Source organism: Nocardia sp. bgisy118, assembly GCF_057708605.1.
Genome location: NZ_JBYISM010000034.1, coordinates 56,432 through 112,804, shown reverse-complemented (window position 1 = coordinate 112,804; position 56,373 = coordinate 56,432). Strand labels below are relative to the sequence as shown.

51 protein-coding genes and 4 pseudogenes (2 of these 55 only partly in view) are annotated in these 56,373 nt (G+C 68.2%); 23 read left to right on the top strand and 32 right to left on the bottom strand.

Annotated elements, in window-relative coordinates:
- The 4 genes from AC3EO7_RS32245 to sigJ all read right to left on the bottom strand — a co-directional run.
- A protein-coding gene (locus AC3EO7_RS32245) for a GNAT family N-acetyltransferase (protein WP_435593261.1) crosses the window boundary here: on the bottom strand, nt 1-290 show its beginning. It extends 304 nt beyond the left edge of the window; only the first 290 of its 594 coding nucleotides appear in the window; its start codon is at nt 288-290; its stop codon lies beyond the left edge, outside the window.
- Nucleotides 291-377: 87 nt separating this feature from the next.
- Nucleotides 378-776 carry a GtrA family protein gene (locus AC3EO7_RS32240; RefSeq protein ID WP_435593267.1) on the bottom strand — a complete coding sequence of 133 codons (399 nt, stop codon included), beginning with the start codon at nt 774-776 and terminating at the stop codon, nt 378-380.
- Nucleotides 777-1,085: 309 nt separating this feature from the next.
- Nucleotides 1,086-2,273 carry an NAD(P)/FAD-dependent oxidoreductase gene (locus AC3EO7_RS32235; RefSeq protein ID WP_435593260.1) on the bottom strand — a complete coding sequence of 396 codons (1,188 nt, stop codon included), beginning with the start codon at nt 2,271-2,273 and terminating at the stop codon, nt 1,086-1,088.
- Nucleotides 2,274-2,354: 81 nt separating this feature from the next.
- Entirely contained in the window at nt 2,355-3,296 is a 942-nt protein-coding gene (gene sigJ, locus AC3EO7_RS32230; protein WP_431965770.1) for an RNA polymerase sigma factor SigJ, read from the bottom strand.
- A gap of 91 nt (nt 3,297-3,387) precedes the next feature.
- Between sigJ and AC3EO7_RS32225 the strand changes: the two are divergent.
- Together AC3EO7_RS32225 and AC3EO7_RS32220 are read left to right on the top strand one after the other, a co-directional pair.
- Nucleotides 3,388-3,531: pseudogene (locus AC3EO7_RS32225) on the top strand (helix-turn-helix domain-containing protein); the annotation flags it as partial.
- 303 nt (nt 3,532-3,834) lie between these two features.
- Nucleotides 3,835-4,005: a hypothetical protein gene (locus AC3EO7_RS32220; RefSeq protein ID WP_431965772.1), complete on the top strand. Its 171-nt coding sequence runs from the start codon at nt 3,835-3,837 to the stop codon at nt 4,003-4,005.
- 485 nt (nt 4,006-4,490) lie between these two features.
- On the opposite strand, the gene AC3EO7_RS32215 is transcribed toward AC3EO7_RS32220, so the two are convergent.
- The gene (locus AC3EO7_RS32215; RefSeq protein WP_435593259.1) at nt 4,491-5,216 is read right to left on the bottom strand and encodes a TetR/AcrR family transcriptional regulator; all 726 of its coding nucleotides are present in this window, start codon (nt 5,214-5,216) and stop codon (nt 4,491-4,493) included.
- Between the two features lie 153 nt (nt 5,217-5,369).
- Between AC3EO7_RS32215 and AC3EO7_RS32210 the strand changes: the two genes are divergently transcribed.
- Entirely contained in the window at nt 5,370-6,287 is a 918-nt protein-coding gene (locus AC3EO7_RS32210; protein WP_435593258.1) for an NAD-dependent epimerase/dehydratase family protein, read from the top strand.
- A 79-nt stretch (nt 6,288-6,366) separates the two neighbouring features.
- On the opposite strand, the pseudogene AC3EO7_RS32205 reads toward AC3EO7_RS32210, so the two are convergent.
- Together AC3EO7_RS32205 and AC3EO7_RS32200 are read right to left on the bottom strand one after the other, a co-directional pair.
- A pseudogene (locus AC3EO7_RS32205) lies at nt 6,367-6,590 on the bottom strand (glycosyltransferase family 39 protein); the annotation flags it as partial.
- Nucleotides 6,591-6,640: 50 nt separating this feature from the next.
- Entirely contained in the window at nt 6,641-8,095 is a 1,455-nt protein-coding gene (locus AC3EO7_RS32200; protein ID WP_435593257.1) for a carotenoid oxygenase family protein, read from the bottom strand.
- A 65-nt stretch (nt 8,096-8,160) separates the two neighbouring features.
- Here AC3EO7_RS32200 and AC3EO7_RS32195 point away from each other — a divergent pair, with 65 nt between their 5' ends.
- The gene (locus AC3EO7_RS32195; RefSeq protein ID WP_435593256.1) at nt 8,161-8,856 is read left to right on the top strand and encodes a TetR/AcrR family transcriptional regulator; all 696 of its coding nucleotides are present in this window, start codon (nt 8,161-8,163) and stop codon (nt 8,854-8,856) included.
- Between the two features lie 403 nt (nt 8,857-9,259).
- The gene (locus tag AC3EO7_RS32190) at nt 9,260-10,231 is read left to right on the top strand and encodes an NAD(P)-dependent alcohol dehydrogenase (RefSeq protein WP_435593255.1); all 972 of its coding nucleotides are present in this window, start codon (nt 9,260-9,262) and stop codon (nt 10,229-10,231) included.
- Here the strand turns inward: AC3EO7_RS32190 and AC3EO7_RS32185 are convergent.
- The gene (locus tag AC3EO7_RS32185; protein WP_431965782.1) at nt 10,221-11,177 is read right to left on the bottom strand and encodes a phytoene/squalene synthase family protein; all 957 of its coding nucleotides are present in this window, start codon (nt 11,175-11,177) and stop codon (nt 10,221-10,223) included. The two genes, AC3EO7_RS32190 and AC3EO7_RS32185, sit on opposite strands and share 11 nt — an antisense overlap.
- Before the next feature lie 12 nt (nt 11,178-11,189).
- Complete coding sequence (locus AC3EO7_RS32180) at nt 11,190-11,381, bottom strand: hypothetical protein (RefSeq protein ID WP_431965784.1); 192 nt, start codon at nt 11,379-11,381, stop codon at nt 11,190-11,192.
- Between the two features lie 345 nt (nt 11,382-11,726).
- Here AC3EO7_RS32180 and AC3EO7_RS32175 point away from each other — a divergent pair, with 345 nt between their 5' ends.
- Nucleotides 11,727-13,217, top strand: coding sequence for an SDR family oxidoreductase (locus tag AC3EO7_RS32175; RefSeq protein WP_435593254.1), 1,491 nt, complete (start codon nt 11,727-11,729; stop codon nt 13,215-13,217).
- Nucleotides 13,218-13,359: 142 nt separating this feature from the next.
- Nucleotides 13,360-14,205 carry an alpha/beta fold hydrolase gene (locus tag AC3EO7_RS32170; protein ID WP_431965788.1) on the top strand — a complete coding sequence of 282 codons (846 nt, stop codon included), beginning with the start codon at nt 13,360-13,362 and terminating at the stop codon, nt 14,203-14,205.
- A 163-nt stretch (nt 14,206-14,368) separates the two neighbouring features.
- On the opposite strand, the gene AC3EO7_RS32165 is transcribed toward AC3EO7_RS32170, so the two are convergent.
- Nucleotides 14,369-15,691 carry a phosphoribosyltransferase family protein gene (locus AC3EO7_RS32165; protein WP_435593253.1) on the bottom strand — a complete coding sequence of 441 codons (1,323 nt, stop codon included), beginning with the start codon at nt 15,689-15,691 and terminating at the stop codon, nt 14,369-14,371.
- A gap of 224 nt (nt 15,692-15,915) precedes the next feature.
- On the opposite strand from AC3EO7_RS32165, the gene AC3EO7_RS32160 reads away from it, so the two are divergent.
- Entirely contained in the window at nt 15,916-17,322 is a 1,407-nt protein-coding gene (locus AC3EO7_RS32160) for a wax ester/triacylglycerol synthase domain-containing protein (protein WP_435593252.1), read from the top strand.
- 35 nt (nt 17,323-17,357) lie between these two features.
- Here the strand turns inward: AC3EO7_RS32160 and otsB are convergent, their stop codons facing one another.
- The 6 genes and pseudogenes from otsB to AC3EO7_RS32130 all read right to left on the bottom strand — a co-directional run bounded on the left by otsB (nt 17,358) and on the right by AC3EO7_RS32130 (nt 27,216).
- Nucleotides 17,358-21,326, bottom strand: coding sequence for a trehalose-phosphatase (otsB, locus tag AC3EO7_RS32155; protein ID WP_435593251.1), 3,969 nt, complete (start codon nt 21,324-21,326; stop codon nt 17,358-17,360).
- 86 nt (nt 21,327-21,412) lie between these two features.
- Nucleotides 21,413-21,532, bottom strand: a pseudogene (locus tag AC3EO7_RS32150) (hypothetical protein); the annotation flags it as partial.
- A 187-nt stretch (nt 21,533-21,719) separates the two neighbouring features.
- Complete coding sequence (locus AC3EO7_RS32145; protein ID WP_435593250.1) at nt 21,720-23,330, bottom strand: ABC transporter permease; 1,611 nt, start codon at nt 23,328-23,330, stop codon at nt 21,720-21,722.
- Complete coding sequence (locus AC3EO7_RS32140; RefSeq protein ID WP_431965799.1) at nt 23,327-24,244, bottom strand: ABC transporter ATP-binding protein; 918 nt, start codon at nt 24,242-24,244, stop codon at nt 23,327-23,329. Before AC3EO7_RS32140 ends, AC3EO7_RS32145 begins: the two co-directional genes overlap by 4 nt.
- Before the next feature lie 69 nt (nt 24,245-24,313).
- A complete protein-coding gene (locus AC3EO7_RS32135) occupies nt 24,314-26,131 on the bottom strand; it encodes a GAF domain-containing sensor histidine kinase (RefSeq protein WP_435593249.1) in 1,818 nt (605 codons plus the stop codon).
- Between the two features lie 179 nt (nt 26,132-26,310).
- Nucleotides 26,311-27,216: a universal stress protein gene (locus AC3EO7_RS32130; protein ID WP_435593248.1), complete on the bottom strand. Its 906-nt coding sequence runs from the start codon at nt 27,214-27,216 to the stop codon at nt 26,311-26,313.
- A gap of 300 nt (nt 27,217-27,516) precedes the next feature.
- Between AC3EO7_RS32130 and AC3EO7_RS32125 the strand changes: the two genes are divergently transcribed.
- From AC3EO7_RS32125 to AC3EO7_RS32115, 3 genes are all read left to right on the top strand, one after another.
- Nucleotides 27,517-27,954 carry a pyridoxamine 5'-phosphate oxidase family protein gene (locus AC3EO7_RS32125; protein WP_435593266.1) on the top strand — a complete coding sequence of 146 codons (438 nt, stop codon included), beginning with the start codon at nt 27,517-27,519 and terminating at the stop codon, nt 27,952-27,954.
- A gap of 12 nt (nt 27,955-27,966) precedes the next feature.
- On the top strand, nt 27,967-28,887 hold the full coding sequence (locus AC3EO7_RS32120) for a universal stress protein (RefSeq protein WP_431965805.1): 921 nt from the start codon (nt 27,967-27,969) through the stop codon (nt 28,885-28,887).
- A 295-nt stretch (nt 28,888-29,182) separates the two neighbouring features.
- A complete protein-coding gene (locus AC3EO7_RS32115; protein ID WP_435593247.1) occupies nt 29,183-30,061 on the top strand; it encodes a universal stress protein in 879 nt (292 codons plus the stop codon).
- Between the two features lie 15 nt (nt 30,062-30,076).
- Here AC3EO7_RS32115 and AC3EO7_RS32110 read toward each other — a convergent pair whose 3' ends face one another.
- From AC3EO7_RS32110 to AC3EO7_RS32100, 3 genes are all read right to left on the bottom strand, one after another.
- On the bottom strand, nt 30,077-30,976 hold the full coding sequence (locus tag AC3EO7_RS32110) for a universal stress protein (RefSeq protein ID WP_431965809.1): 900 nt from the start codon (nt 30,974-30,976) through the stop codon (nt 30,077-30,079).
- Nucleotides 30,977-31,242: 266 nt separating this feature from the next.
- On the bottom strand, nt 31,243-32,466 hold the full coding sequence (locus AC3EO7_RS32105; RefSeq protein ID WP_435593246.1) for a globin domain-containing protein: 1,224 nt from the start codon (nt 32,464-32,466) through the stop codon (nt 31,243-31,245).
- A 1-nt stretch (nt 32,467) separates the two neighbouring features.
- Nucleotides 32,468-32,941: an RrF2 family transcriptional regulator gene (locus AC3EO7_RS32100; RefSeq protein ID WP_431965813.1), complete on the bottom strand. Its 474-nt coding sequence runs from the start codon at nt 32,939-32,941 to the stop codon at nt 32,468-32,470.
- Between the two features lie 131 nt (nt 32,942-33,072).
- Between AC3EO7_RS32100 and AC3EO7_RS32095 the strand changes: the two genes are divergently transcribed.
- Complete coding sequence (locus AC3EO7_RS32095; protein ID WP_435593245.1) at nt 33,073-34,413, top strand: wax ester/triacylglycerol synthase family O-acyltransferase; 1,341 nt, start codon at nt 33,073-33,075, stop codon at nt 34,411-34,413.
- 67 nt (nt 34,414-34,480) lie between these two features.
- Here the strand turns inward: AC3EO7_RS32095 and AC3EO7_RS32090 are convergent, their stop codons facing one another.
- Nucleotides 34,481-34,771 (bottom strand): PLP-dependent aminotransferase family protein, encoded by a 291-nt coding sequence (locus tag AC3EO7_RS32090; RefSeq protein WP_435593244.1) that lies wholly within the window; start codon nt 34,769-34,771, stop codon nt 34,481-34,483.
- 59 nt (nt 34,772-34,830) lie between these two features.
- Between AC3EO7_RS32090 and AC3EO7_RS32085 the strand changes: the two are divergent.
- Both AC3EO7_RS32085 and AC3EO7_RS32080 read left to right on the top strand, forming a co-directional pair.
- A pseudogene (locus AC3EO7_RS32085) lies at nt 34,831-35,079 on the top strand (hotdog family protein); the annotation flags it as partial.
- A gap of 172 nt (nt 35,080-35,251) precedes the next feature.
- Nucleotides 35,252-35,731 (top strand): GNAT family N-acetyltransferase, encoded by a 480-nt coding sequence (locus AC3EO7_RS32080; RefSeq protein ID WP_431965819.1) that lies wholly within the window; start codon nt 35,252-35,254, stop codon nt 35,729-35,731.
- Here AC3EO7_RS32080 and AC3EO7_RS32075 read toward each other — a convergent pair.
- Nucleotides 35,707-36,756 carry an Acg family FMN-binding oxidoreductase gene (locus AC3EO7_RS32075; RefSeq protein ID WP_431965821.1) on the bottom strand — a complete coding sequence of 350 codons (1,050 nt, stop codon included), beginning with the start codon at nt 36,754-36,756 and terminating at the stop codon, nt 35,707-35,709. The two genes, AC3EO7_RS32080 and AC3EO7_RS32075, sit on opposite strands and share 25 nt — an antisense overlap.
- A 297-nt stretch (nt 36,757-37,053) precedes the next feature.
- On the opposite strand from AC3EO7_RS32075, the gene AC3EO7_RS32070 reads away from it, so the two are divergent.
- Nucleotides 37,054-37,482: a pyridoxamine 5'-phosphate oxidase family protein gene (locus tag AC3EO7_RS32070; RefSeq protein WP_431965823.1), complete on the top strand. Its 429-nt coding sequence runs from the start codon at nt 37,054-37,056 to the stop codon at nt 37,480-37,482.
- Nucleotides 37,483-37,546: 64 nt separating this feature from the next.
- Here AC3EO7_RS32070 and AC3EO7_RS32065 read toward each other — a convergent pair whose 3' ends face one another.
- Nucleotides 37,547-38,506, bottom strand: coding sequence for an acyl-ACP desaturase (locus AC3EO7_RS32065; protein WP_431965825.1), 960 nt, complete (start codon nt 38,504-38,506; stop codon nt 37,547-37,549).
- A 9-nt stretch (nt 38,507-38,515) separates the two neighbouring features.
- The gene (locus AC3EO7_RS32060; RefSeq protein WP_431965827.1) at nt 38,516-38,962 is read right to left on the bottom strand and encodes a sigma 54 modulation/S30EA ribosomal C-terminal domain-containing protein; all 447 of its coding nucleotides are present in this window, start codon (nt 38,960-38,962) and stop codon (nt 38,516-38,518) included.
- A gap of 256 nt (nt 38,963-39,218) precedes the next feature.
- On the opposite strand from AC3EO7_RS32060, the gene AC3EO7_RS32055 reads away from it, so the two are divergent.
- The 3 genes from AC3EO7_RS32055 (at nt 39,219) to AC3EO7_RS32045 (ending at nt 42,441) form a co-directional block, all read left to right on the top strand.
- Nucleotides 39,219-39,692, top strand: a complete 474-nt coding sequence (locus AC3EO7_RS32055; protein WP_435593243.1) for a nuclear transport factor 2 family protein — start codon at nt 39,219-39,221, stop codon at nt 39,690-39,692.
- Between the two features lie 131 nt (nt 39,693-39,823).
- Nucleotides 39,824-40,003 carry a hypothetical protein gene (locus AC3EO7_RS32050; RefSeq protein ID WP_431965831.1) on the top strand — a complete coding sequence of 60 codons (180 nt, stop codon included), beginning with the start codon at nt 39,824-39,826 and terminating at the stop codon, nt 40,001-40,003.
- Nucleotides 40,004-40,224: 221 nt separating this feature from the next.
- A complete protein-coding gene (locus AC3EO7_RS32045; protein WP_435593242.1) occupies nt 40,225-42,441 on the top strand; it encodes a molybdopterin oxidoreductase family protein in 2,217 nt (738 codons plus the stop codon).
- 123 nt (nt 42,442-42,564) lie between these two features.
- On the opposite strand, the gene AC3EO7_RS32040 is transcribed toward AC3EO7_RS32045, so the two are convergent.
- Together AC3EO7_RS32040 and AC3EO7_RS32035 are read right to left on the bottom strand one after the other, a co-directional pair.
- Nucleotides 42,565-43,767, bottom strand: coding sequence for a lipid-transfer protein (locus AC3EO7_RS32040; RefSeq protein WP_431965835.1), 1,203 nt, complete (start codon nt 43,765-43,767; stop codon nt 42,565-42,567).
- On the bottom strand, nt 43,760-44,206 hold the full coding sequence (locus AC3EO7_RS32035; RefSeq protein WP_431965837.1) for a Zn-ribbon domain-containing OB-fold protein: 447 nt from the start codon (nt 44,204-44,206) through the stop codon (nt 43,760-43,762). The genes AC3EO7_RS32040 and AC3EO7_RS32035 overlap by 8 nt, the downstream gene beginning before the upstream one ends.
- A 130-nt stretch (nt 44,207-44,336) precedes the next feature.
- Between AC3EO7_RS32035 and AC3EO7_RS32030 the strand changes: the two genes are divergently transcribed.
- On the top strand, nt 44,337-45,131 hold the full coding sequence (locus AC3EO7_RS32030) for a GTP-binding protein (protein ID WP_431965839.1): 795 nt from the start codon (nt 44,337-44,339) through the stop codon (nt 45,129-45,131).
- Nucleotides 45,132-45,180: 49 nt separating this feature from the next.
- Here AC3EO7_RS32030 and AC3EO7_RS32025 read toward each other — a convergent pair whose 3' ends face one another.
- Entirely contained in the window at nt 45,181-47,415 is a 2,235-nt protein-coding gene (locus AC3EO7_RS32025) for a molybdopterin-dependent oxidoreductase (RefSeq protein ID WP_431966171.1), read from the bottom strand.
- A 35-nt stretch (nt 47,416-47,450) separates the two neighbouring features.
- Nucleotides 47,451-48,425, bottom strand: a complete 975-nt coding sequence (locus tag AC3EO7_RS32020) for an enoyl-CoA hydratase/isomerase family protein (protein ID WP_431965841.1) — start codon at nt 48,423-48,425, stop codon at nt 47,451-47,453.
- Between the two features lie 200 nt (nt 48,426-48,625).
- Between AC3EO7_RS32020 and AC3EO7_RS32015 the strand changes: the two genes are divergently transcribed.
- Nucleotides 48,626-49,129, top strand: coding sequence for a GNAT family N-acetyltransferase (locus AC3EO7_RS32015; RefSeq protein ID WP_431965843.1), 504 nt, complete (start codon nt 48,626-48,628; stop codon nt 49,127-49,129).
- 129 nt (nt 49,130-49,258) lie between these two features.
- On the opposite strand, the gene AC3EO7_RS32010 is transcribed toward AC3EO7_RS32015, so the two are convergent.
- From AC3EO7_RS32010 to AC3EO7_RS32000, 3 genes are all read right to left on the bottom strand, one after another.
- A complete protein-coding gene (locus tag AC3EO7_RS32010; protein ID WP_431965845.1) occupies nt 49,259-50,050 on the bottom strand; it encodes an SDR family NAD(P)-dependent oxidoreductase in 792 nt (263 codons plus the stop codon).
- A 137-nt stretch (nt 50,051-50,187) separates the two neighbouring features.
- Complete coding sequence (locus tag AC3EO7_RS32005) at nt 50,188-50,793, bottom strand: TetR/AcrR family transcriptional regulator (RefSeq protein WP_431965847.1); 606 nt, start codon at nt 50,791-50,793, stop codon at nt 50,188-50,190.
- Between the two features lie 56 nt (nt 50,794-50,849).
- Nucleotides 50,850-51,740, bottom strand: coding sequence for an alpha/beta fold hydrolase (locus AC3EO7_RS32000; protein WP_431965849.1), 891 nt, complete (start codon nt 51,738-51,740; stop codon nt 50,850-50,852).
- A 117-nt stretch (nt 51,741-51,857) separates the two neighbouring features.
- Between AC3EO7_RS32000 and AC3EO7_RS31995 the strand changes: the two genes are divergently transcribed.
- Nucleotides 51,858-53,711, top strand: a complete 1,854-nt coding sequence (locus AC3EO7_RS31995; protein WP_435593241.1) for a Na+/H+ antiporter — start codon at nt 51,858-51,860, stop codon at nt 53,709-53,711.
- Here AC3EO7_RS31995 and AC3EO7_RS31990 read toward each other — a convergent pair.
- Entirely contained in the window at nt 53,687-54,274 is a 588-nt protein-coding gene (locus AC3EO7_RS31990) for a TetR/AcrR family transcriptional regulator (protein WP_431965853.1), read from the bottom strand. The two genes, AC3EO7_RS31995 and AC3EO7_RS31990, sit on opposite strands and share 25 nt — an antisense overlap.
- A 201-nt stretch (nt 54,275-54,475) precedes the next feature.
- Between AC3EO7_RS31990 and AC3EO7_RS31985 the strand changes: the two genes are divergently transcribed.
- Complete coding sequence (locus AC3EO7_RS31985) at nt 54,476-55,114, top strand: TetR/AcrR family transcriptional regulator (protein ID WP_435593240.1); 639 nt, start codon at nt 54,476-54,478, stop codon at nt 55,112-55,114.
- Nucleotides 55,115-55,145: 31 nt separating this feature from the next.
- The gene (locus AC3EO7_RS31980; RefSeq protein WP_431965857.1) at nt 55,146-55,799 is read left to right on the top strand and encodes an enoyl-CoA hydratase-related protein; all 654 of its coding nucleotides are present in this window, start codon (nt 55,146-55,148) and stop codon (nt 55,797-55,799) included.
- Nucleotides 55,800-56,059: 260 nt separating this feature from the next.
- Here AC3EO7_RS31980 and AC3EO7_RS31975 read toward each other — a convergent pair whose 3' ends face one another.
- A protein-coding gene (locus tag AC3EO7_RS31975) for a TetR/AcrR family transcriptional regulator (RefSeq protein WP_431965859.1) crosses the window boundary here: on the bottom strand, nt 56,060-56,373 show its end. It continues 373 nt past the right edge of the window; 314 of the gene's 687 nt are visible here — the last part of the coding sequence; its start codon lies off the right edge, out of view; it ends in the stop codon at nt 56,060-56,062.

Here is a 56,373-nt window from a genome sequence, read left to right as displayed (position 1 = left end):
ATCCCGCCGAGCAGCCTGCCATCGCCGTCGAAGATGCCGTAATGGAAGCCTCGATCGGCAGTAGGCCAGCTCTCGGCGACCGCCGCACCGAATGCGCGTTGCCGCTCCAGCGTGGTCGGCTCGGCAAGCCAGTCCATCCAGGGATGGATGTGTTCATAGGACGCTGTGATCGCATCGAACTGTGGCACCAGGTCCTCCGGCAGCCATCGTCGTATCAGCAGATCTCCCAACTCGATCCGCTCCGGCGGACCGACGCCCGGTGCGAGTGCAGGCAGCAGTTCGACATCCATGCAGGCATCGTGGCAGCCCAACTGGTCCGCCAGTGTCTCGTCCCCCAACGAGGTTGACGCCAAACCTGATTCGAAATGGGCGAACTTTCAGAAGACGAAGCCGCGCAGTACCAGGAACCGCACACCGCCGCACACCGCCATGACGGCGATCACGGCGCCCGCCTGTGCGATCTCGCCGAGGCCGGGCGCCAGGAACTCCAGTCCGGCCAGCGCCGCCGTGCTGATCAGAAGGCCGATCAGCGCCAGCCCGCCGCCTTCCCACTGTGCGGTGAACCAACCGACCCGTCCGGCCGCGCGAAAGGTGAGCCGCCGGTGCAGTTCGTTCGCGATCACCGTGCTGACGATCGAGCCTGCGATATTGGCGACCAGCGGGCTGATCCCGTTCGTGGCCATGAACAGCAGGACATAGGCGACGTTGCTGGAGCCGCCGACCAGGGCGAACCGGATCAACTGGGCGAAGGCGTGGTCGCCGCGCAAGTACCGCATCACGCGGGCGAGTCGGTCGAGCCATTCCGTGCGCAGGCTCGGGTAGGGGCCAGCACCGATGTTCTGAGCGATGCCATCGAGGATCATCTTGTCCCCGTATGCCTTCCGGAGCCCATAAGCCGCAATTGCTGTGCTGTTCACAGGAATACTGTCGCCAGCCCGGCTTACACCGAGCTGACGTCGGCCTGACAGTCCACTTACACGATGTTCGGCCTGATCACAGCGGGCAAGCACCGGCTCGAAGCCATCGAGACCCGCCCCAGTTCGTTCCCGCTGGGGCGGACCTGCACCGGCTCCGCACCCGCGCGCTCAGACGGTCGCGACCGGAGCCGCCGCGCCGGTCTCGACCAGGCGGCGACGCCGGCTTGGCACCATCAGGGTCGGATGGTTGACGCTCCACACGGTGGCCTTGCAGATCAGCTCCTTCACGCGGGCGGCCTTGTGGCCCACGTCGACCTTCGAGGTCGGCTGATCCTCCTTGGTCACCTTCTGCACGATGGCATCGCGGCGGCCGAGGCTGATGCACTGGCTGTTGTAGCCGATCGGGGCATCGGGGACTTCACGTCCGGTCAGTCGGGCGGCAATGGCGTCGGCGCCCAGCCAGGCCATCGGGGAGGCGGTGGCGCAGCCCATGCGCAGCGTCTTGCCGCCCACTCCCGCGGCGTGCGCGGCGTCGCCGAAGGCGTACACGTCCGGGTGCGAGACCGAGCGCTGGGTGGCGTCGACGACGATCCGCCCGGCCTCGGAGACGGTGAGTGTGCTGGCGGCCGCGATCGGGTGCACGGCGAATCCCGCTGTCCAGATGGTCATTTGCGCGAGGATCTCCGCGCCCGATCGGGTGGCCACGCCCTCTTCGGTGACCCGGGTGACGTCGGCGTGCTCGTGGACGGTGATACCGAAGCGTTCGAACGCGCCGTGCAGGTGGCTCTGTGCCTTCTCGTCGAGCCAGTCGCCGACACCGCCGCGCGCGGCCATGGCGACCTTCAGATCCGGGCGCGCCTCCGCGATCTCGGTGGCGATCTCGATGCTGGTCAGGCCGCCACCCACGATCAGCACGGTCTCGTCCGCCCGCAGCTGGTTCAGGCGTTCCCGCAGCCGCAGCGCGGCCTGCTTGCTCGCCACCTGGTGGGCGTGCTCGACGACGCCGGGGACGCCGAAATCGGCGACGGTGCTGCCCAGGGAGTAGACGAGTGTGTCGTAGGCGAGGGTCTCGGCCCCCTGCTCGCCGATCAGTTCGACGGTCTTGCGGTCCGCGTCCACCGAATCGACCCATGCGATGCGCACCTGAACGCCGGTGCCCGCGAACATCTTCCGCAGTGGGCGGACCGGCAGGTCCTGCCCGGCGGCGAGCTGGTGCAGGCGCACCCGTTCGACGAAGTCGGGATCGGCGTTGACCAGGGCGATCTCGACGTCGTCGCGGTGCAGTCGCTTGGCCAGGCGGCCGGCGGCGATGGCTCCGGCGTACCCGGCTCCGAGGACGACGATGCGGTGCTTCATGGTGTTGCTCCTGTCTCGGTGGGTTCGGACCTTGAACCGGACAGCCTCACGAATGCTGACAGGAGCGGACTGTGATGTGGTTCACCATAGATCGGGCAGGGGCGCTCCCGGTGCGTACGTGGCCCACTGGCGGTTGGCGTGCGCCAGCTTGTCGGGATTGACGTGGGCGTGCACGGCGGCGATGCCGTCGGTGGTCACCTCCAGCACCACGACGCCGACGATCCGATCCTCGGCCGCCAGGACCAGCGCGGGCCTGCCATTGACGATCGCGGCGAACGGCGTGGGCTTGCCGCCGAGCTTGTCCCACTTGGTGCCCGAGGGTTTGATGGCGAGCCGCACGAACAGCGCGATGCGCTCGGCGCCGACGAGCGGCCTGTTCAAGGTGGCGAAGAAGGCGCCGCCGTCGCCGATGATGGCGGCGTCATCGGTAAGCAACCGCACCAGCTCGTCGGTCCGGCCGCTGACCGCCGCGGCCAGGAATTCCTCCACGATCCGGCGGGCGGCGGCCTCGTCCACCTCGATGCGCGCCCGTTCCACGGCCAAGTGCTGTTTGGCGCGGCGATAGACCTGCTGGCAATTGGATTCGGTGATGTCGAGCAGGTCGGCTATCTCGTGGTGCGGATAGCCGAAGGCCTCGCGCAGCACGTACACCACGCGCTCCTTGGCGGTGAGCCGCTCCATGAGCGTGAGCATGGCGATCGACACCGATTCACGCTGTTCGACGGTGTCGGCCGGGCCCAGCATCGGGCCACCGGCCAACACCGGCTCCGGAAGCCATTGCCCCACATAGGTTTCCCGGCGCGCTCGGGCCGAGGTGAGCTGGTTGAGGCAGAGATTGGTGAGCACCTTGGTCAGCCACGCCTCGGGGGTCTCCACGTACTCGCGGTCGGCGGCCTGCCAACGTAGATACGTCTCCTGCACCGCGTCCTCGGCGTCGCTGGCCGAGCCCAGCAGGCGGTAGGCGATCGCCTCCAGGCGGCCCCTGGAGCTTTCGAACAGATCGGCCTCGCGCGTGAGCAACATGTCAGCCATGGTCGGCCATGCGCACCGGTCGCGTCCAGCCGTACCGGACCTTCGCATCCGCGCGAGAACAAGGCTTGCTCGGAGTGCACTCACCCGGATGGCAGATCGGCTCTACACCCACCGCGGCACGGTCGTGCGTCGCCTGGCACGGGTCGACGAGCTACTGCCTCGACCCTTCGCGACCAACACAGTCGCGGTCGGCGCGACACTCGAGGTTCTCCGCTGGTCCAGGTGACACAAGTACGCAGACCTGACCACCTGCCGTCGCCCTTGCCTCTGGTCGGTTGCACCTCACGAAGCCGCCGAGGGCGGTGGTCTAGGCGCGAGTGGGAGTCGGTTCGCGGGCCGCTTGCCGGGCCGCGTCAACGTCGATATCGGCGCCCGGCCGCTGTTAAACGGATTAACACAAACTTTCGCCGATACTTTGTTAACTCCACAGGGCGACCGCACAGGGCTACCCGCGGGTAATGAGAACGTGTTCTGATGGGCCCCGTCCCGAACCTGGGACGCATCACATTGCACGACCAGAGGATGAAGTATGACCTCCAGAATTGCCCGCCCACTTGCCATCACCGCCCTAGCGCTGTCCGCAGGCGCTCTCAGCGCCGGCACCGCCGCCGCACACCCCATCGCCACTCCCACGTCGGGTTCGGTGGAAGTGTGCACCGGTATCCCGGTCGGCCAGATCGAGATCAGCTTCTGCCTGTAACCGCCTGGGTCCAGCTGAGCCAGCGGTAGTTGCGAAACCGTTCGTGGTGAAACCGCCCGCTCAATCGGTCCGGAATCGCCACCACCGCAGAGTGTTCGGACGCATCTCCGCCTGGGGCCGCACGACCCCAGGCGGAGACCGCGTCCGCGCCGAGCGCAACGGTTCGCGTCGAACAGCCCGCGTCGCGGATCGCGCGCTTCACCGCCCGGCGCACTCGATTCGCCTGCCGCAGCATGCCACCCGGGCACCCTCGGCCGCGAACGGCGGCGACGAGATCGTCGTCAATGGCAGCGAGCGCTTCATCACCGACGCACCGGATTACGACCTGCCCATCACCTTCGCGCGACTGAACGCGACACCGGGAGTGAAGGGCATCGGCGCGGTGGTCGCCGAAAAGGGGAGGTTCCCACAGCCTTTGGACGTTTCCGTCGCCAAACTGCATGCCGCCGACATGGGCCGCGACGTGTGCTGGAGGGTGGCTGGAGCTACATGGCCTGGGCGTTCGGCAGTCCGACGAGGTCGGCCATCAGGTTCATCTGGTGGTGGAAGTAGTCGGCCCGGGCTTCGATGGTGCCTTCGAGGCGGCCGAAGATCTCGAAGCTGACGAGGCCGAAAAGCTGTGTCCAGGCGGCGAATACACGGCCGAGTGTGTCCTCGGGGAGGTCGGTGGTGAGTTCTTCGGCCTGTGCTCGTTGGTCGATCAGCGCACGGAGATCCGCGCGGACGGGTGCGGGGAGCAGTGTTGGCACTGACGGGGGGTCGATGCGTCCCGCAGCCGTCGCAGCGATCGCTATGTCGGAAAGCAGGAGGACGACGGTCGAGGCTGGGCGGATGGTGTCTTGCGGGGCGTTGTATCCAGGGACCGGGCTGCCGTAGAGCAGGCCGTATTCGGTCGGGTGGGCCAGCGCCCAGTCGCGAACAGCGGTGCAGACGGCGATCCATCGGCCCCGGTAATCACCCTCCGGCACTGCCGCCGCAGCGGAAGTGGCTGCCGCGCCGAGGGATTCGTAGCCTTCCAGGATCAGCGCGGTCAGCAGGTCGTCGCGGCTGGGGAAGTACCGGTAGAGCGCCGAAGCGACGATGCCCATATCGCGCGCGACCCCGCGCAGCGAGAGAGTGGCCCCGTCCACCGCCAGTCGGCGGCGCGCGACGGCCTTGATCTCCTCGATCATTTCCGTGCGAACACGGGCTCGTAGCGAAGGGGCGGACATACCGCCAGTGTAGAGAACGCGTGGCCAAAAAGAGAACAGTAGGCCGTTTCGAGAACACTGTTCTTGACAGCCTTCGACCTCGGCATCTAGCGTGAAAGCGTCGCGAGAACGCTGTTCTCGAAACGGAACACTTGAACAGGATCGAGGACCACCATGTCCCTGCACGTCGTCGTCGGAGCCGGCCCCGTCGGATCGGCCGCCGCACTCCTGCTGGCCGAGCGGGGCGACGATGTTCGCCTGCTCACCCGCAGCGGATCGGGACCCGAGCATCCGCGCATCGCACGCATCCGGGTCGATGCCACCGACGCCGCGAACCTCACCGCCCAGTGCGCGGGAGCGACCGCACTGCATCACTGCGCCGGGCTCGAATACGCCCGGTGGGCCACCGGCTACCCGCCGCTCATCCACGCCGCGATCGACGCGGCCGAAGCCTCCGGCGCGCTCCTGCTCACCGTCGGAAACCTCTACGGCTACGGCGAATTCGACGGCCCGGTCGACGAATCCCACCCCCTGCGCCCCAACTCCACCAAGGGGCGGATCCGCGCCGATCTCTGGAACGAAGCCCTGACCGCGCATCGCGACGGCCGCATTCGCACCGCGGAAGTCCGCGGATCCGACTACCTGGGAGCCGGAGCCAACTCGACTTTCACCGCCGTGGTCCTGCCCGCCGCCATCGCAGGCAAGACCGCACTGTTCCCCGGCGATCCCGACGCTCCGCACAGCTGGACAGCCATCCACGACGTGGCACGCACCCTCCTCGCGGTGGCCGATGACGAAACATCCTGGGGCAGAGCATGGCACGCGCCCACCGCCGCTCCCCTGTCGGTCCGCGCCCTCGCCGATCTGACGGCCACGCTCGCGGGCGCGTCCCCGGCACGAGTCCGCCGCATGCCATCGGCAATGCTGCGGGCCGCCGGCCTGTTCAACGCCGACGCCCGTGAAATACGCGAGTTGCGCTACCAGTTCGATCGCCCGTTCGTGGTCGACTCCACGGCCGCGACCGAGAAATTCGGTATCGAACCAACACCGACCCGAGCGGCGCTGCAAGCCACACTCGAGGTGCGCCCGTGACCGACGGTCTCCTTACTCATTTCGCCGGGATGGCAACAGTCCCAGAGGTCCGCACCTCGTAAAGCCGATGCACGCAACGGTTCACAGCTTCTTCGGCGCAGTACCCGGCGACCACCATCAGGAACGTCAACAGCGCATCGGGGTTGTCGTACCGGAACATCAGCGCCGCGACGGGCGTGCCAGCCAACGCGACCCCGGCGATCAACCCCGCCGCCGGGGTCGCTGCACCGCGGCATACACCAAAGCCACCGAGCCGATGCCCATCAGCGCTTGCGACAGCATCACCGACCACCCACTGAATCCGACTGGCAACAAGCTGGGAGCGCCCTCTCCTCACCGATCCGGGTGGGGCATCAGGTCGCTGTGATACTGGCGGTCGGAACCCAGTTCCCGTGGAAGCTGGCCGGAACGCGATGTGGCAACGGAATATTCGCGATCGTCTCCAGCGTCCCGGCGTCGAGGATCGCCAACTCGCTGCGGTCGGCGGGGAGATCGGTGACATACCCCATCAGAACGCCATCGTCTTCACCGGAATCGGCGGCAGCAGGCTGGAAGACGAACTCCCCCACGACCTTTCCCGCACCGAATGATCGGGTGCGCGACGTCCTCGCGTCGAGGTCGTGCTTCAGCAATACCGGGCTTCCTCCCAAACCTGTCCCGACCGCGGACGCGTACCCGTACCGATGCCGCCTACCGACCAGGCGTTCGTCGACGCGCGGGAACTCCTGCGCCCGATCGTCGAGCCGCGACTCGCGGACCCGCCCTCCCGCCAGGTCCACGACCCAGCGATCCAGCGTGGGCGGCCCTTCCCACGGGCCTGCGGTATTCCGGTCGAACATCTTCGGATGACGCACGACATCGAGCACGACGGTTTCGCCGTCGTCGTAGGCGTTCATCGGGTGGAAGACGTAGCAAGGCTCGATATCGAACCAGCGGACATCGGCATTGTCGCCGTCTCGGGGCATCACGCCGATGCGGGCCGGATAGCGCGGATCCCAGCTGAACGGAAGCCGATGATCCCGGCGAACCCTGGTCACCTGCGCGGCATCGGCGGGAGCAGGTATCCGGACGCGCCCGATCAGGGCGGACAGCAGCAGACGCGCCGGTAGCCGCAACCCGCGCGGTACCGCCATCGCGGCGAACCGGCGAATGTCCAAGGTGACCGGCAAATCGTAGAAGACCACGTATTTTTCGGTGAGCGAGAAGTCGTGCATCATCGGATTGCCGCCGACTTCGATATCGATGGCGCGCCGGGCCCTGCCATCGACGCCGATGACCGAGTACTGCACGGTGTTGCGCCGACCGAAGGCGTAGGACACCGCGTGCAGCTCGCCGGTGACCGGGTCGCGTTTGGGATGTGCGGTGTAGCCACCGGTGAGGGTCCCGTCGAAGTCACACACCCCGATCGTGTCCAGTTCCTCGGTGAGCTCGTAGTTCTTGATACCCCCTTCGACCAGCGCCAAAGTGCGGCCCGCATGCCCGATTACGTTCGTGTTGGCCCCCATTCCCAACGCTCCGGGAAGTCCGGCGATCGGCGGTTCACCCAATGCCGCGACGGTCGCCGCGCCTCGCACCCAACGGTTGCGATACCACTCCGCCTTGCCGTCGCGGATCCGGATACCGTGCACCATCCCGTCACCCGAGAACCAGTGATAGAGAGCGGGTTCGATCTCCCCCACGGGATTCGGGCCGTTGCGGAGATAGCGGCCGTCCAGATAGCCGGGAATCGTGCCGGTGACCGGCAGATCGGTGAGCGTGTATTCGTGCCGCAGCGGGGCGAACTCGCCCTCGAGATAGCGATTACCCATATGGCCCCCAAGTCCATAACAGCGTTATGACCGTAGAATAACGTCGTTATGGAGCAACGGCAACAGTGACCTCAGGACAAGGACAGCCCGCCCAGAGCCCGCGAGCGCGACTGATCGAGGCAAGCATCCGGTTACTGGAAGAGGTGGGACCGGAGGCGTTGCGGGCGCGCACAGTCGCCGCCGAGATCGGTGCGTCCACGATGGCCGTGTACACGCATTTCGGCGGCATGAACGAACTGCTCGACGCCGTCGCGGCGGAGGCATTCGCACGCTTCGGCGCCGCACTCGCCGTTCCCGAGACGAACGATCCGGTCGCCGACTTCTTCGCGGCGGGCAACGCGTACCGCAGCTACGCACTCGCCAATCCGCAGCGCTACCGGCTGATGTTCGGGCTGGTCTCCCCGCAGACCACCCGCCCGGCGGCCGGGAACCTCAGCGCCACCGGCACGCCCGCCGAATCCGCCGTCGAAGCAACGTCTTTCAACCAGATGATGCACGTCGTCGAGCGGATGATCGAGGCCGGTCGCATCCGCGCGGACCCGGTCGCCGATGTCGCGGGACGGCTCTGGAGTTTGGTGCACGGCGTGGTCCTGCTCGAAATCACCGGCTACCTCGGACACGAAGGGCACGCCGCCACCAATATCCTCGGCCCCGCGACCGTGGACCTGCTCGTCGGCATGGGTGACGAACGGAGCCGAATCGAGCAGTCGAGGGCCTACGCGGCAGATCGGCTCGCCGAGCAGGCACCGGGCAGCTCGTAGCCGCTGCCGCGCGTCCGGCGGACAGGCGCCGGACGGCCTCGTGCTGCACCGCGGTGAGTTCGGCGTCCGGCAACGGCGGCATCCGATCGGCTCGGCCGGGTGCGGACGCGAGGGATTCGCTCATCGATACCTGCTTCAGTCGGTTCGCATTCGGGCCGGGCCGGAGCGTGGGCCGCCGGGCGAGTGCAGGAGCGAACTCGCCCGGCGGCGGCAGAGTGCAGCGATCGACGATCTTGGGGCTGCTGTCCTTGGCGGTGTGCTCGGCCAACACGACGACCCGCCCCGCATCGCAATCCGGTCGAGCACTGAAATCAGTGCTCGTCTCAGGGGCTTCCCCGATGTCCGGCCCTGGCGTGTCGATCTACGGTTTCGGCACCAACGGGTAGCGCGAATGGAGAACCCAGTGAAAGCGATCATGCAGGACCGGTACGGATCACCGGAGGCTCTCGAGTTCGGCGAGATCGCCGTCCCGGTGCCTGGTGACGACGAGGTTCTGGTCCGGGTGTACGCGGCCGCGGTCAACGCCCTCGACTGGCATGTGATGCGGGGAGATCCGTACCTGGCCCGGCCGATGATGGGACTGCGCGGGCCGCGGGCGAAGATCCGCGGCCGCGATTTCGCGGGCCGGGTGGAGTCCGTTGGGCGAAACGTGACGCGGTTCAAGGCCGGTGACGAGGTGTTCGGCGAGTCCGATGGCGCCTTCGCCGAGTACGTGGCCGCCCCGGAATCCGTGGTCGGGCACAAACCGGCTCGCCTGACGTTCGAGCAGGCGGCCGCGGTTCCCTTGGCGGGCAATACCGCACTCATGGGACTGCGTGACCTCGGCCAGGTCCAGCCGGGGCACCGGGTACTGATCAACGGTGCGTCCGGCGGCGTCGGCACGTTCGCCGTGCAGATCGCCAAAGCCTCCGGCGCGCACGTGACCGGCGTGTGCAGCACCAAGAACATCGAGCAGACGCGGTCGCTCGGCGCGGACCAGGTCATCGACTACACCGAGGACGACTTCACCAGCGGCACAGTGCGTTACGACCTGATCTTCGACCTGGTCGGTAACCACTCGTTGTCCGATTTGCGGCGAGTGCTGACACCGGATGGAAGGCTCGTTCTGTCCGGCGGCGGTGTGTACCGCGGGGGTTCGGTTGTCGGGCCGATGGCGCTCATGGTGACGGGAATGGTGTTGGCGCGCTTCGCTCGCTGGGTGGACGTCCTCCAAGTAGTGCAGCGCGCCGACAATCTGACCGCGCTCGGCGAGCTGGCCGAAGCCGGGAAGCTCACACCGGTGATCGAACGGACTTACCCGCTCAGCGAGGCGGCGGCGGCCATCCACTACCTCGAAACCGAGCATGCGCGAGCGAAAGTCGTCATCACGGTCTGACGCAACCGCCGCACTGCTTGCTGCGCGCCACCCACGCGCGCAGCAGGCCCTCGGTACCCACTCGAACTCGCCGCCGGGTGCCGACGGTGGCGCGATGGCCGAACACTTCGAAATCGACGTCCTCGATGCGGTCGAGAATCTCGGAGTACAGCAGTAGCGCGGTCGCCACGCAGGGACGAGACCGCGGTACCAGCCGTTCGATGCCTCCACGCGCAAAGTCGTATATCTGCCTGGTGATTTCGTGCTGCGCGGCGAGTGCGCGGCGCACCCGGACATCCGCGCGGCCGTACCGGCGGCACCACACGAGCAGTTCCCGGTCCACGCCGTGAGCGGCCAGTTCGTCGGCGGGCAGATAAACGCGGTCGCGGGCTAGATCCTCGTCGATATCGCGCAGAAAGTTGGTGAGCTGAAACGCCTTTCCCAGCGCGGCCGCATACGGCGCCGCGTCCTGCTCCGATGCCGTCGTGCCCAGAATCGGCAGCAGTTGCAGACCGATCACTTCGGCCGATCCGTAGACGTAGCGATCCAATGTCACGCGATCGGGATAGTCGGTGACCGACAGATCCATTCGCATCGACGCGAGAAAGGAGTCGAAGAGATCTTCCGGTATGTGGTAACGGTCGGCGGTGTGCAGCACCGCGGCCAGCACCGGATCGCCGGCCGTATCACCCGCTGTGAATTTGGCTGCCAGACTGTCCAATTGGGATGCTCGCTCGGCGGTTCCGAGCCGTGGATCCAGATCGTCGAGAATGTCGTCCGCCCGGCGGGCGAAGCCGTAGAGCGCGTGCACGCCGGGTCGCTGGTCGGGAGCGAGCAACCGGGTGGCCAGAAAGAACGTCTTGCCGTGCCGGGCATTGAGCGCCCGGCAGTGTTCATACGAACGTCGTAGCGATCGATCGGTGATACCTGCCGCATCCAGTTCGACGCGGCCTGTGACAGTGCGCATCGTATGCCTCCTCTACCGCTGCCGCGCGGTGCACAGCATCGCCATCTGTTCCAGCGCCACCCGCTGCCCGATCCCGAACGAGCTTTCGCTGAGCGCGTCCGTGGCCGTTTCGACGCGATCGGCAATCATCGCCTCGACGTATGCGGGCGCGCCGGATGCGGCGATCAGCGCGCGGCAACGGTCGATCGCGGCGCGATCGACCACCGGGCGGCTCGTCGGTTCCGACAGTTCGCCAGAGCGGTCTCGTCCATCGTACCGCGAAAACGATGCATATTCGATTCAATCAGGCATCCCCTGTGGAAGCGCAGCTGGATCGCGACCACGGCGGCACGGCGGAACGGCACAACTCGATCGTGCTCGACAGTGTGTCGCGAGAATTGTCATCGCACCAACCCGCCCGCGCACGGCGGGCGACACCTAAGCGACACAGGCAGCCGAGCGGAAACGCACCGAGTCGGCGGGAACATCGGGACTCGCCGTTCAACACCTCTCGGGGTAGCGTCGAATTGATGCATAGACGATGCGTATATGAGGATGCGAGGTGCGGACATGCGATGCGTGGTGTTCGGAGCGAGCGGATACATCGGAGGCCGTCTGGTTCCGGAGCTTCTCCGAGCCGGTCACTCGGTACGCGTGGTCGCGCGTAGCCCGGGAAAGCTCGCCCACGCTCCCTGGCGGGATCGGGTCGAGATCATGCGCGGCGATGTCCTCAGCGATGAGGATGTCCGCGATGCCGTCGCAGAGCAGGAAGTGCTCTACTACCTCGTACATTCGCTCGACCGTGCGGATTTCGGAGAGATCGACCGTGCGGCCGCAGCTCGCGTCGCCGCTGCCGCCGCGACGGCAGGGGTGAGTCGCATCATCTACCTCGGCGGCATCACTCCCCCGGGACAACCGCTCTCGCGTCACCTGGCATCGCGCGCGGAAGTCGGACAGATCTTCCTGGCCTCGCCCGTCCCGACGCTGGTGCTGCGCGCGGGTGTAGTCATCGGGTCCGGCTCCGCGAGCTTCGAGATGCTTCGCTACCTCACCGAGCGGCTACCCGTCATGGTCACGCCCCGGTGGGTCCGGAACAGAGTTCAACCGATCGCTGTCCGCGACGTCCTCTATTACCTGGTACAGGGCGCGGAATTGGCGCCGGATCAGGTCGGCGCCTTCGATATCGGAGGCCCGGACGTCGTCACCTACGAGGAAATGATGAGGACGTATGCCGAACTGGCGCAGCTGCCTCGTCGTGTCGTCATCCCCGTACCTCTCCTGACGCCCTGGCTGTCTGGCCAGTGGGTCAACTTGGTGACACCGGTGCCACGCGCGATCGCGATTCCGTTGATGGAGTCGCTGATCAACGACGTCGCGTGTTCCGACCATGCCGTTTCACTGATCATCCCGGACCCGCCGGCCGGGCCGATACCGTTCCGCGAGGCGGTGACGCTGGCACTCACCAGAATTCGAGATCTCGACGTTCCGACCCGCTGGTCGGATGCCAGTCCACCGCAAACACCCTCGGATCCATTGCCGTCGGATCCCGATTGGTCGGGCGGCTCGCTGTACCGCGATCTCCGCGAACGACCGACTCACGCGGATCCCGACGTTCTGTGGTCGGTGATCGAATCGGTCGGCGGGGAACATGGCTGGTACTCGTTCCCGCTCGCGTGGGCACTTCGTGGGTGGCTGGATCGAATCGTCGGCGGTGTCGGTCTACGTCGGGGACGGCGACATCCACATACCCTCCGCCAGGGTGAGGCGCTCGATTGGTGGCGCGTCGAAACCCTCGAACGTCCACGGTTGCTGCGGCTGCGCGCGGAGATGCGCATTCCCGGACGGGCGTGGCTCGAACTATCCGTCACACCGACACCCACGGGCGGCGCGCTGTACCGCCAATGCGCGGTGTTCGAACCACGAGGACTGGCCGGACATGCGTACTGGCAGTCCGTCGCCCCCTTCCACGCGCTCGTGTTCGGCGGCATGGCACGCAACATCACGGCAAAGGCGGAAGTCACAAAACACGCTCCGCGATCGATCGCACCGCTGCCTGGCTAGCGATGCGCCAGGTTTTTGCTGGCAGCTGACCGAATATCGCCGCCGCTGACGTATCCACGTTGATTTAGCGACGATTTCGCATCACAACGTACTGCTTGCTGTATGTTTGCCATCGTCGTCCACAACTTTCGGGAGGTTTGTCATGATCGATGAGCGCGACCGATTCGCTGATCTGTCCGAGGTCAGGATGTGCTACCGCGACGAGGGTGATCCGTCGGGGAAACCGCTGCTGATGATCATGGGGCTCAGCTCGCAGCTGATCCACTGGCCCCAGGAAATCGTCGACCGCCTCGGCGAGCGCGGCTACCGGGTGATCCGTCCCGACAACCGCGACAGCGGTCTGACCGAGTGGAAGATCACGCCGCGCCAGTACTTCCTGAGGGCGATCGCGCGCGACTCCGTCGAGCTGCTCGATCATCTCGGCATCGAGCAGGCGCACGTCGTCGGCGCCTCGATGGGCGGGATGGTCGCCCAGCTACTCGCGATCGAGCACCCCGCGCGGGTGCTGTCGCTGTGTTCGATCATGAGCACCCCGCACATCAGCATCGGCATGGCCGATGGGGAGGTACTCCAAGAGCTGACCAAACCGCTGCCCTCGGATCGTGAGGAGGCGATCGAGCAGACCGTCGACCTCTACACCCTCATCGGCTCGAAGACCTACGCCGACAGGGAGCGCCGCCGCGCGCTCGCGACCCAGGCCTACGACCGCGCGCGCCACCCCGACGGCCCGGCACGCCAGGTGACCGCGGCCGTCATCGCTCCCGACCGCAGGAGGCGCCTCCAGCAGTTGCAGCTGCCCGCGCTGGTCATTCACGGCGCCGAGGATTCGCTCATCAAGATCGCCGGCGGCGAGGCCACCCACGCGGCGATCCCCGGATCGATCTACCTGCCCTTCCAGGCGATGGGCCACGACATCCCCGCGCCGCTGTTCGACGAAATCGTCGCGGCCATCGCCGACAACGCCGCCCGCCGCCCCGCGGTCGTCTAAGGCTCTCACCGCTCCTCCACGTTTTTGCCGGGTGGCCTCTGCCGGAGGCCACCCGGTGTCGTATTCGTGCGAACTGCCTTCTTCGCTCCGCCGGCGGAAGCTCGAGCAAGCGCACGGCCTCCAATGATCGGCGGCAACCAGGCCAGTAGGAACTGGCTGGTCATCAAGCGCCGGGCTCGGGCGACAGCCGGCCGACCAACCAGTCGCGGGCGAGTTCGGCGACCTGCTCCAGTGCGCCGGGTTCCATGAACAGATGTGTGGCGCCGGGCACTACCTCCAGCGCTGTCTCACACGACATCTCCTGCGCTGCGCGGCGGTTCAGCTCCAGCACGGCATGGTCGTCACCGCCGACGATCAGCAGTGTCGGTGCGCGCACCGCGGCCAGTGCCGGACCGGCGAGATCCGGTCGGCCGCCGCGCGATACCACCGCGGCGATCTGCACGTCGGGGGCGGCCGCCGCCCGCAACGCCGCGGCGGCACCGGTACTGGCTCCGAAGTATCCGATCCGCAGGCCGGCGGCCTCGTCTCGACCGGTCAGCCGGACGGTGGCTTCGATCAGTCGCCGCGACAGCAGCTCGACATCGAAAACCCGTGCCCGATAACCCTCTTCGTCCACGGTGAGCAGGTCGAACAGCAGCGTGCCCAGCCCGGATCGGTTCAGCACCTCGGCCACGTAGCGGTTGCGCGGGCTGTGACGGCTGCTGCCGCTGCCGTGGGCGAACACCACCATCCCGATCGGGTTCTCCGGAATGGTGAGATGCCCGGTCAGTTCGACCTCTCCGGCTCGGAAGCGCACCTCGTCGTCGCACAGGGGCGGATCGCTCGCAGAACCTGGTTGTAGCTCCCGCGGATGATCGGACGACCGGCGCAGCAGCTCGGTGACCTCGGTGTCGCGGACCTGGCCGAACCGCCGGTACCAAAAGCCGACGGCGCCGAACCGAGTCGGTGTGTGCAGGCATATCAGCTCGTCGGATTCGTCCTTCAGCATCGCCAGCGTGTCGCCGGGCGCGACCGGCACGGCCAGCACGACGCGGCGTGCACCGTGCGCCCGCGCCACCTGGCAGGCGGCCCGCGCTGTGGCACCGGTGGCGATGCCGTCGTCGACGACAATTACGGTGCGGCCCGCCAGCGGGACACGCGGGCGTGTGCGCCGCAGCAGTTCGACACGTCGCGCCAGTTCCTCGCGTTCGCGGCGCTCCACCGTCGCCATTTCCTCGGGCGTGAGCTTCGTGTGGGCGACGACGTTGTCGTTGATCACGAGGACGTCGTCCTCGCCGATCGCTCCGAAGGCGAGTTCCGGTTGATAGGGGACGCCGAGTTTGCGCACCACGATCGCATCCAGCGGCGCATCCAGAGCCTGAGCGATCTCGAAAGCGACGGGGACTCCGCCCCGCGGCAGGCCGACTACGACGGCATCCTCGCCGCGGAGGTATTCCAGCCGCCGCGCCAGCTGGCGTCCGGCGTCACGGCGGTCATCGAACAACATCGCAAAAACCTTCACGGATCCTCTCGACATGGACTTTCCCGTGCTACGTCAACGTACACGCGGCCTGGTAACTACCACTGTGCTCCCGCGTCGGGCGCTGCGGCAGGGGCCATCGACACCGGCAGCAGATGACCTATGCCCTTATCAGCGGAGCGAGCAGACTTGGTAGTACGGAACTACGACGAACACGAAGGCAACGGACGATGGGCCCCCGCGAATCTCACATGTCGCAATCGGACCTGTTCTCGTGGAAGATGGAGCGGGATCCGGTCCTGCGTTCGACGATCGTCTCGGTCCTGGTCCTCGATACCGATCCGGACTGGGATCGGCTGGTGCGCACGATCGAGCGTGGCACCCGTCTCGTGCCGAAGTTGCGGCATCGGCTGGTCATCGCGCCGTTCGGGTTGACTCCGCCGCGCTGGGCCCTCGATCCAGGTTTCGACCTGTCCTGGCACCTGCGACGGGCGGCGTTGCCGGCATCGGCGAACATGTCGACGGTCCTCGAATTCGCGCGCACCGAGGCGATGACGGCCTTCGATCCGGCCCGCCCGCTGTGGCGCATCACCCTGCTCAGCGGTTCGACGGGTGGCTGCGCGCTGGTGATGACAGTGCACCACAGCCTCACCGATGGCATCGGCGGCATTCAGATCGCCACGGCGCTGTTCGACGTCGATCGAGCCGAGACCGATCGCGGCCATCCGCCCGAGCCGCCGCGCGAGAGCGACGGTGTGCTGCGTGACATCGTGGCGTGGAATCGGTCGGTGGGTTCGGATCTTGTCCGCGGCGGGATCCGTACGACGCGGCAGATCGCATGGCGCGTCGTCGCGCATCCCGCGCGGGCGGCACGCGACGGCGTCACGCTCGCGGCCTCGCTGGCTCGCCTGGTCAAGCCCATTACCGCGACGATGTCGCCGGTGATGACCGAGCGCGGTCTGGGTCGTCGGCTGGCGGTGCTCGATGTGCCCGTCGAGCAGCTGCACCGCGCGGCGCGGGCCGCGGGTTGCACGATGAACGACGCTTTCCTGACCGCGGTGATCATCGGACTACGCATCTATCACTACCGGCACGGGGCGAAGATCGGTCGGCTGCGGCTGACCATGCCGATCAGTCTTCGCACCGCCGATGATCCGCTCGGCGGCAACCGGATCACTCTCGCGCGTTTCTCGTTGCCGGTCGACATCCTCGCTCCCGAGGAGTTGATGCGGGCCGTCAACGGCACGGTCGATGGTTGGCGACGCGAGCCGGCGATACCGCTGTCCGGCGCCGTCGCGGCGGCGTTCAACCGGCTGCCGGTCGCGATGGTCACCGGGATGCTCAAACACGTCGACTTCGTCGCCTCGAACGTCCCCGGTTCCCCGGTGCCTCTCTACCTCGCCGGGGCGCGGATCGATCGGATGTACGCCTTCAGCCCCACCATCGGCACGGCCGTCAACGTGACCTTGATGTCGCACGCGGGAACCTGCTACATCGGCGTCAACGCCGACTCCGCCGCGGTCCCCGACATCGCGAACCTGACCGATTGCCTAGCCACCGGATTCGCCACCGTGCTGGGTCTCGCAGACGCGCGCGACCGGGAAGCCGGTGCCGACGTCACGGCCGAACCCCTCGATCGGCACCGCTCCCATCGGTGACCGGATTCCACGCACCTGCCCGGCGACAGAGTCCGTCAGGTTCCTGGTTCCGGCGGCAGACGAAGCGTCTCCCCCGGCGCGAGGCGTGCGATCTCACCACGGCAGTCGATCTCGATCGGCGGTGACGCGCCGGGATCGGAGCTGATCTCGATGCTGTCGCCACTGACGCGCACGGTCAGGCGGTGGCCGCGATACACGATCGGGAACGACAGCGCACCGAGCGAGACGGGCCAGTGTGGACAGAAGATCAGCCGGTCGGAACGGATCTCCAACCCGGCGAAGCAGCGCTGCAACAGATCGATACTGCCCGCCATGGCGCCGAGGTGAATCCCCTCCGCGGTGGTGCCGCCCTGAATGTCGGCGACATCGGATTCGAGGACGAGGTCGAAGAATTCCACCGCGCGGTCGCGGTTGGCGCGCGCGAGCACCCACGCGTGCACCAGCGCGCTGAGCGTCGAGCCGTGCGAGGTGCGCGCCAGGTAGTAGTCGATGGTGCGTGGGATCATCTCGCCGGGCAGCTCGTATCCGAGGTGGGCAAGCAGGTCTCGCAATTCGTCGGCGGAGAGCAGGTAGAACAGCATCAGCACGTCGGCTTGTTTGGCCGCGCGGTAGCGGTTGACGTTGTCGCCCTCGGCTTCCAGGATGCGATCCAGCCGCTGAATGTCGCCGTAGCGCTGCCGGTAAAGGTCCCAATCCAGTTCGGCCAACTGCTCGTAGCCTTCGAACTGGCTGATGACGCCGTCGTGGAACGGGACGATCATGCGGCGGGCGACATCGTGCCAGTGCGGCGGTTCCGAAGGCGGCACGGATAGTGATTGCAGCAATTCGGTCCGCGTGCGCGGGGCGAGCAGGTCCAGAGCGTCTATCGCCCGCAGGATCACCCAGGCTGCCATGACATTGGTGTAAGCGTTGTTGTCGATGCCTGCCTCGGGCGCCTGCGGATACCCGGAATGGAATTCGTCGGGACCGATCACACCGCGGATCGTGTAGCGGTCGCGCGTGGCATCGTAGGTCGCCAGGCTCGCCCAGAATCGAGCGATCTCCACCAGCAGTTCGGCTCCGCAAGCGGTGAGGAATTCGAGGTCCCCGGTGGCCTGGTAGTACTGCCAAACGGTGTAGGCGATCGCGATTCCGCTGTGGTACGCGCGCCTGCTCGGATCCGGATTCCAATGTCCCGACAGCGGGTTCAGATGCATCCGCTGGCTTTCTTCGCGACCGTCGCTTCCCGACTGCCACGGGAACAACGCTCCGCTCAGCCCGGCCGCGGCGGCCGCCTGTCGCGCCATGGGCAGGCGGCGGTATCGGTAGCGCAGCAGCGCTTCGGTCACGGCGGGGAACCGCAGATTCAGCACCGGGAAGACGAACAGCTCGTCCCAGAACACATGCCCGCGATAGGCCTCACCGTGCAGACCGCGCGCCGGGACACCCACATCGAGATCGGTGCTGTTGGGTGAGACGGTTTGCACCAAGTGCAGCAGATGCAGCCGCAGGATCCGCACCGCGTGCTCGCGGCCGTCGAGATCGAAGCGCAACCGCCGCCACAGCTGCTCCCACGCATCGGCATGGCCCTCGCGCAGTTGCGCGTAACCACCGGTGGCGGCGAGCCAGCGGACGGCCGCATCGTCGGGTGCGGAGATCGCGCGGTCACGTCCGGTGAAGACCGTGACGATCTTCTCCAGCACGACCGAGGTACCGGCGTCGATTTCGACGGTCAGATCGTGTCCTACGAGGCCGTCGCGATCCACGAGTTCTCTTGCCGCACAAACTGTTTCGCGCAGCGAGGTGCGGGCCGCCATAGCCACCGAGACTTCGGACTGATTGGTGCGGACTGCCAGCAGTACCGAGTCCGGCGACAGCGGTCGCGTCCGTACCGCCGTGAGATGCTCGTCGGACAGGTCACGATAACGCGCGACCAGGCTGTTGCGGACATTGCCATCGATGGCCGATCGGATGATCAGCCGACCCGACCAATTCTCGGCGGCGATCGTTGTCTCCAGCGCGCCCACATGCGGACGATGCATGGCGACGAACCGTCTTTGGGTCACCGAGGTGATGCGCCCGGCGCTGTCACGGATCCGGAACCGGCGGATCAGCTCGGCGCGGCGCAGATCAAGTTGCTGGCGGTAGCACAGGATTTCGGTGGAATCGATGTCGAACCAGTCGCTGTCTTCGATTCGGAAGGTCACCGGCAGCCAGTTCGGCAGGTTCACCGAACTCTCGTTGTCGATCGTGTGCCCGGCGATCTCGTCGCGCAGCCGGTTGTAGACGCCTGCCACGTACATGCCGGGATAGTGGTGTTCTCCGGCTCGGGATTCCGGGGCGGCCCCGCGGACCGCGAGATAGCCGTTGCCGACGGTGCACAGTGCCTCACGCAGCTTCTCGCGCCCGGGGTCGTACCCGTCGAAGGTGAAGAGCCAGGCATCGGATGCTGCGGAATCCGCCGCGGCGCTCAACTGGCGGGCCAGACGGTCCAGGAAGACACCGACTGCCGCCGGGTCGGTCACGGCGAAGCGCGCCGCGGTGTGTCGATCGCCGTTCTCGCCGTGGCCCACCACGATGCCGAGTCCATCGGGTTCGACGGCGTCGAAGGCGTCTTCGTCGGTCAGATCGTCGCCGAGGTAGATCGGCAGCACCGGGACGGTGAGCTGCTCCAGAACCCACCGCAGCGCAGTACCCTTGTCCCAGTTCACATCCGGACGCAGCTCGGTGACCTTGCGCCCGGTGCTCACCCGCAAACCGGTCGCCCGCGCGATCTCGTGCACCGCCGCCACGACCGGACCGACATCGTCGAGGTCCGCACGGCGATGGTGGACAGCGACAGCGAATCGCTTGCGCTCCACCACAACTCCCGGGACCGAACGCACCCGTTCACGTAGTCGCTCCGCGGCCCGCTTCAGCGCCTGCTCGACCCCCGGCGCGGCGGCGTCGTGCACATGCCGGGTGCCGTCGGGAGCGAGCAACTCGAAGCCGTGGCTTCCGGCGTACCAGATCCCCTGCACCCCGACCCGGTCGCGGACATCCCTCAGATCGCGGCCGCTGACCACGGCGACCGGGCACAGCGCGGCGAGCTTCGCCAGCGCGTCGCCTGCCCCCTCGACCAGGGCCGCGGCCGCCGGATCGGCGACGATGTCGGACAGCGTCCCGTCGAAATCCAGGAGCACCGCGGGTGTTTCGGTGTCGAGCAGATCGACCAGACGCGTCCAGGACCGCAGCGCATCCGGCAGCTGCGAGATCCGCCGGAACCCGCCTCGCAGCGCCACCCGCGCCGCATCATCGATGACAGCATCGGCGCCACCGGCCCGCAGGCGTTCGGCATGCCCACCCCGATCGATGCCGATCACCAGCGCGAACCCACCCCGATGTCCGGCCGCCACCCCGGCCTCGGAATCCTCCACGACGACCGTCCGATCCGGCGCGGCCCCCAGCCGGTGCGCCGCCTCGACGAGCATCGCCGGATCCGGTTTCCCCGTCAGCCCGAGCTCCTCGGCGACGAGACCGTCGACCCGGACCTCGAACAAATCCCCGATCCCCGCGGCAGTGAGCACCGGAAGACAGTTGCGGCTGGCCGAGAAGATCGCGGCGCCGATGCCCGCCGCACGCAGCCTCCCGACCAGCGCGATCGTGGATTCGAAGACTCGAACCCCGTCGCGGGCGAGCCGGTCGTGGAAGATGCGGTCCTTGCGGTTGGCCAGCCCGCATACCGTCTCGGCTTCCCCGGAATCGGTCGTTTCACCCCAGGGCAACGAAATACCCCGTGAGGCAAGGAAATCGGCGACGCCGTCGTAGCGAGGCTTGCCGTCGACACAGCGCAGGTAGTCGCTGTCGGTGAACGCGGAAAGATCCTCACCTTCGGCCGGTGCACGACGGGCCATGAACGAGTCGAACAGTTGTGCCCAAGCCGCGGCGTGAATGGACGCGCTATCGGTGACGACCCCGTCCATATCGAAGATCACCGCGTCATAGCGGCGGGAATCGATCAGTACCGCGGAGTCGCTGCCGACCACCCTTTCAGCGTGAACCGATCGCCCCGGCGGCAGCAAGAGCCGAAAGCCGCCGACTATCCACCTGCCCCTCGCCCACCTGACCGAACTCACCCGCGGCCGCGCGGTCGTGCGCGAACTGACCGGCCGCATCCAGCAACCACCGCCAGCAGCGAGCCGTCACCGCACCCGAGATCGAGCACACGCCGGGCGCCCGCGACCCGTTCGGCGAGGAACTGCCAAGTGCCACGTCCGAGTCAGCACAGTCCCGCAACCCGAGAAAGACACCTGGCGACACCATGGCGCCCACAATCGGAAATCCTCGAGTCGACAGCCCCACGATCGCCGACCGGGGCACTGAGCACTCCGGTTTCCCGGATCAGCAGTTGTCGTCAACCGGAGACCCCCACGTCGCAGTCAGTATCCGGTGTCGCGGCGGCGGAACCCGGCGAATCCGGCCGCCAGCCCGGCCACCGCTATCGTGGTGACGACGAGTATCGGTGCGGCGGTCACGGTTTCGAGCGGCGTCCTCGGAACGTGTGTGAAGGGTGAGGCATCGTCGAACCAATCGGGCAGGTCGAAGGCAGTCGTGAAGAGGGCGGCCACCGCGCAGTAGGCGAAGACCGACCACGCCAGCGGGACAGCGGCCCTCGGCGTCCAGCCACAGGCGATCGTCGCGATCGCGACGATCGACCAGACCGCAGGTGCGGACGCGAGCGCCGCACCGGTCAATCGAAGCGGCTGGACGGCGTCGGCGATCGACAAGCCGTAGGACAGCCCGGCGCCGAAGCCCCCGCAGAACAGCACGAACACACTGCCGGCCAACGCGACGGTGAGGTGGCTCGCCAGCCAGCGATCTCGGCTCACGGGTGCGGCCAGGATCGGCTCCGCGCGACCCGCGGTCTCCTCCCCACGGGCGCGCAGCACACTGGAGACGCCGTATGCGGCGGTGAGCAGCGCGACGATCGACATGGCGAGTGACAGATACGAATCCACCGCTTGGGCGGCGCCGCCCGGCAGGTAGGCGGCGATCTCAGGGTTGTCGGTGAGAAAGTCCTCGATACTGTCCGCGAACGAACCGTACGCCGCGCCCAATGCGAAAACGCCGACCGCCCAACCCGCCAGCGACCCGCGCTGCAGCCGCCACGCCAAGCCCAGCGGCGACCCCAGCGCCCAAGAAGCGGTCGCACGCCCCGTGCCGTAGGGGAGAAGTCCCGCGCCGAAGTCACGCCGGTCGAGCAGGAAGAACGCGACGGCGGTGAGCACGGCGGTCGCGGCAGCGAACAACAGCACCGTCCACCACCGGTCACCCGTGTACGGGTAGCTGCGTTGGCCCCACCCGATGGGTGAAGTCCAGGAGGCGACTCCGTTGCCGACATCTCCGACCGCGCGTGCCACATACGCGGCCGCCAGCGCGAGCCCGACCGCCCCGTACACGGTGCGTGGGTTCTCGAACACCTGCGCGGCGACGGCGGTGACTCCGGCGAAGGTGACCCCGACTCCCGCGGTGACGACACCCAGCAGCAGCGACCCGGCCATCGGAAGCCCGGTACCCACCGCGGCGGCGAAGACCACCAGCACCACGGCGATATCGGCCAGCCCGGCCAGTGCGATCGAGGCGACAGCGGGAGCCCAGCGCCCCACCCGCGCCGAACGAAGCAATTCCGCCCGCCCCGTTTCCTCGTCCGAACGAGTGTGCCGGCCGACCAGGAACATATTCATCAACACGACCACGACCGCCAGGTAAGCGAAGACCTCGAACACGATCTCGCCGCCGATCGTGTTCAGCAGCCGGGTCGGTCCGCCCATGGCGATGGTGGCCGCGCTCGCGCTCATCGTCTCGCGAATCTGCGCCAGCTTCTGGGGCGTGTCATAGAAACGCTGACTGCCGAGGGACTGCAGGGTGATCAGCGCGCCCGCGCCGAGCAGCCAGCACGGCAGCGTGAATCGCTCGCGCAGGAACGCGAATCGCAACAACGTGGCCACGCCGGAGGTGTTCGCCCGCAGCGGCGTCGCGAGGGCGTTCACGGTTCGTCCTTTCCCGTCTGCTCCGGAGTGGCGCCGTAGTGACGCAAGAAAATGTCCTCGACGGTCGGTGGTGCGCTGGTGAGGCTACGCACGCCCAGATCGGCGAGTATGCGCATGGCGGTGTCGAGGTGAGCGGCGTCGACCGCGAACTTGGCGTGTGTGCCGTTGCGGACCAGATCGTGCACACCCGCCGCCGTGTGCAGATCCGTCGGTGGCCGGGCGGTTTCGACGGTGATGGTGGTGCGGGTCAGATGCCGGAGTTCGGCGAGCGTGCCGGATTCCACTGTGCGCCCGAGACGGATGATGCTCACCCGGTCGCACAGTGCCTCCACTTCGGCGAGTATGTGGCTGGACAGCAGCACGGTCCGGCCCTCGTCCTTCGCTTCCGCGATGCAACGCTGGAATTCGGCCTCCTTGAGCGGGTCGAGGCCGACGGTCGGTTCGTCGAGCAGCAGCAGTTCCGCGTCCGAGGCCAGCGCCGCGACGAGCGCGACCTTCTGCCGGTTGCCTTTGGAGTACGCGCGCGCCTTCTGCCGGGGGTCGAGGTCGAACCGGTCCAGCAGTTCGTCGCGACGCCGCCGGTCGATGTCGCCGCGCAAGCGCGCCATCAAGTCGATGACCTCGCCGCCGGTGATCCCGGGCCACAAGGTGACCTCGCCGGGCACATAGGCCAACCGGGCGTGCAGCGCGACCGCGTCGGTCCAGGGGTCTCCACCGAGCAAGCGCACTGTGCCGGAGTCGGCGCGCAGCAGTCCCAGCAGGATCCGGATCGTCGTCGTCTTGCCCGCACCGTTCGGCCCCAGGAATCCGTGAATCTCACCGGTGTGCACGGTCATGTCCAAGCCGTCGAGGGCTTTGGTCGCGCCGAACGATTTCGTCAGGGCCACGATCGAAACAGCAGCGTCCCCGGTCATCGCGGCATCCTTGGGTCGGTGAATCGCGTCTTCGGATCTCTCACAGAGTATCCATCCGAGCGCGTCGGATCACCGATCGGTGGCGTTGTCCGGTGTCGTGGCGTGAGGGATATGGGCGCCACCGGACGATACCGGGGGTAGTGGGACCGACCAGCGAATGACGGTCCCCTCGCTGGGGCCTCGACCGGCGCTGAAAGTTCCACCGGCCTCGTAGGCGCGCGCGGCGATGTTGGCCAGTCCGCTTCGGCGAGAGATGTCTTCCGGCAGGCCGATGCCGTTGTCGGTGATTTCGAGGATGACGTCGTCGCCGATGGTGAGTTTGACCGAGACCGCGCTGGCGTGGGCGTGCCGGACCACGTTGCTGAGTGTCTCTCGAAGCACTGCTTCGACATGGTCGAACATGGTGGAGGTCAGCACCGAGACCGGTCCGGCCAGCCGGATCGAGGTCCGCAGGTCCGTTTCGGCGGTCATCTCGGCCACCACAGCGTGCAAGCGCTTGCGCAGGATCGGTGCTTCGGCGGAGGTACTGGAGTGCAGATCGAAGATCGAGTGGCGGATGTCCTGCACGATGGTCTGCACGTCGTTGATGGTCTCGCTGAGCCGGGACTTGACCTCCGGCGCTCGAGCGCGCTGCGCGGTCCCCTGCAGCGACAGCCCGACCGCGAACAACCGCTGGATGACGTGGTCGTGCAGATCGCGGGCGATGCGGTCGCGTTCCGAGACGACGTCGAGTTCGCGCATCCGGCGCTGGGTGTTCGACAACTGCAACGCCAGCGCCGCTTGGTTGGCGAACCCTGCCATCATCATTTGTCCTGCGGCATCCAGCGCGGGCATCTCGGCCGAGCGCAGGGTGGCCAGCACGCCGATCACCGCCTGCCCCGCCCGCAGCGGCGAGGTCAACACCTGCCCGTACTTCACCGGCGAATCCAGCTCCGGTTCACCGCAGGGTTCGTCGGTGGGAACGTACTGTTCGTCGCGGAACGCCGCGCCGGTGCGCGACCCCCGAACCGGGATCCGCTGTCCGACGATCTGCTGGGCGTCGAGTCCGGACGCCGAGACCACGACCAGTTCGCCGACTTCCTCCGACGGCATGTCGGGATCCTCGGGCAAGGCGAGATAGGCGCAGGCCGCCCCGGTCAAAGTCAACGCGCGGGCGGTGATCAGTTCGAGCGCTTCGTCCGGGTCCCCGCCTGCCAGCACGACAGCGGCGACATCCTGAGTGGCTTCCAGCCATTGCTGGCGGATCCGGGATTCTTCGTAGAGGCGAGCATTGGCGATGGCGATACCGGCGGCCGCGGCCAAGGCCTGCACGACCACTTCGTCGTCTTCGGTGAATTCCTGGCCGCCGGATTTCTCGGTCAAGTACAGATTGCCGAAGATCTCGTTGCGTACCTGGACAGGCACACCGAGGAACGTCCTCATCGGTGGATGATTGGCGGGGAAACCGACCGATGACGGATGTGCGGACATATCTGCCAGCCGGATCGGTTTGGGTTGCTCGAACAGCAGCCCGAGCACACCGTGCCCACGCGGCAGATCACCGATCATCACCCGCGTGCGGTCATCGATACCTTCGTATACGAACTCGGCCAACTGCTTTGAGCTCTTGTCGGTTTCGCGGACACCGAGGGCACCGTAGCGGGCATCGACCAACTCGATCGCGGTGTGAACGATCGTTCGAAGCGTGTTGTCCAGGTCCAGGCCTGCGGTGACCACCAACATCGCCTCGATGAGCCGATCCATCTGGTCGCGCACGCCGACGATCTCCGCGATGCGGTCTTGAACCTCGGCCAGCAGCTCGCGTAAGCGGGACGGGGCCAACGTTCCGATCACCGGGGGCCTGTCGTCTGGGCCGAAGTCGCACGATGGACCATGCATACCCAGCATTCTGGCATCCCCGCCATCGCTCGAGCCGTGCGATACCCACCGTAGAAGATCGCCACCGGTCACACAGAGGCGCGTTCTCGCACATGCGTCGCGGCGGCTGTTCACCCCGGCTCCACGGTGGATGCACACGATGGGCACGCCGCGGTAGCGGCAACAGCGTGGACCGACCGAGCAGCGGCCTATCCAACGGTTGTGGTGCGGTGTCGGCCGAGGTGTTCGCTGCCGGTGGCGGCCCGGCCGCCCTGTGGCACCACCAGCACCGGGCAGTGCGTGTGATGCAGGGCCAGGTGCAGCATCGGATTCAGGTGCGCTCGCCATCGGTGGTGCTCGTCGCGGGCGATCACCAGCAGTTGCGCGGCGGCGCTGAGACGTTCCAGCGCCGTGTGGCGATCACCGGCGACCGTCGCGCACTGTGTTGTCACGGTCGCGAACTGCTCGCGGTAACGGTTGATCAGGGCGTCGAGGTCGTCCGTGGCCACGGCGCGGTGGCGGAGATCGGCGACCAGCAGCGAACTGTGGTGGGTAGCGGCAACGCGAAACGCCGCGGGCAGCGTCTGCTCCGCGGAGACGGTGTCCTCGACCGCGACCAGCACCGGACCGACCGCGGACGCGGCGTTGTGCAAAGGTCGTATCAACGCGACCGGGCACCGCGAAGCGCCGGCGAGTGTGGCCGCTACCGAGCCGTGCAGAATGCCTGCCAACGGTCCTGCCTGGGTGTCGCCGACTACCAGCAGGGCCGCTGTCGCGGACAACTCTTCGAGCCGGACGGCGGGGTCGCCTACCAGCACCTGCGGCTCGATCACCGGCGCCGGACGCTGCGAAGTCCGGCTCCATCTGTCCAGCACGGCCTGGCGAGTGGCCAGCAGCACTTCCATGCCTTCCACGCCGACCTCGTCGCGTGTGGCGATATGCACCAGGTGCACCGGGGCCTGCCGTGCGTCGGCTTCGACGGCGGCCCAGTACGCTGCCCGCACTGCCAATTCCGATCCATCGACCCCGGCGACGACCGGTGACAACGCGACCGGGACGGCGGAGGCGTTCTCGGCGGGTTCAACGCGAATGTCGGATCCCATGACTGCCAGCATGAGTGAATCCTTCGGACGCGGACAGGGCCTCGATGCTCCAACCCGAAGGACCTTCGCCACACACCGAAGCCGGTCCGGGCGTGGGAAGTCGTTGGTCCTTCTTCCCGGCGACTTTCGGCCCTAACAGGCGGATCCGCACAGTTGGTCACATGAAACGGTCACCGCCGAGGTGAGCACATGCGCTGAGGGATAGGGCATCACGTGGAACCTTACGAACCGACCAGCACGGTGGTGGGATTCACCGGCTGCGAACAGCGTTCCCGCCCGGTCGGTCGAAGCGACGTCGGCCGCGGCGCGGCGGTGAGCGGATCCTCCTCCACCGCAAGCCAGTTCGACGGCAACGTCGTCGAACTGGATCGCGAACAGGCCCTGTCGCTGCTCGCGCAAGCCCCCTTCGGGCGAGTCGTGTACACCCGCGACGCGCTACCCGCGATCCGCCCCGTCAACCATCTTTTCGACGACGGCCTTGTCATCGTGCGCACCCGGCTGGCATCACAGTTCTCCACCGCCGTGCAGAGACGAACGGGGGTCGTGGTGGCCTACGAGGCCGACGACATCGACCGGCGCACCGGGTGGTCGGTGGTGGTGACCGGAATCGCGCGTCCGGTCACCGATCCCGCACGTATCGCCCGCTATCAGCGGCTGCTGCAGCCGTGGATCGGTTCGCCGATGGACGGCGTAGTCGAGATCGAACCCACGATCGTGTCCGGCATCGAACTCGTCGACGAGACCTACTGAAAGGCAGCAGCAATGACCGACCGGCACCGTCGCGACCTCCACAATTCGGCCTCGTCGGCGGTGGTGGTCGGGACCGACGGCTCACCCGCCAGCTCCCACGCGGTAGCGTGGGCCGCCCAGACCGCGGCCGATCGAGGACGGCGCCTGGTCATCACCCACGGCTACGATCTGGCTGCCACCCGCGCGGTGCTGGGTTCCTACGAGGTGCTGGTGCCCTCGGTCGTCGAGACCCTTCGCGACTACGGGCTCCAAGCTTTGGACAGCGCGCAGCGCATCGCGCGCGAGGCTCACCCGGACCTCGAGGTCGCTACCGAATTGTCCGAGCGCAACCCCGCCGAATTGCTCATCGAGTTGTCCCCGGCTGCGCACCTGGTCGTCCTGGGCGCCACCCCCGGAGTGGGGTCCTTCGCCCATCTGGGCTCGACCCTGCTGGCGGTGACCAGCCAGGCCAAGGGGCGCATCGTGGTGGCCCGCCACGACGGCAAGAAACAGCAGGTCCGCCGCAGCGGCCCGGTGGTGGTGGGCGTGGACGGCAGCCCGGTCGGCGAACCCGCGATCGAAGCCGCGTTCAGCGAGTCGTGTGAGCGGGACGCCGAGCTGGTGGTGGTGCACGCGTGGAGCGATCTGTCGGAGGGACGGTTCGCCGGAACCAGCTATCTCGACATCCCGATCGCCGAGCTGGAAACCGGCGAACATGCGCTGCTGGCGGAACGACTGGCAGGCTGGCAGGAGAAGTACCCCACCGTCGCGGTCACCCGCCGGGTCTCTTTGGCCGGGCCCCGTAAGAAGCTCGTCGAGTGGTCCGAGACCGCGCAATTGGTCGTCGTCGGCAGCCGCGGCCGCGGTGGGTTCCGCGGGCTGCTGCTCGGCTCGACCAGCAATCATCTTGTCCAACATGCCCATTGCCCGGTGATGGTCGTGCACCCGGACTGATCGGCCCACGGCGCCGGGCGATCAGCAGACCGACTCGCGCCGGGCGGACGAGCCGGGGACCCTGCCGATGCGGGGCACCCGGCGCGGCTGGGAGCGAAGCCGAGCGAGGGCACCGGCGGTGGAATCCGCAGGGCCGGAATCCCGAGGACGAGGTGGTCGGGGCTCGAGAACTGTCGATACGGTCGTAGGTCCCGGCAGTCGGTGACCAACGGCAGGCGCGAGCAGGAACATGCGCCGCTTAGCTTATGGATAGCTGGTCACGCCCAATCCTCGTGGGACAGAGAGGCACACGCCGATGTCGGCCACCAACCCGCCCGTCGTCGTCGGAGTCGACGGGTCCGAGCAGTCCCTCGCGGCCGTGCGCTGGGCAGCGCAGTACGCCGCCCGCCACCGAGCCCCGTTGCGCCTGATCCACGCCCTGGGTGTGCCGATCGATTTCAGCCCGGGGATGGCAGGCCCGGTCTTCGACCTGGAGTCCTGGCGCCGCGCCGGGCACGACCTGCTCGCCACGGCCCGCGACGCCGCCCGAGCCGCGGCCGCGCCGATCGCGCCGATCGCGCCGATCGAGATCTTCTCGGTCGTCGCCGACAGCGCACCGGTGCCGACGCTGCGCAACCACGCCCAAGACGCGCGCCTGCTCGTCGTCGGCAGTCGCGGCTTCGGCGCGTTCGGCCGGGTCGTGCTCGGGTCGGTGAGCACCGCGCTGGTCCGCCAGGCTCCCTGCCCGGTCGCGGTGATCCCCGAATCGAAATCCCCGGCCTGGCATGGGCCGGTGGTCGTCGGAGTCGACGGCTCGACCTCCAGCGCGCAGGCCATCGCGATGGCATTCGAGGAGGCCTCCGAGCGCGGCGTCGAGGTGATCGCGGTCCACACCTGGTCGGAGTTCTACCGCTACGAATCACGGGCGGAGATGCAGACCGAGGCCGAGGCACTGCTGGCCGAAGGCCTCGCCGGATACGGTGAGAAATATCCCGAGGTGCCGGTGACCCGCATCGTCACCGAAGACCGTCCCGCCCGCAGCCTGCTGCGCGAGGCGGCCACGGCCCAGCTGATCGTGCTCGGCAGCCACGGCCGCGGCGCGTTCCCCGGAATGACCCTCGGCTCGGTCACCCACGCTGTCCTGCACCGCGCCGAATGCCCACTCCTCGTCGTCCGCCCTCGCACCCAGCACTGATCTCGTCGGCGGCGTTCAGCGTTGACGCAGCACCACGATCGGGCATTCGACGACGTGCAGCAGCGCGTTGCTGGTGGATCCGAGCAGCATGCCGGTGAAGCCGCCTCGGCCGTGGCTGCCGACGACCACCAGCTGGGCGTCGGCCGATGCCTCGAGCAGCGCGCGAACCGGCCTGTCCGACACCACGATTCGGCGCACGGTCACATCGGGGTATTCCTCGCCGAAGCCCGCCAGCCGCTCGGCGAGCAGCGCCCGCTCCGACTCCCGGATCGAATCCCAGTCCGTCACAGGCAGATCGACGCTGCTGGTGTCGCGCCACGCGTGCAGCGCCACCAGCTCGACTTTGCGGCGCGCGGCTTGGTCGAACGCGTAACGCACGGCGGGCACACTGTTCTCGCTGCCGTCGACACCGACGAGGACCGGTTTGGTCAGTGACACCGCGTCGGTCGCGGAGCGATCGTGGACTACCGCCACCGGGCAGTGCGCGTGCCTGGCCACCGCGGTGCTGACCGAGCCGAGCAGGCCACGCTGGAATGCGCCGAGACCGCGGCTGCCGACCGCGAGCGTGCGCAGGGTTGTGGATCGTTCGACGAGGGTGGGAATCGGCAGGTCGAAGGTGACCTCGGTGGTGAGGTCCAGCTCCGCGTCCTGCACCGCTTCTCGTGCGATGCGCGCGGCTTCGGTCACGATCCGTTCGCCGTCGGTGCGCAGCCACGTCATCTCCGCCTCGGGCAGGCTCATCGCCGGTCCGAGGCCACCGATCAACGCTATCGAGGTGAACACATGCAGCCGGGACCCGTGGGTGACCGCGTCCACCGCGGCCCACGCGGCGGCCTGGTACGAGCTCGCCGAGCCGTCGACCGCGACGAGAACCGGTCGGTCGGCGGTATCGGCGCGGAGATTTCCCTCGGTCATCTCGAATCCTTTCCCGGGCGGCGAAACTTCCACGGCCTCGCTGTCATCTCCCACAGCTTTGCTGCGCAGAGCATCGACCGCCAGTGACGAATGTCCGCGATCGCCGGGACCACTGTCACCAGCCCGCGCCCGGCGGCTTCCCGACGATCCGGCCGCGCTTCGTGGCGGCCGGAGGGGCGAATTCGGCCCGGCGCCAACGGCGCTCGCCGGATTTCGAACGCGCGACCGCGAGTTGCCGCTGCCGAATTCGCCCCGAAGATCGCCGCTTATGCCGGGGCGGCCGCCCAGCTGTCCGGCCCGAAGACCTCGTAGTGGATGTTCTGCGCCGCCACGCCCTTCTCCAGCAACGCCTCGCGCATGCCGAGCATGAACGGCAGTGGACCGCACAGGTAGGCGCGAGTGTCGGCGGCGATGGTGATCTCGCCCAGGTCGGCGCGGCCTTCCCGCAGCCGGTCTTCGGGGCTGCGGGCGCCGAGGTTCTCGTACCAGCGGTGCATGATCGCGAACGGCAGGCGGTCGACGAGTTCGGCCAGTTCGGCCCGGTGGGCGTGGCTGCTGTGCGAGCGGTCGGCGTGCAGCACCGAGATCGGGCGGGAGTCGGCGGTGTCGGCGAGGTGGCTGAGCATTCCCATCATCGGCGTGCATCCGATGCCCGCGGAGACCAGCAGCAGCGGCGCGTCGTCGTCCTGGAGCACCAGGTCGCCGAACGGGGTGGTCACGTCGAGCACATCGCCTTCGAAGACGTTGTGGTACAGGAAATTCGACACTTCACCGGCCGGTGCGTGCGAGCCGTCGGGCAGGATCTTGGCGTCGACGCGTTTGACGGTGATGCGCCAGTCGGCGTTCGACGGCGCCGAGGACAGGCTGTACTGGCGGATCTGGCGGGCGCCGTCTTCGAGGTGCACGCCCACCGACAGATACTGTCCCGGCGAGAAGGACGGCAGGGGTGCGGCGTCGACCGAGGTGAGCACGAAGGAGACCGTGTCGGCGGATTCGTGGCGCCGCTCGCGCACGCGCACCTTCCGCCAGACGTCGCCCACCGCGACACCGGCGGATCGGTAGAGGCCTGCCTCCATCGCGATCAGCGTCTCGGCCATCAGCCAGTACACCTCGTCCCATGCCGCGGCGACCTCGGCGGTGACGGCGTCGCCGAGGACTTCGACGATGGCTTCGAACAGGTACTTGTGCACGATCTGGTACTGGGCGGGCTCGATGCCCAGCGAGGCGTGCTTGTTCGCGATCCGCGACAGGATGAGGTCGACGCGCGCCTGATCGGGTTCGAGTTGCAGTGCCGCGAAGGCGGCGATGGCGCCGGCGAGCGCTTTCTGCTGACCGCCCTGCTGCTGGTTGCCGCGATTGAACAGGTCCCGTTCGAGTTCGGGGTGGGCGGCGAACATCTTGCGGTAGAACAGCGTCGTGATGTCGTCGATGGCCGCACCTACCGCAGGTAGGGTGGCGCGGATCGTCTCCTTCGCGGTGGCCGAGAGCATGTCATTCTCCGTTCGTTGCTGAAATCTGTGGGTCGGCGCCGCCGAATCGGGGCAGGGCGAGCAGGACGGCGCCGGTGGGACTTCGGGTGAGGTCTTCGATGGTGAGGGTGTCCAGGGATTCGAAGAACGCTTGCTGGGCGCGGCGCAGCGCCGAGCGCAGCCTGCACCCGGAGCGCAGCGGGCACGGGGTGGCTCCATCGCATTCGACGACTTCGGCGTCACCCTCGAGGCGGCGTGCCAGCCATCCGACGGTGGCGGTGCGGCCGAGTTCGGTGATCGCCAGGCCGCCGCTGCGTCCGCGGCGCGCGTCCACGACGCCGAGCTCACCGAGGCGGGTGATCACTTTCGCGGCGTGCGCGTAGGACACCGACAGTTCCTCGGCGATCTCGCGGCTTCCCGGGCGAACACCCTCCCCCGCCACCGCCAAGCGCATGACGACTCGAAGTCCGAGGTCGGTGAAGCGGGTCAGCTGCATGCCCCGACGCTACGATAATTCGCATACGAGATACCAATTATGTGAGCGGGATAACCGGGGCGGTAAACCGCGGCGACCGGGTATGCCAGAGGTAGCCAACCAAGGAGTCAGCGACCGAGAGGGATGATCGGATGAGTGAGCTCGGTCCGTTGGATTCGGGATTCATGGAACTCGAAGACAGCGATCAGCACGTCAACGCCGGTATCGGCGCGGTGGCGATCCTCGACGGAAACCCCGGCACGCGTGCGGAATTCACCAGCCGCATGGCCGAGCGGATCGGGGTGGACCCGCGCCTGCACCAGAAACTGCGGCGCGCACGCTGGGATCTGAGCGCCCCGCAGTGGGTCGAGGACCCGCACTTCGATATCGGGCATCATCTGCGCTGGGTGGCCCTGCCGCAACCGTGCGACGAACGAGCGCTGTGGGAGATGGTGGCCACCGTGATGGAGCAACGCCTCGACCGCGACCACCCGCTGTGGCGCTGCACCGTGGTCGAGCACCTCGACGGTGAGCGATGGGCGCTGATCGTCACCGCCCACCACAGCATGCTCGACGGCGTCTCCGGCATCTCGCTGTTCCAACGCTTCTGCGACCCGACCTCCGACGCTCCGATCCCGAACCGCCACGAGCCGGACAGCGACCGTGACGACGGCTGGAATTGGCGAACGATGCTCGCGGACGGACTGCGACTGCCGGTTCAGGCACCCGCCGCGCTGCTGCGCACCGTGCGCGCGGCGGCGCCGCTGGCGTGGAACGCGATCGTGCCCGAGGGCGAATCCTCGCTGACCGGGTCGATCGGACGCCAACGCCGCTACGCCGTCGCCCGCGTGTCGCTGGCGCAGGTCAAACAGATCGGCGCTGCCTTCGAGGTGACGGTCAACGACGTCGCCCTCGCCGCGGTGACCGCCGCGTTCCGCGCGATGCTGCTCGCCCGCGACGAGCAACCCGACACCGAGACGGTGCGGATCCTGGCGCCCGTGTCGGTGCGCACCGCCGATGCCGACGGGACGCTCGACAACCGGGTCTCGGCGATGCTGCCGCGGCTGCCGATCGAACTCGACGACCCGGTCGACCAACTGCGCAGCGTGCACGCAAGCCTGAGCAAACACAAGGCCAGCGGCGAAGCCGGCGCGGCGAATTCGATTCTGTCACTGGCCCGCTGGGTGCCCTTCGCGCCCCTGGCGTGGGCGGTGCGCACCGCGTTGCGTTTCCCCCAGCACAGCATCGCCGGACTGGCCACCAACGTCCCCGGCCCCACCCGCACCCTGCGAATGCACGACCGCGAAGTCCTCGAAATCCTGCCCTTCGCGCCCATCGCGATGCGGCTGCGCACCGCCATCGCCATCCTCAGCTACCGCGACCACCTCGGCTTCGGCATCACCGGCGACTACGACACCACCCCCGACCTCGACCTGCTCGCCGACACCATCACCACCACCGTCGACCGGCTCCTCGACCACTGCCCCCGATAGGCGAGGGCCCCCGCAGGCTGCACGTCAGGCCGTTTACGCTGCCACCTGCCACCGGAATGGCAACTCGTCAGCCCAGCGGCACGACGTCGAGGGCGCCGCGAACGGCGGCGAGCGCCGCGACGAGACCGGGCGGGCTCGCCATGTGCACCCGCAGCGTATGTTTCATCGTGACCTGCCCCGACTGCGGGGTGACGAGCAGCCCGAAGCGTAATCCGGCTGCCACGCTCTTGGACAGGCTCGACAGCCAGAACGTGCGTTCCGGCGCCCGCGAAACCAAAGGCGCGGGAGCGGGTTCGGCGAGAAACGCGTACGCCGCGTCCTCGATGACGATCAGGTCGTTGGCGCGCGCGATGCGCACTCAGTGAGGCTCACTGCCGGACGGTAGCAAGGCAAACGGTTAGCGGACAAGGGAAATAGATGGCCGAGGCCGCCGAGGGTAAGAAACGTATCGCCAGCCACAAACGACTCGGGTGGAAGTCAGGTTCGTGGTGTGGGGCCGCTGATGATGTCGGTGGATGGTGCAGCGGCGGCAACAGTCCGGTTTCGGAGCCGTTGGATTCGTCCCTCGTGCAGCCCGGCGAGTCGTTCACCACCATCGAACTGCGCACGGTGTTCCTGCGCCCGGTTTGGCGCGACACCCTGTGCGCCACCGCTCGCGCCGTCCACACCGCCCGCACCCTCACCCACTACACCTGCGAGGTCACCCGCGCGGACGGCAAACCCGTCGCTACCGCCTCCAGCATCGTCACCACCCTGCGACGGCGACCGATCCCTCGGACGTTGACCGAACCGCGAGCCGGTGGTGGCAGGAACCCGGCGGCTGGCACAATCACCGTCCGTGCAGGGCCCAGTTCGGTTGCGACCGGCCACATCCGGAGATTACGAGGCGGTCGTCGGCGTCGTCGACGCGTGGTGGGGGCGCCCGGTGGCCGCGGCGCTGCCCAGATTGTTCTTCGATCATTTCGCCGCCACCAGCCTCGTCGCCGAATGCGACAGCGAGCCGGTCGGGTTCCTCGTCGGCTTCTTCTCACCCGATCACTCGGACGAGGCATACATCCATTTCGTCGGTGTCCACCCCGGCCGACGCGGCAGCGGCTTGGCGCGACGGCTGTATCAGCGGTTCATCGATGCCGCCCGGCGGGACGGGCGCACGGTGATCCGAGCGATCACCTCGCCCCGCAACACGAACTCCATCGCCTTCCACGAAGCGATGGGATTCGAGGTCCACGACACGGTGCGCGACTACAACGGCCCGGGACGCGACATGGTGACGTTCGTCCTGTCGCTGTCCGATCAACGGGTCGCAGAGCCGAGGTGAGATTCGCTCGGAGGATGCTCCTCGTGGTCGCGAAGGGTGAGGATCTCGCTGACGGGGCGTCGCGGCGTCGGTGATGGCGCTGTGGTGTCGACGGACGCGGCGCCGACGCGGAGGACGACCTGCGGTATGCCCGCACCGGTCAGCACCCCGTGGATCGACTCACGGGCGGCGGGCAGCTCGGTGATATGGGTCAGCGCGCAGGTCGCCAATCCCATCGAGGTGCATTCGAGCAGCACCGCGGAAAGGGCTTCGCCGACGTGGAGCCAGTCGGAGACGGTGTGGCCGGGCGAGCTGAGCACCAGTAAGGCGGCTTGGTCGTCGAGGTCGCCGCGGCGTTCGGAATGCGCTGCCGAAGGGAACTTGCGGGCGATCGGCACGTGGGCGGCCTCGGCGTCGGAGGCCAGGGCCGTGCCGGGCACCCCTTCCTTGACATCGGAATGTCCTGCCCACCAGTGCAATTCGGTCTGGTAGTCCATGTCGTAGCGGCGGTTGGCGTCGGCGTGCTCGGAGGCTGCCGCCAGCAAGGGACGCGCGCTGTCGTCGAGGACGTCGAGCTCGACGTCGTGCGGGCTGGCCAGCATCCGCGCGGTGTGCACCAGCTCGCCCAACCCCGGCGGCGGAGTCAGCGGCAGCCGATCGGTGCGACGGTGCTCGATCGCCTGCGCGCGAGTCAGGACCCCCGCGGGCGGGTCGGGCCATGCGCGGAAGGTGATGGCGGCCAGCAGGTCCGGCCGGGTCGGCACGGGCACGCGCTGGGTGTCGGTGTGCCAGCCGCGGGCGGCAAGGGCGGTGCGCAGATGGTGCAGCATCGCGCCGCAGCTGATCACCAGCTGGCGTCCGTCAGGGTCGGCGGAGGTCAGCAGCCGGTCGTCGTCGCGGAACAGGTCGAGCCGGGTGCCGTCGAACTCCCAGCGCCACGGCTGGGTGTTGTGCACCGAGGGGGCGCGGGCGGCGAGCTGCAGCGCCGCCAGCAGGGTGGGCGTATCCGGCACGGAGGATGCGGGAAGTACGGTGCTGTCGGTCATGATTCCAGTGTCGGCGCGGCGCGGGCGCATCGAGACGGCCATAGTGCCGCTCCTCCGGGGCCGATCGTCACATTCCCAGCCGATCGGCATCGCATGAGCGGGCCGTTGGTCCTCCGCTGCGGCGACCTTCGACCCTAGGGGGCATTCGGGCGAGCTGGTGGCATGAAACGACCGGCACACACGCGCGAACGGATGGGGGCATCACGTGAGACCTTCCGAACCGGCCGTCACGGTGGGATTCGCCCGCTGCCAACGGCGTTCTCGCCCGGTCGGCCGCGTCGGACGAGGCGCGCACAGATGACCGGCCTACCCGCCGCGGGCCGCACCGTCGTCGAGCTGGATCGCGAGCAGGCGCTGTCGCTGCTCGCCCAAGCCCCGTTCGGGCGAGTCGTCTACACCCGCGACGCACTGCCCGCGATTCGGCCGGTCAACCATCTGCTCGAGGACGGGCGGGTCATCGTGCGCACCCGGATCGCCTCGCAGTTCTCCACCGCCGTGCAGAAACGAGCGGGCATCGTGGTGGCCTACGAAGCCGACGACCTCGACATCGACCGCCGCACCGGATGGTCGGTCGTGGTCACCGGAATCGCGCGCCCGATCACCGACGCCACCCGAATCGCCCGCTACCAGCAGGTGCTCCGGCCCTGGATCGACGCACCGATGGACGGCGTGATCGAGATCGAGACCACGATCGTCTCCGGAATCGAGCTCGTCGACGAATTGTGATCGGGCAGCGGGCTCGCGCTCCACGCGTGTCGAGCGCGGCCACCTACCCGCCGTAGATCATGGTTCAGGCCCTGGCCCGCTCCCGCGCGAGGGCTCGCTCACGCTGTTCCTCGAACCGTGGGATCCGCACGCGCTCCAAGTCGTCGAGGAACGCCGCCAAACGTTCCCTGACGATCTCACCGCGAGGCCCGAAGTCGGTGCGCTCGAAGATGTTCCACTGCCGCAGCACCGGTTCGAGTACCTCCTCCAGATGCTGGCGCAGATCGTAGACACCGTGCTTGGCCATGAGTACGCCGTTGCGCCGGAAATCCGGCATGCCCGCCCCCGGCATGCGGAAGTTCTCCACGATGGCGTCGATGGCGTCGATGGCCTGGTCGGGCACCAGATCCAGCGCGGCCGCGCAGATGGTGCGGTAGAAGATCATGTGCAGGTTCTCGTCGGCGGCGATGCGTTGCAGCATGCGGTCGGCGACCGGATCGTGGCAGACCCTGCCGGTGTTGCGGTGGGTGATGCGAGTGGCGAGCTCCTGGAAACTGACGTAGGCGACCGAATGCAGGAAACCAGCGCCGCTGTCGACCTCGGTGCGCCCGATGCCGGGGTCGAAACCGTGGGTCATGTGCGCCATCCTGGCCTGTTCCAGCGCGACCGGATCCACGCCCCGAGTCACCACCAGGTAGTCGCGAATCACCGTGCTGTGGCGCATCTCCTCGGCGGTCCAGCGACCCACCCAGGTGCCCCAGGCGCCGTCGCGGGAGAAGTTCTCGGCGATCTCGCGGTGGTAGGAGGGCAGGTTGTCCTCGGTCAGCAGGTTGGTCACCATCGCTGCCTTGGCGACCTCGCTGAGCGCGGATTGGCCAGGCTCCCAATCCGATCCGCCGAGTGCGGCGAAATTGCGGCCCTGGTCCCACGGCACGTAGTCGTGTGGCTGCCAGTCCTTCGCCAGCGACAGGTGCCGGTTCACGCAGGTCTCGGCGACATGCTCCAGCTCGGTGAGAATCTCGCGCTGCGTCAGATCGCGTGTCATCGTGGTGATTCACCTTCCCGTTTCGGTGGATCGCGGCGCCACGACGATCAGATCGCCGTCGTGGCCTCGGTAGAGCAACCTGCCCCGCCCGTCGCCCGGGTCGTTGAAGAACACGAACGACAACCCGAACCGGCACAGCCGCTCCACGGCCTCGGATTCCTCCAGATACGGCGTCGGGCGCGCGTCGACGGTCAACGCGGGCGCCTCCGAGTCGCCGGGCAAGCCTCGGCGGTGCTGGCGCGCCAAGCGCACGCCGTAGGGCCCGCCCCGATACAGCACCGCGTCCATACCGGTCTCGATGTCGGTGAACAGCAACGCCTCCCGGCCGCGGGCGACCAGTTCGGCCGCGGCCTCGGCGACCGAACCCACCAGCAGCACACGGTGTTCGCGTCGAACCACCGGCCTCGCGGTCCCTGCCGCATCCTCGATCTCGCTGATCGCTATGTCGGAACCCACCGAATCCTGCCTCCTCGCTCTGGCAATGCGCCGTCCCCATGCCACCAGCGAGCCGCCCGCGAACCCAGGGTCGAAGGTCATCGCGGGCGGGGACCGAGGACCTGCACCTGCACGAATCGTGTGTTTGCCCGCAGTGCGACGTGCGAGCCGGTCAGCTCCAGAGGAGCAGTCGGCTATTGTGGTCCCGGCTGGAAACGCTTGTCCGAGAGCCGGAATCGGTCTGTTCGTCACCGGTTCTGCTCGACATAATGTGGTGATGATCATGTCGACTGTGGAGAGCGCGCACCCGGAGAACGTGAACGTGGAACTCGTGCGTGCCGTCTTCGATCGAATGGCCCGCGGCGATATGCGCGCGCTCGGTGAAGCCATGGCCGAGGACTTCGCGTGGACCTTTCCCGGCGACTGGTCCTGGTCGGGCACGTGGGCACCGAAATCCGTAGTCCTGCACGGTTTGCTGGGGCCGCTGATGGCGCAGTTCGTCAGCTATCGCCTGGAGGCGGACAGTGTTCTCGGCGACGGTGATCGCGTCGTCGTGCAGGCTCGCGGCCACGGCGTCACCACGCGCGGCGAGGCTTACGAGCAGACGTACTGCATGATCTTCCGTGTCGCCGAGGGGCGGCTCGCCGGGGTCGTCGAGTACTGCAACACCGCGTTGGTGGAGCGAGTACTCGAGCCGATCGGCCCTCCGCCGGGCGGGGTGATCGAGTCGACACCACACGATCGACGGTGAAACGGGTGCGGGCTCAATATCCCACCGGTGGCCTTGCGATGTGGCGGCAAGCCTTGTCCCCGCCATGGAAGCGGCGCACGATCTAAGGGAGTCGGGTTTGTTGTAGTCGCTCTCAGCAAAGGATTATGGAAATGCTCGCCAAGGCTGCCGCGGCCCTCGCCGCGATTGTGATCCCCTTGTCCGTCTGTACCCTCGCCGCTCCCACCGCCTCGGCCGCGCCGGCACCCGAGACGACCCCCGCGTTCCTCGGGCCGGTGGCGATCTGCCTGAACATTCCGCTCGGGTCGGTGTCCGTCAGCTTCTGCCTCTGAGACCCCGACAACCTGGGACCTGGCCTTCTCTACGGCCAGGTCCCGATTTGTGTGCAAGTCCGTTGCCGGGCCGCGAGGTTCGGACGCCACCGAGCGCCGGAGGCCGAGAACTCCCCTGCCGCATGCCCTGTCGGCTGAAAATTCCGACCGTAAGTGGATCTACGGCGGCGGGCGTGCGCGGTAGCCTGGGGCCAGCGACCGGCGGAAGGTGTCGAAAACCCATGAGCGCTACCACAATCGCCCGGCAATGCACGTTGTGCGAGGCGCACTGCGGGATTCTTGTGACCGTCGAGGACGAGCGCGTCACGCGCATCGAAGGCAATCCCGAAGACGTGCTGTCGAGGGGGTACATCTGCCCGAAGGCGACGGCGATGGGCGGATTGCACCACGACCCGGACCGGTTGCGGACGCCGGTGCGGCGAGTGGGCGAGACCTTCGAGCCGATCGGCTGGGACGAGGCGTTCGCCGAGATCGGGCGACGGCTGCGGGCGGTGCGCGCCGAGCACGGATCGAGCGCGATCGGGATGTATCTCGGCAATCCGGCGGCGCACAGCTCGTCGGTGCTCTACGGCGCGCTGCTGCGCGCGGTGCTCTTGACTCGCAACTTCTACACCGCGTCCTCGATCGATCAGTTCCCGCAGGAGTTCGCGGCGTGGCGGATGTTCGGGTCGAACGTGCTGATGCCGGTGACCGACATCGATCGGACGGATCGGCTGGTGATCCTCGGTGCGAATCCCGCGGTGTCGAACGGGTCGATCACCACGATGCCCGGTGCGAAGCTGCGTATCAGGCAGGTGCGCAAACGCGGCGGCACGGTCGTGGTGATCGACCCGCGCCGCACCGAGACCGCGCGCCTGGCCGACGAGCACGTGGCCGTGGCGCCGGGTGGTGACGTATATCTGCTGCTCGGCATGCTGCACGTGCTGGTGACCGAGGAACTGTGCGACCAGCAGTCGATCCGTGCGCAGTGTTCGGGGTGGCCGGAGTTGCGTGCGCTGGTGGCCGGGGTGACGCCGGAGGCGATGGCCCCGCACGCGGGCGTGGCTGCCGAGACGATCCGCAGGCTGGCGCGTGAGCACGCGGCGGCGCCGTCGGCGGTGCTGTACGCGCGGATCGGGGTGTGCCAGCAGGTGACCGGCACGCTGACGCATTGGTTGGTGAACACCATCAACGCCGTCACCGGGAACCTGGATCGGCCGGGCGGGCAGATGTTCGCGACCCCGCCGATCGACGCGGCCCGGTATGCCAAGTATCTGCCGATGGGATACGGGGCGTGGACCGACAGCTCGGGCGCCTACAAGTCCTTCCGCTCCGAACTGCCGGTGGCGGCGCTGGCGGAGGAGATCCTGACCGAGGGGCCGGGCCGGATCCGGGCCATGATCACCTACGCGGGCAATCCGGTGTTGTCGACACCGCAGCGCGGTCGGTTGGGTGCGGCGCTGGAAACGCTGGATTTCCATGTGGCCGTGGACATGTACGTCACCGAGACCACAAGGCACGCCGACATCGTCCTGCCGCCGGTCTCGCCGCTGGAGCGGGAGGATCTGAACGTCCTGTTCCCGGTGTTCAGCGTGCGCAACAACGTGCGCTACGACGCGCGAGTGTTCGAGCCGCCCGCCGACGGGTTGGAGGATTGGCAGATTCTGGCGCGGCTGGTGACCGAGATATTGCCGTTGCCGGTGCGCGGGGTCACCGGGCGCGTGGCGAACGCGGTGTTCCAGCGGCTGAGCCCGGTGCGGCTGGCGTCGGCGGCGATGGCGGCGGGCCCCTACGGTGTGTTGCGGAAGGGGCTGGCGGGGTTGACCGTGGCCAAGGTGCGCGAGTCGGCGGGTGGCGTCGATCTGGGTCCGCTGCGTCCGCGGTTGCGGGAATTGATCGGGACGTGGGACAAGAGGGTGCGCTTGGCGCCGCCGGACTTCCTGGCGGCGGCCCGCGAACTGGTCGAGGACGCGCGCCGAGGCCGGTCGTTGACGGCGCCGTCGGAAGATTTCGACCTGAAGCTGATCGGGCGAAGGCACCTGCGCAGCAACAACTCGTGGTTGCACAATGTGCCGTCCATGGTGAAAGGCAAGGACCGCTGCACGGCCCTCATGCACCCGGACGACGCCGCAGAGCGCGGGCTGCTCGACGGCGCCCCGGTGACGGTCACCTCGGCGACCGGCGCGATCACCGTCGCGCTGGAGGTGAGCGACGAAATCCGGCGCGGCGTCGTCGCGATCCCGCACGGATGGGGACACCGCGAGCCGGGCGTCGGCTGGACACTGGCCGCATCGCTGCCCGGGGCGAATGTGAACCTGCTCCACGACCCTGCCGCGATCGACCCGTTCTCCGGCGCCGCGGCGGTCAACAACACCTGGGTCCGCGTGACACCCAGCCCGGTCGTGCCATCCGACGACCCGGAGTCCGAGGCTCTCGCGGAGTCCACGCCCAGCGCCTGAGCCGCTGATCCCGAAGACGCTCGGCGCCACGGACGCATCAACCAGAGCACCCTCGATCGACCTGGACCACGAAACCCGGGCATGGCCCGGGTTCTCGGAAAGCGACCCGGAAGACCCGCGATGTCAGCGGGTGGCGATGATGGCCGAGCCATGGCCGAAGAGGCCTTGGTTCACCGCGATACCCGCGCGAGCGTTGTCCACCTGGCGGCCGTCGGCCTGACCGCGCAGCTGCCACGTGAGCTCGCAGATCTGGGCGATGGCCTGTGCGGGGATCGCCTCACCGAAACAGGCCAGTCCGCCGCTGGGGTTCACCGGCACGCGCCCGCCCAACGTTGTTGCGCCGCTGCGCAACAGTTCCTCCGCGCCGCCCGTCTGGCAGAGCCCGATGTCCTCGTACCAGTCCAGCTCCAGCGCGGTGGACAGGTCGTAGACCTCCGCGAGAGACAGGTCGGCGGGACCGAGCCCAGCCTCCTCGTACGCGGCGTGCGCGAGGGCGGAACGAAACGCGCGGGGCGGGGCCTCGACGGCCACAGTGGAGTCCGTCGCGAAATCCGGCAGGTCGAGAACGGTTTTCGGGAACGTCGGCGTGACCGTGGACAGTGCCCGGATGCGGACCGGATCGGCGACGCCGTGCCGACGCGCGTACTCCATCGACGTCAACACCAGTGCGGCCCCGCCGTCGCTGGTCGCGCAGATGTCGAGCAGCCGCAACGGGTCCGAGACGATCGCCGAGGCGGCGACCTCCTCGACCGAAACCTCCTTACGATAGCGGGCATACGGGTTGTTCAGGCCGTGCCTGGCGTTCTTCACCTTGACCGCGGCGAAATCGTCGAGCGTGGCACCGTGCAGCGCCATCCGGCGGCGGGCATACAGCGCGAAGTAGATGGGATTGGTAGCGCCGAGCAGATGGAAACGCAACCAGTCCGGATCATCGCGTCGCTCACCGCCGACCGGCTGGAAGAAGCCCTTCGGGGCGGCATCCGCGCCCACCACCAGCGCCACGTCGCACAACCCCGCCAGGATCTGGGCGCGTGCGTTGGCGATGGCCTGCGCACCGGAGGCGCAGGCGGCATAGCTGCTCGAGATCCGCGCACCCGACCAACCCAGCGCCTGAGCGAAAGTCGCGCCCGAGACGAAACCGGGGTATCCGTTGCGGATGGTGTCCGCGCCCGCGATATAACCGACGTCGAGGTGGTTCACCCCTGCATCGGCCAGCGCCGCGCGGGCGGCGACCAGCCCGTATTCGACGAAATTGCGCCCCCATTTGCCCCACTGGTGCATGCCCGCACCGAGGACGGCGATGTCGCGGTCGTTCGTGTCAGTCATTGACCGGCCTCCACATCCACACCGTGTGCTCCGCTTCCTCGTCGGCGTACAACGTACCGAGAGTCAATTCGACCGGCATGCCGACGGCCAGGTCGTCCACCGTGAGGCCGCGCACGACCTGCCCGAGAATCACCATCTGCTCGACCTCGAGCTCCACTGCCGCAACGACATACGGCTCGAACGGATCGGGCGACACATAGGGCGCCGGAGGTTTGTACCGGGCGTCCGCATACGACCAGATCCGCCCACGTCTGGAAAACAGATGCTCGACGAGCTCGGAGCCATCCCTCGGACCGGAACACTGCGGATTCCGACAGGCCAAAGTGTTTCGCGGGAAATACGGTGTGGCGCAATCCTTGCAGCGACTTCCCTTCAGACGCACCACACCGTCGTCCGCAGTGAACCAGTCTGCCACAGCGGGCCGTTGTTCTTTCTGCACAGCCCGACGGTATAGGAACACGTTCTACTTTGGGGCCGAATTTCGCTCCAGCAATCCGCAGGCGGAGGTACGGTGAGTCTGGATCGAGGACGTCCCGACACCTCGAATCGATCTGGAGTACCACGACGCAATGGGCGCCAAAGCCATTGATCCACAGACAATCCGCAACGTCACCATCATCGGCGACCCCGACGAGACGACCCGAGTGGCTCACCTCCTCTGCCGCCGCCGCTCCGGTCAGCCCGGCTCCGGCACCCGGGCCACGGTCGATTGGACGACGGGCCGCGTAGAGCACACGATTCGTATCGCCGTGCTGACGAGCCACGCGCCCATCGCGGACCTGGAGCGGTCCATCCGCGTAGCCGACGGTGTGATCGCGGTCATGAACGCCGCCGCGAACCCCACCCCGCGCCTCGAGACGATGTTCCGGGTCGCCGACGACTACCAGGTCGCCCGCCTGTGCCTGATCAACGGACTCGACCACCCCGCCGCGGATTTCGACCGCTGCGTCCGCACGATCGCCGACACTCGCGGCGCTGTCCCACTGACGCTACAGATCCCCCTCGGCGCAGACCCCACGTTCGAAGGCGTCATCGACCTGCTCCCGCTGTGGGCACTCGAACCGCTGGCCGCCGAACTCTACGGCAGCCATTGGGAAGTCGCCGAGCGGTGGTACGGCGAACTCGTGAAAACGGTCATGGAACAATCCCCCTCGGATCCGAACGCCTCCCCCGCCCTGTGCGACATCTCCCTCGACCAGTTGCATCAGCGCATCCGCTACCTCACCCGCATCGGTGACGTCGTGCCCGTCCTATGCGGTGCAGCCCCCACGAGCGATGACATCGCCACGCTCCTGGACGCCATCGCCCGCTATCTGCCCTCCCCCATGGATGTCTGCCAACCGGAACACGCCCTCGACTATTGAGGCCCTGCGAGGCGGGCGCAGCGTCTGCGAGTAACTCCGTGAGCCGGGGTCAGCCGGCGGGTTCGATGCGGGCGGGGACGTGTTTGTGCCAGGGCGTGCCCGCGATGGCGTCGCGGAGGGTGGCGTCGGTGAGTTCGTTGAGTGCGACGCCGGTGCGGGCGTGGCCGGGCAGGTCGAGGCCGAAACCGTTGGGCAGGGACGCGTGGCCGGGCTGCATGCGGTCGGTGAGTTCGACGGTGGTGACCGCACTGCCGCGGCGGGTGGTGACGCGGGCATGGTCGCCTGCGGCGAGGCCGAGCCGCGCGGCGTCGTCGGGGTTCATGCGCAGCGCGCCGTCCGTGTCGCGGCGGCGCCAGCTGTCGTCGCGGAAGATGGTGTTGGCGGTGAACGAGCGCCGCTCCCCCGCGGCCAGCACGAACGGGTACTCGGCGCTGGTGTGCGTGGTCGGCGTGGTGTCGAGTTCGCCCAAGGCGTGCAACAGTTCCGGAATAGCCAGCGGGATGCGTTTGCCGGGGTGCGGGATGTAGTCCCAGGCGTCGGCGTAGTCGTCGACGGTGAAGGTGACGCCGGAGCGTCCCGCGAGGATGGCATCGAACAAGGCGTCGGCGTCACGGTGCCCGGCGCGGCGCATGGCGGCGCGATGGGTGCGGGCGACGCGTTGCGCCAGCGCCCAGAGCACGGCGGCGGCGCGAGCGTTGCCGGGCAGAGTCGGGCCGAGGGTTTCGTAGAGCAGATAGGGCGCCAGGCCGGCTGTGTTCTTGTCGGCGGCCAGCAGTGCCGCGAAAGCCAGTGCGTACGGGCGGCGCCCGAGACGCGCGGCAGTGCGCAGTAGCGCCAGCCGGGTGCGGGAGACCGCGCCGAGTTCCCGCAACAGACGGGCGTAGATCTCGGGTTCGGGCAGGGTGCCCGGCAGCGGATCGAGCAGCGGCGCGCGCAAATGGAAAGTGTTGTGCGGGAATTCGAGGGTGAAGAAGGTGGCTTCCCACTTCTCGAACTGGCTGGCGGCGGGCAGGACGTAGTCGGCGTGGCGGGCGGTTTCGGTGAACGCGACGTCGATGACGACCACCAAGTCCAGTGCGTCGAGCGCGGCGCGGAAGGAGGTCGAATCGGCAAGGGAGTGCGCGGGATTGGCGGATTCGACGATCATCGCGCGAAACCGATCGGGGTGATCGGTGAGGATTTCCTCGGCGATGGAGTTGCAAGGCAGCATGCCGCCGAGGACGGGTGCGCTGGTGACCGGGCTGCGGCGGATGTCGCGGCTGTAGCCCGCGAGCGGGACCATCCAGGAGTGCGGCTGCATGGCGCCGGGCGCGGCGAAATTGCCGGTGAGCAGCCACAGCAGCTTGTTCAGATAGGAGATCAGAGTGCTGTTGGGGCTTTGCTGAACGCCGAGGTCTTCGTAGGTGGCGACACTGGCAGCCGTGCCGATGCGATGGGCGGCGGTGCGCAGCAGGTCAACGGGCACGCCGCAGCGGTCGGCGTAGTCGGCGATGTCGATATCGCGCAGCGCGGCGGTGACCTGCTCGCCCTGGGCGGTGTGGGCGGCGAGGAAGGCGTGGTCGAGCAGATCGTCGCGGACCAGGATCGCCAGCAGCGCGGCCAGGCACCAGGCGTCGGTGCCCGGGCGAACCTGCAAGTGGATGTCGGCGAGATCGGCGGTCTCGGTGCGCACCGGGTCGATGACGATCATGGTCCGGGCCGGATCCTTGGCGATCTGCTGCAGGATGGTGCGGGCGCGGGGCACGCCGTGGGACTGCCAGGGGTTCTTGCCGAGGAACACCGACACTTCCGCGTGTTCGAAGTCGCCGGTCGTGTGGCCGCCGGTCAGGTGGGCGTCGACCCAGCCTTCGCCGGTCTTCTCCTGAGCGAGCGCGGTGGAGCGATAGCGGCTGCCGAGAGCGCGGCGCAGGGCTCCGCTGTAGGCGCCGCCGAGGTGATTACCTTGCCCGCCGCCGCCGTAATAGAAGATCTTGTCGCCGCCGTGCAGGTCACGCACCTGCGCCAGACGCGAGGCGACCTCGGAAATGGCGGTGTCCCAGTCGATTTCGGTGAAGGAGCCGTCGGGTTCGCGGCGCAGCGGGCTGGTCAGGCGGGCGCCGCCGTTCTGGTAGTGGTCGAGGCGCAGCGCCTTGTTGCAGGTGTAGCCTGCGGAGGCCACGTGGTCTTTGTCGCCGCGGATCTTGGCGAAACGGCGGCCGTCGAGCTGGATGAGCAGACCGCAGTTGTTCTCGCACAGGATGCAGGCGGTCTTGTGCCACTGGGCTGGGTTTTCGGCGGGAGCCATGTCGCGGGCGGGAGCCGTGTCGGCGGCGCGGGCGTTCATCGGCTCACCTGGTCGACGCGGGTGCCGTCCAGCCACGGTTTCGGGTCGGCAAGGAACGGGGTGTCGCCCAGGCGGGCGAGATCGTCGAAGAAGGCGCGGGTGGTGCGCGCCGCGGCCGCGGTGGTGCCGACGGAGACGAATCCCGCCTGTTCGCGGTCGAGGCCACGGGCCAGGCGAGTATCGGTGCCGAAGTAGACGGCGCGTTTGAGTTCGGCGACCACGACCGGGTTGCGTGCGGCCAATCGGGCTGCGGTGGCCTGGGTTTCGGCCAACAACTGGTCCTCGGGGACGACGCGGTGCAGCAGTCCGAGGCGGTGGGCTTCCTGCACCGACAGCGGCGCGCCCTCCAGGGTGACCTCGAGGGCGGCGGCCGCGCCGAGCAGTCTGGTGAGGCGCTGGGTTCCGCCGCCGCCGGGGATGAGGTTGGCCATGGTCTCGATCTGACCGAGCTTGACGTGCTCGGCGTCGGCGGCGTAGCGCAGGTCGCAGGCCAGCGCGATCTCGTGACCGCCGCCGAGCGCGGGCCCGTTGATGGCCGCCAGGTACACCGCGTGAGAGCGATTCATGCGCAAGGTGGTTCGTTTCCAGCGGTGTCCCCACACCAGGCCGACGCCGAGACCGCCGCCGAATCGCTCCACCGCCGAGGTCGCTCCGGGAATACGCAGCGCAGCGCTGGCGGCGCGCAGCAGCGGTGCGGCGACGCGGGCGGGTACGAACGGGTGCGGCAGTTCGATCATGCCGGTCAGTGCGCTGGGGTCGGCGTGGGTGAGGAACCGTCCCGGCAGTCCGCCGGTGAGCACGACCGCGCCGACCGTGTCGTCGGTGTCGACGGTGGCGGTGAAGCGGTCGAGGTCGCGGACGAACTCGGTGGTCACGAAGTTCAGCGGCGGCGCGACGGCGCGGGCGGTGAGCACCCGCCCGTCCTGGGTGAGGTCGATGGTGTCCAACCGGAGGTCGGCTGCGCGGGACATCGGCGGCTCCTAACGGCGCGCGACGGCGGGCGGTGCGGAATGCGGCCTCGGCCCACGGGGGTCGGCCACGTCGGCAACTATGGCATACACCATAGTCCTCCTGTCAAGAGTCACCGCTCGCGCAGGTCCGTACCGCGCCGCCGTCGCGCGACGGGAAATGGTGTGGCCGCGCCGGGTGCGGCTGTCCTATCGTCGCGTCCGTGACCACCGCTCTGCTGCGACCGGCCCTGACCGCCGACGAACCCTTCCTGTGGGAAATGCTGTACGAGGCATCGCATGCCGCCGACCAAGGACTCGCGGTCGCCGACCTCAGGACGATCCCCGCGCTCTCGCGCTACGTCGACGGCTGGGGCGCCGAGGGCGATCTCGGTGTCGTCGGCGGCCCGGCCGAATCCCCCTGCGGGGCGGCCTGGGTGCGGCTGCTCACCGGCGCGGACGCCGCCTACGGCTACGTCGACGACGCCACCCCGGAACTCGCGATCGCCGTCGCACCGCGGGCGCGCGGTACCGGACTCGGCACGGCCATGCTCGAACGGTTGATCGCCGACGCCGCCGGACCCTTCCCGGCGATGAGTCTCAGTGTGCGCGAGGATAATCCGGCGCGCCGCCTGTACCAGCGCTTGGGCTTCGTCGAGGTGCCTCTTTCGCAGATCGTCAACCGGGCGGGCACGACCAGCATCACCATGGTGTTGCCGCTGCGCTGATGTTTTGGCAGCTGCGCTGATGTTTTGGCAGCTGCGCTGGGATCGATCGGCTCCTCGAGCGGCCCGCAGAGCAGCAGATCACTCAACAGCGGCGCGGGACAGTTTCTGGCGCGATGTCGATGTCGCGCTTCACCGTTTGGCGCGCTGCGCGTCGGCCAGTGTCGCCGCGATCTTGTCCGCGCCCCCGAGCCGCTGCACCCGCGCGGCCAGGCCCGGCGCGATGCCCGCCAGCAGCACGCCGACGCGCACCTGGAGCGAGGCCACGTCGATCTCGCCGATATCGCGTTCGACGGCGCGGCGCACCGCGGCGGCCACCTGCTCGGGGCTCGAGGTGCCCATGCCGGGGGCGGCGGGGACGCCGGCGTCGGCGAACATGCCCGCGTCGCGGACGAAGCCAGGGAAGATCGTCGACACGCCGACGCCGTGCGGGGCGAGATCCTGCCGCAGCGCCTGGGCGAAGCCGCGCAGCCCGAACTTGGTGGCGTTGTAGAGGGAGGCGCGTGGCGAGGCGAGTTTGCCCGAGATGGAGGAGATGAACACCAGGTGGCCGTGTCCCTGGGCGATGAGGGGTTCGGCGAGCAGGCGGGCGGTCACGATCGGGGCGCGCAGGTTCACGTCGAGCGCGCGGTCGATCTCCTCGATCGAATAGTCGGTGAGCAGCCCGCTGGCGGGCAGAGCCGCGTTGGCGACGACGATGTCGACCGGTCCCGCGGCCGCGAGCAGCGCCGCGACGCCCTCGCGGTCGGCCAGGTCGGCGGGCACGGCGCGGGCGCCGGTCTGCTCGGCCAGCGGGCCGAGCACGTCGACGCGGCGACCGGTGAGCACCAGTTCGGCTCCGCGGTCGGCGAACGCGTGGGCGATGGCGTGCCCGATGCCGCCGGTGGCGCCCGTGATCAGGACTCGTGAGTTTTCGATCTTCATCCGCTCTACCGTCCCCTGTCGCCGCGGTACTGGAAAGCGGGTCTGTCCCGCTCTGGGATGCACGGTAGCGAGCCGACGCCGCCCGCACATCCGCGTGCGGTCGGATCCGCGGCTCCGCCCACGGTAGGGGGGCGGGATCAGCGCGGGGTGGCCGCGTAGAGGGTCCGCAGTTCCGCCACGGCGTCGTCGAGGGGCTCGATGCTCTGCTGCACCCGGCACAGCGCGATCGCACCCTCGAAAGAGGCGACGGTGAGGATCGCCAGGCGCCGGGCCCGGTCGGCGGGGACCTCGTGCCGGGTGAGGACGTCGATGAGCGCGGCGTGCCACCGGTCGAAGACCGCCGCGGCGGCGCGCGCGAATTCCGGTGCGTCGTCGTTGGTCTCGACGGCGACCGCGAAGATCGGGCAGCCCGCGCGGAACTGGCTGTCGCGCAGCGTGGTGCGCCACATGTCGGCGAACTTCTCCAGCGCCTCGACCGGGTCGCTGTCGCGGGTGAGCCGTTCGATATAAGTGGACATGATGTCGCCCGCGGTGGTGACCGCGTCGTTGATGAGCTGGGTGCGGCCGCCGGGGAAATGGTGGTACACCGAGCCGCGCGGCGCGCCGGTGCTGGCGAGCACCCGGTCGACGCTGGTCCCGCTGGCGCCGTGCACCCGCAGCGAGTCGATGGCGCCCTCGATCATCCGCCGTCGCGCGTCGGGCAGGCGGGTGCGAGAACCGTCGGTATTGGATCGGCGTACCACGCGTCTATTCTATGGGGCTGCCCATAGTGCGCGGTGTTCGCCGGTGCGGTCGGCGATCACCTGACCCTCGTGCGGTGGAATTCGAGGAACGCGTCCAGGGTCCGCTGCGGCGCCTCGATCTGCGGGTAGTGGCCGATGTCCGGCAGCTCCACCACGTCGGGTCGCTCGATCAGCTCGCGATAACGCTTCACCATGTGCGCGCCGGAGACCGGGTCGCGCAGCCCGTCGATCAACCGCACCGGCATCTCGGCCCGTTGCAATGCGCCGACCCAGCGTTCCCGGTTCTTGCGACGCTCGGCCATGTAGCGGATCAGCTTGTGCCCGTTGCGTTTACCGTGCTTGCTTGCCCACAGCAACCAGAACTGGTGCAGCTCGGTGGCGCTTGGCCTGGTGTCGGGCCCGAAGATCGCCGACAGGCTGCGGCTGAACGTTTCCTCGCCGCCGAGGATTCCGACCAGCGGTCCCAGCGGCCCCGCCAGCAGCCGCTGCACCGGGCGCGGATGGTGGGTCTCGGGGAACAGTCCCCCGTTGAGCAGGCACACCGATTCGATGGTCAGCGAGTCGTCTCCGGACGCGCGGCGTTCGGCGGCGCGGGCGAGCATCTCCTGGGCGACGGTGTCGCCGTAGTCGTGGGCCAGCAGGTGAAAACGCTGGACGCCTTGTTCGCGCAGCAGTTGTTCCTGCAGGTCGGCTTGGTCGGCGATGCTGTAGTCGTAGGTGCGTGGTTTGGCCGACCAGCCGAAGCCGATCATGTCGGCGGCCAGGACCCGCGCGAATCGTTGACACAGGCCAGGCCACACGGCATGCCAGTCCCAGGACGCGGTCGGGAACCCGTGGACGCACAACAGGACCCCTTCGGGTCCGCCGCCGCCCTCGGTCCAGAAGATCTGGTGCCCGCGATGGGTGAACCTATGTCCGTTCGCACGCCAATTCGCAAACTCCTCCATATCGAATAAGCATTGCGTGTGCGGGGCGGCACGGCAGGGATTCGCGGGAATCGGCGTGGCGAGGGTGTCGTCCACCGCAGGGCCGACCCCGCGGTCGCCTTTTGCGAGAATGCTTTCGTGCATGTCGCGATCGGCCTGGTGGTTCTCGTCGCGTCGGCGGCCGCGCTGGCGGCCCTGGCGCGCCGGTTCGGCGTCTCCGAACCCTTGGTACTGACCCTGGCCGGGGTGGCCGCCTCCTATCTGCCGTTCGTGCCCGCGGTGCACCTCGAGCCGGAAGTGGTGCTGCTCGGCTTGCTGCCGCCGCTGCTGTACACCGCGGCGATCAGGACCTCGCTGGTGGACTTCCGCGCCAACATCGGCACCATCGCGTCGCTGTCGGTGGGTTTGGTGCTGTTCAGCACCTTCGCGGTGGCCGCGGTGGTGTGGTGGCTGCTGCCGGTGCCGTTCGCGGTGGCGGTGGCCCTCGGCGCGGTGGTCGCGCCACCGGACGCGGTCGCGGCGACTGCGGTGGCGCGCCGGATCGGGATGCCCCGGCGGATCGTCACCATCCTCGAGGACGAATCGCTGTTCAACGACGCGACCGCGCTGGTGGCGTTGCGGACCGCGATCGCGGCCTCGGCGGGTGCGGTGTCGGTGTGGCAGGCGGGCGGCGATTTCCTGCTCGCCGCGGGCGGCGGCGCGCTGGTCGGTCTCGCCGTGGCCGCGCTGCTCGCGCTGCTGCGCAGGCGGATCACCGACCCCGTGCTGGACACCACGCTGTCGTTCCTCGCGCCTTTTGCCGCGTATCTGCCTGCGGAAGGTATCCACGCCTCCGGCGTGATCGCGGTGGTGACCTGCGGCATGATCCTCGGGCACGGCGCGCCGGTATGGCAGTCGGCGGCCTCGCGCATCGCCGAACGCACCAACTGGCGCACCATCCAGTTCATCCTGGAGAGCTCGGTGTTCCTCATCATCGGCCTGCAGGTGCGGGCGATCCTGGAAGGCGCGTGGGGCAGCGGCCTCGACCACACCACCCTGATCGTGTCGGCGATCGCGGTGCTGCTCACGGTGATGGTGGCGCGGCCGCTGTGGATCTTCCCGTGGTCGTTGCTGTTCCAGCGGCTCGGGCGTTCGACGACGCCGCTGAGCTACCCGACGGTGGTGTCGTGGGCGGGCATGCGCGGCGTGGTGACGCTGGCGGCCGTGCTGCTGTTGCCCGAGGACACCCCGCAGCTGCCGGTGCTGAAGCTGCTCGCGCTGGTCGTGGTGGCGGGAACGCTACTGCTGCAAGGCACCTCGCTGCCCTGGCTGGTGAGCCTCCTGCAGCTGCGCGGTCCGAGCCGGTCCGAGGACGCGCTGCAAAAGGCCAATCTGCTCACCCAGGCGAGTACCGCGGGGATGGCGGCGCTGGACGCGGCCGTCGGACCCGACACCCCACCGCAGGTCGTGCAATCGCTACGGGATCGGCTGACCTGGCGGACCAACGCCGCCTGGGAACGGCTGGGCCGCGCGGAATCCGAACAGCGCACCCCGACCGCCGAATACCGCAGGCTGCGGCTGGAGATGCTGCGCGCCGAACGCGAAACCGTGCTGCGGGTGCGGGATTCGGGCGGCATGGACTACGAGATCCTGCAGCACGTGCTGGCCAGGCTGGATCTCGAGGAATCCATGATCGACCGTTTCGACGAGACCGAGGAAGAACGCCGCGAACCCCTCGCCGCGCCCGTCGCGACCGCGGACTGCGAGCACCTGCGGGCCGCGCCGCTGGTGCTCGAACCCACCGAGCCCGACCGGTGCGCCGAATGCGTCGCCGAGGGCCTGACCTGGGTGCACCTGCGAATGTGCCTGTCCTGCGGGCACATCGCCTGCTGCGACTCCTCGCCCGGCAATCACGCCACCAAACACCACGCCGCGACTGCCCATCCGGTGATGCGCAGCGTGGAACCGGGCGAGGCGTGGCGCTGGTGCTACGTGGACGAGCTGCTGGGCTGAGCGCCGACCGCCACCGAGCGGCGGGCATGCGAGTAGATCAGCCGGGCGTACTCGTTGAGCAGCCGCTGCAGTGACACCTCGCCCCCGCACGCGCTGATCTGCTGGTAACCGATCAGCATCGCCATGCCGAGCGAGGTGACCACGGTGGCGGTCTCGTCGTCGCCGACCACGCCGTTGATCACCTTGTGGACGGTGCGGCGACGCGACTCGTCGACCCGCTTGACCGCGAGATTCACCGATTCGTCGTTGGCGGCCCAGGCCCGGATCGCCGCCTCGGCCTCGTGATGCAGGCCCGCCGCGAGATCGGACATGGCGCGCACGTCGTCGTCGGGATCGCCCTGATTGAACTTCAACGTGCGCAGGATCAGCACCTGCCGGTTCTCCCAGTGCTCGAGCAGCGCGTCGACGAAACCCTGCCAGCTGCCGAAGTGGTGATAGAACGAGCCGCTGGTCACCCCCAGCCGGCGGCACAGCAGCCCGATGTTGAGGCCCTTGAAACCGAGTTCGGCCAGCACCTCCAAAGCGCTGTCGAAGTACTGCTCCTTGGTGACCACTCGTGACATGCGGAAGCCGTTCTGCTCGTGCGGGCAAGGGGGGAGGGCCAGAACAGTACCGCATCGGTTCGGTCGCGCGTGCGGGCACAAGCGAATCCGCTAGGTGACTCGAAGTAGCTGTTACCTGGCGAAATACGCAGTGCGCGTATGGAACCCGCGCCCTTCCCGGCACCTTGCATAACAGAGCACTTGCTCTGTTATAGTCGTCGCATGCCGCGCCCCCGCATACACGACCCCGATACCGCGCTCGACGCCGCGGAATCGCTGGCGGTTCGTGGCGGTCCCGCCGCGGTCACCATCCGCGCCGTCGCCGCGGCCACCGGCATGTCGAACGGCGCGCTGTACCACAGTTTCGGATCGCGGTCCGGCGTGCTGGGGCGTGCGTGGTTGCGGGCCGCGCGGCGATTCGTCGCCGTGCAGAACGAGCTGGTCGACGCGCGATCGAACGCCGAAGACAGTGCGGCCGAGGATGATGCGGCCGGGCTCGACGCGGCGACCGAGGCGATCGTGGCTGCCGCGGAGGCGCCGAGCGCGTTCGCCGAACGCTTCCCCGACTCCTCCCGGCTGCTGCTCACCGTCTCCCGCGAGCAGCTACTCGGCGAGGACCTACCCGAGGACGTGGCCGCCGACGTGCGCACCGCCGAACGTGCGCTGATCGATCTGATGGCGCGCCTCGCGCAGCGGCGATGGGGCCGCCGCGACCGCCGTGCGGTCGAGGTGCTCACCACCTGCCTGGTCGACCTGCCGACCGCCATCCTGATCCACCGCGACCGGATCGCCGAACCCTTTGCCCGCGAACAACTTCGGGCCGCCGTGCGCGCCGTGCTCGCGGTCGGACCGCCCCCGTGACCCTCGACAGTCCCCTACCGAAGGAACCATCATGCCCACCCTGGAATACCACGACAAGATCGCCGTCCTCGACCTCGGCGGTGACGAGAACCGCTTCTCCCCTGGCTTTCTCGACGAAGTGAACGCCCACCTGGACACTGTCCTGACCGAAGGCGCGCAGGGGTTGATCACCACCGCCAGTGGCAAGTTCTACTCCAACGGCCTCGACCTGGATTGGCTCAGCGCGAACATGGACCGCGGCCAGTGGTACGTCGGACGCGTACAGGCCCTGTTGGCGCGGGTGCTCACCCTGCCGGTGCCGACCGCGGCCGCGCTGCCCGGCCACGCCTTCGGTGCGGGCGCCATGCTCGCCATCGCCCACGACTACCGCGTGATGCGCGCCGACCGCGGCTACTTCTGCTTCCCCGAAGTCGACATCCGCATCCCCTTCACCCCCGGTATGGCCGCCCTCATCCAGGCCAAGCTGTCTCCGAAGGCCGCGGTCGACGCCATGACCACCGGCCGCCGCTACGGTGGCGAGGCCGCCGCCGAGCTCGATATCGTCGATGCGGCCGCCGCCGAAGGACAGGTGCTCGCGGGGGCGCTGGAAATGCTGATTCCGTTGGGCGGCAAGGACTCCGGCACGCTCGGTGCGATCAAGAACACCATGTTCGCGCCGGCCGTCGCGGCGTTGGCCACGCCGTAGGACCCTCGAGTCTCGGACACCTCCGGCGACCAGGCTTCCACCCCGATGCCTGGTCGCCGGACGCGTCCGCCCCACGTCGTCGGCGCACCGTCTCGGTCGAGGCATGCTGTCGCAGACCTTTCATACACCTCGCACAGGTTGCAAGCTATGCGAGGCGTATGAAAGACCTGCGAGGCCTAGAGATTTCGCGAGTGCTGGTGTGACTCGAACGTTGGTGCCGATCGCGAGATCGGGTCGGTGGCGCGTTCGTGTGGGTGGGTTCAGTCGATCGACGAGCTCGCCGTCCAGGGCGAGTAGCCGACGAGGAAGACCCGCACCGCCCGCCGCACCACGGCGTCGATCTCGTCATCGGTGACGGCCTCCCCGAGCAGTGCCTTCTCACGGAGCCCGCCGTAAGCCAGCATTCCGAACTGGCGGGCGGCGGCCTCGGGATCCGGAACGCTCAGGGTGCCCAGCGCGCACTGTTCGCGCAGGTACGAGGCGAGGGTGGCGCCGAAACGTTCCATGACGTCGCGGTAGACCGCCGCCAATTGCGGAAAGCGAATCGCCTCGGCGGCGACGAGCCGATAGAGCC

Bases quoted from the DNA above. Each gene is read 5' to 3' on its own strand.
- AC3EO7_RS32220 (WP_431965772.1), top strand. From the start codon at position 3,835: ATGACCTCCAGAATTGCCCGCCCACTTGCCATCACCGCCCTAGCGCTG.
- AC3EO7_RS32050 (WP_431965831.1), top strand. From the start codon at position 39,824: ATGCTCGCCAAGGCTGCCGCGGCCCTCGCCGCGATTGTGATCCCCTTG.
- sigJ (WP_431965770.1), bottom strand. From the start codon at position 3,296: ATGTTGCTCACGCGCGAGGCCGATCTGTTCGAAAGCTCCAGGGGCCGC.
- AC3EO7_RS32110 (WP_431965809.1), bottom strand. From the start codon at position 30,976: ATGACCGAGGGAAATCTCCGCGCCGATACCGCCGACCGACCGGTTCTC.
- AC3EO7_RS32140 (WP_431965799.1), bottom strand. From the start codon at position 24,244: ATGACCGGGGACGCTGCTGTTTCGATCGTGGCCCTGACGAAATCGTTC.
- AC3EO7_RS32170 (WP_431965788.1), top strand. From the start codon at position 13,360: ATGATCGATGAGCGCGACCGATTCGCTGATCTGTCCGAGGTCAGGATG.
- AC3EO7_RS32070 (WP_431965823.1), top strand. From the start codon at position 37,054: ATGACCGGCCTACCCGCCGCGGGCCGCACCGTCGTCGAGCTGGATCGC.
- AC3EO7_RS32055 (WP_435593243.1), top strand. From the start codon at position 39,219: ATGATCATGTCGACTGTGGAGAGCGCGCACCCGGAGAACGTGAACGTG.
- AC3EO7_RS32010 (WP_431965845.1), bottom strand. From the start codon at position 50,050: ATGAAGATCGAAAACTCACGAGTCCTGATCACGGGCGCCACCGGCGGC.
- AC3EO7_RS32020 (WP_431965841.1), bottom strand. From the start codon at position 48,425: ATGTCCCGCGCAGCCGACCTCCGGTTGGACACCATCGACCTCACCCAG.
- AC3EO7_RS32240 (WP_435593267.1), bottom strand. From the start codon at position 776: ATGCGGTACTTGCGCGGCGACCACGCCTTCGCCCAGTTGATCCGGTTC.
- AC3EO7_RS31985 (WP_435593240.1), top strand. From the start codon at position 54,476: ATGCCGCGCCCCCGCATACACGACCCCGATACCGCGCTCGACGCCGCG.
- AC3EO7_RS32200 (WP_435593257.1), bottom strand. From the start codon at position 8,095: ATGGGTAATCGCTATCTCGAGGGCGAGTTCGCCCCGCTGCGGCACGAA.
- AC3EO7_RS32065 (WP_431965825.1), bottom strand. From the start codon at position 38,506: ATGACACGCGATCTGACGCAGCGCGAGATTCTCACCGAGCTGGAGCAT.
- AC3EO7_RS32165 (WP_435593253.1), bottom strand. From the start codon at position 15,691: ATGTTGTTCGATGACCGCCGTGACGCCGGACGCCAGCTGGCGCGGCGG.
- AC3EO7_RS32095 (WP_435593245.1), top strand. From the start codon at position 33,073: ATGAGTGAGCTCGGTCCGTTGGATTCGGGATTCATGGAACTCGAAGAC.
- AC3EO7_RS32040 (WP_431965835.1), bottom strand. From the start codon at position 43,767: ATGACTGACACGAACGACCGCGACATCGCCGTCCTCGGTGCGGGCATG.
- AC3EO7_RS32185 (WP_431965782.1), bottom strand. From the start codon at position 11,177: ATGCGCACTGTCACAGGCCGCGTCGAACTGGATGCGGCAGGTATCACC.
- AC3EO7_RS32030 (WP_431965839.1), top strand. From the start codon at position 44,337: ATGGGCGCCAAAGCCATTGATCCACAGACAATCCGCAACGTCACCATC.
- AC3EO7_RS32130 (WP_435593248.1), bottom strand. From the start codon at position 27,216: ATGCTGGCAGTCATGGGATCCGACATTCGCGTTGAACCCGCCGAGAAC.
- AC3EO7_RS32100 (WP_431965813.1), bottom strand. From the start codon at position 32,941: ATGCAGCTGACCCGCTTCACCGACCTCGGACTTCGAGTCGTCATGCGC.
- AC3EO7_RS32235 (WP_435593260.1), bottom strand. From the start codon at position 2,273: ATGAAGCACCGCATCGTCGTCCTCGGAGCCGGGTACGCCGGAGCCATC.
- AC3EO7_RS32135 (WP_435593249.1), bottom strand. From the start codon at position 26,131: ATGCTGGGTATGCATGGTCCATCGTGCGACTTCGGCCCAGACGACAGG.
- AC3EO7_RS32175 (WP_435593254.1), top strand. From the start codon at position 11,727: ATGCGATGCGTGGTGTTCGGAGCGAGCGGATACATCGGAGGCCGTCTG.
- AC3EO7_RS32000 (WP_431965849.1), bottom strand. From the start codon at position 51,740: ATGGAGGAGTTTGCGAATTGGCGTGCGAACGGACATAGGTTCACCCAT.
- AC3EO7_RS32210 (WP_435593258.1), top strand. From the start codon at position 5,370: ATGTCCCTGCACGTCGTCGTCGGAGCCGGCCCCGTCGGATCGGCCGCC.
- AC3EO7_RS31980 (WP_431965857.1), top strand. From the start codon at position 55,146: ATGCCCACCCTGGAATACCACGACAAGATCGCCGTCCTCGACCTCGGC.
- AC3EO7_RS32120 (WP_431965805.1), top strand. From the start codon at position 27,967: ATGACCGACCGGCACCGTCGCGACCTCCACAATTCGGCCTCGTCGGCG.
- AC3EO7_RS32215 (WP_435593259.1), bottom strand. From the start codon at position 5,216: ATGTCCGCCCCTTCGCTACGAGCCCGTGTTCGCACGGAAATGATCGAG.
- AC3EO7_RS32075 (WP_431965821.1), bottom strand. From the start codon at position 36,756: ATGACCGACAGCACCGTACTTCCCGCATCCTCCGTGCCGGATACGCCC.
- AC3EO7_RS32115 (WP_435593247.1), top strand. From the start codon at position 29,183: ATGTCGGCCACCAACCCGCCCGTCGTCGTCGGAGTCGACGGGTCCGAG.
- AC3EO7_RS32025 (WP_431966171.1), bottom strand. From the start codon at position 47,415: ATGGCTCCCGCCGAAAACCCAGCCCAGTGGCACAAGACCGCCTGCATC.
- AC3EO7_RS32160 (WP_435593252.1), top strand. From the start codon at position 15,916: ATGTCGCAATCGGACCTGTTCTCGTGGAAGATGGAGCGGGATCCGGTC.
- AC3EO7_RS32105 (WP_435593246.1), bottom strand. From the start codon at position 32,466: ATGCTCTCGGCCACCGCGAAGGAGACGATCCGCGCCACCCTACCTGCG.
- AC3EO7_RS31990 (WP_431965853.1), bottom strand. From the start codon at position 54,274: ATGTCACGAGTGGTCACCAAGGAGCAGTACTTCGACAGCGCTTTGGAG.
- AC3EO7_RS32045 (WP_435593242.1), top strand. From the start codon at position 40,225: ATGAGCGCTACCACAATCGCCCGGCAATGCACGTTGTGCGAGGCGCAC.